This window comes from Streptomyces sp. MRC013, from assembly GCF_023614235.1.
Lineage (GTDB): Bacteria > Actinomycetota > Actinomycetes > Streptomycetales > Streptomycetaceae > Streptomyces.
Genome location: NZ_CP094264.1, coordinates 2398579 through 2453953 on the forward strand (window position 1 = coordinate 2398579; position 55375 = coordinate 2453953).

Genomic DNA, 55375 nt, shown 5'->3' on the forward strand with positions numbered 1-55375 from the left:
GCCCGGGCCACCGCCCAGACCAGCACACCCCCCGAGGAGGACGACATGGCCGCAGTCGACGTGTGGGCCTACAAGAACACCACGATCGAGACGCGGGACGCCTACGAGATCCTGCGCAGCACCAACCGCACCGTGCAGGCCCTCGCCGCGCAGGTCGCCGCGCAGACCGCGGCCATCCAGGCCCTCGCCGCGCAGCTCGGCGACGACGTGGACACCGCGGCCGTCGTCGCCGCCGTCCAGCAGGCCATCCGCGACGCCGTCATCACGGTCGACGTCGACGTCACCGCCGCCCCGGCCGGGGCCGGGCGGTAACCCCCTCTCGCAGATCGGAGAACCACCTCATGACTACCTCAGCGTTCTGGAAAGCCGCCGCGGAGAGGGCGGTGCGGACCTTCGCGCAGGCCGTCCTCGGCGCCGTCGGCGCGGACCAGCTCGGCCTCCTCGATGTCGACTGGGGCCAGGCCGCCGGCGTCGGCGGGCTCGCCGCGGTCCTCGCGGTGCTCACCGCCGTGGCGACATCCGGCGTCGGCCCGGCCGGGCCCGGCATCACCGAGACGCCCACCCGGCGCACGCCGCTGTCTGGGCTCTGACGTGCGGTGCCGGGCGGCCCGGTGGCTCAGCAGCCGGCTGGGCCGCCGCGGCAGAGCGCTCGCCCTCCTCGGCGCGGGCAAAATCTTGTTCGGCCTCGGCTACGTCACCCATCCCGAGCCGGACCCCCGCGGGCTCGGGCTGCTCACGCAGTGGGCCGACATCCGTACCTGGGCCTGGCTGTGGATCGTGTGCGGGGCGGTCACGTTCGCGGGGGCGTGGGTGCGCATCGGCCGGGACCGGTGGGGGTTCATCGCCGCCCTGGTCCCCCCGTTCGTGTGGGGAGCCGCGTTCGCGTGGGGTGCCATCGTCGGTGACTACCCGCGGGGTCTGGCCCTGTTCGGCTGGTATGCGACGAGTCACGTCGGGATGATCCTGTGGGCGAGCACGGTGCCGGAGCACTCGGTGCCCCACCGGCGCGGGGAGCGTGGTAGATGAGCGGCGGGTGGGGGGTGGTGGCGGGCGTCGTCGGGTCGGTGCTCGGCGCAGTCGCCCTCGTGGCGAGCGGCCTGTTCGCGGCGCGGGCCACGCGCGCGGCCGCGCGCACGACGGCGGAGGCGCAGCGCTACCAGGCGCAGGCGGCCGCCGAGCCGGCGCAGCGGGCCGCGGACCTGGCCGCGTTCCGGGAGATCCGGGAGGGCCTGGAGCGGCGCCTGGAGCGGTCGGAGCGGCGGATCGAGAGCCTCACGTCGCTGGTGCGCTCATTCGCCGGGTACGTGGCCGAGCTGACCGGGCAGATGCGGGAGCACCACATCGAGCCGCCGGCACCGCCCGAGCGGATCGACCAGTACAACCGGACCGGAGTGTGAAGTGCCCCCTGTTCTCCCCCTCACGGGGAGAACAGGGGGCACTTTCGTCGTTCAAAGGGCACTGTATGAGTAAGGCCTTGCCCCATACCCTGTGAGTGTCGAGCTGCACAGAGGAAGGGCAAGGCCGTGTCGCCTCATGCTACCCCGGACCCGTACACCGATCCGATCACGTTCGGGCAGAGAATGCAGATCCTTCGCGAGCGCCGCGGGATGAGCCGCGTCGTCCTCGCTGGGCTCCTCGGCCGGTCCCCCGACTGGGTGAAGCAAGTCGAGAAGGGCCGCATCCACGCACCGGGCATCGACGTCGTGCTCGGCATCGCCGAGGCCCTGCGCGTCCGGAACCTCGCCGACCTCACAGGACGCCCCGACATGCACGTAGACCTGTTCGTAGGCCCCGGGCACCCGCGCCTGGACGCTGTCCGCGCCGCCGTGGACACCCTCCCCTTCACCACACGCACGCAGGCACCCCCGCCCGAGCACCTCCGGGCCCGCCTGGCCCGGGCGTGGACGGCCCGGCACTCCTCCCCGAACCACCGGCAGGCGCTCGGGGAACTGCTGCCCAACCTGATCCGGGACGCCCAACTCGCCGCGCAGCAGGCCGAACAGCCAAGCCAGTGGCGAGCCACACAGGCCGTCCTCGCCGAGGTGTACAGCCTCGCCCAGTTCTTCCTCGCTTACCAGCCCGACGCGGCGCTGCTGTGGCGGGTCGCCGAGCGAAGCATGATGGCCGCCCAGCAGTCCGATGACCCGCACGCCATCGGCGTCTCGGCGTGGCTCCTCGCCCAGGCCCACCGCGACAGCGGCCCCCGCCACCTGGACTCCGCCGACTCCGTCACCCGCGAGACACTCGCCTACCTGGAGCCGCTCCTCCCCGACGCGACGAACGACGTCCTCGCCATCGCCGGCGCGCTGCAGGTCGAGGCCGGGCACACTGCGGCCCGGCGCGGGCAGGCGGGCGACGCATGGCGGTACTGGGACACCGCCCGCCAGATGGCCGACCGGCTGCCCGACGACTACTTCCACCCGGTCACGAGCTTCTCTCAGGCCGTCATGGGCGCGCACGCCGTCACGGTCGCCGTCGAACTGCACTCCGGGCCGGAGTCCGTACGGCAGGCCGCCCGGGCGGACGCGGCGACGATCCCGTCCCGGCCGCGCCGGGCCCGGCACCGCATTGAGGAGGCCCGTGGCTACCAGCTCGACGGGCAGCCGGACGTGGCCCTCGCGACGTTGGCGCAGGCGCATGAGGCAGCGCCGGAGACGATCCGGTACAACGGCTACGCGAGGCGGATCATCCTGGAGGAGACGGAGTCCCGGGTGACGACGCGGCGTCGACGTGCTGCGGATCTCGCGGTGCGAGTGGGCATGCTCGCCGCGTAACGGAGGGGGTGGCTTTCTCCCCTCTCTCCTCACCTGCGGCTCTTACCTTCAGCATCGGAACGGTCACACCCGGCACCGATGGAGGGCATGTCCCGTGATGACGCTCAGGGTCTACTCAGTACGCGCCGACGGCACCGCGACCATCGTGCGTGAGCGCCATGAGGTCGACCCCGCGAAGAGTATCCCGACGACGCACGGCTTCCCGCCGTGCTCCTGCCCCCGCTGCGCCCTGACGGACGTTGAGCACGAGGCCGCCAGGTGACCGGTCCCGTGCCGCTGCCGCGGTGGTGTGCGGCCTGCCAGCGGGTCATCGACGGCCCGGCCGACACCTACAGCCCGGACAGCGGATCGGGCGCCGCTCCGGCCGTGTACTTCCACCCCGGCTGCCACCCGTCGCGGCGGCCGCTGTCCGCCCCCGGCCCCGGCCCGGGCCGGGCGGTGCGGCCGCGCTGACTCCGCCTGCCGCTGCCACCGACGGCGGAACGGCGGCGGCAGACGGACCGCCCCGGCCGGCGCCTTCCCCGTGGGCCCGGCCGGGGCTCTGACCGCTCCTAGACTGACCGGGCCGCGACGAGAGGAAACGATCACGAATGCGCCCCGCCCGCTTCACCGAGTTCGTCATCAGCACCGTCAAGAACCAGCCTGCCGCCACCCACGTGCAGACCCTCGCCGAAGCCGGCGATACCCGGCATCCGTACGGCGTCACCATCACCCCGGCCAGTGGCCGCGAGATCCTGTGGCAGTTCACCGGGCAGCTCCCCGAGGGCGCCAAGCACGACGACTTCGCGGACGAGCCGGTGACCGGCACGGCGCCCGCCGTCGGCCCCGCACCGCAGGACGCCGACGCCCCCGAGGCATGGCTGTCCGCAGTCCTCGCGCACGCCGAATGCCCCGAGATCGCGTCCATCGAACGCTGGTCCACCCGCCCCAACCCCGGCCCGCAGCAGGGCCTCACGCTCACCTTCCACAACGGCGCGCGGATCTTCGCCCGCGTTCTCTGACCCTCCCCGATGCCGTCCGGGCGCCGGGGAGCGCACCACCGCACCACCTCTGTCAGCACCACCACATCCATGGAGGCCTGATATGTGCACGTGTAACCCCAGCTGTCGTCCTGACCCCGCCCGCTGCGCGGGCAACTGCCCGTCATGCGGCGCCACCGTCGGTTCCGAGAAGGGCCAGCCCACCACCATCCACCAGGGGCCGGACGGCTCTACCTGCAGCGGCAGCGGCCAGCCCGCGAACTGACCCCCTCCTGCGCCCCGGTCGGCGACCCCACAAGGTCCCGGCCGGGGCTCTTCCGCGTCCGCCTTGGAATCGAAGGCGGGTAGTTGCACGCACCGCCGCAAGCGCCATACTGCCGGAAACACGCAGGTCCAAGCCTCGCGATGAGGCGCCGAGAGCACCGTGGAGTACTGCTGCCAGCATCTCGAACATAGGTATGTCTTGACTGCGGTTTCGGGTTCCCCGTGCCCGTGCCACCGCTGACCAGGTACGACACCCGGTTCTCCACGAGCGCCCGCAGGACGCGGTCACCGCGTGGCGGCACCGTCCCGGCACGGACGAGCTCGGCGAGGGTGAAGGCGCGCGGCCGCACCACGCGCAGGGACAGACACGTCGAGCCGACGGCGACCGGCGGCAGCACCGCGTGCATCCGCGTGCCGTCCGGCAGCCGGGCGTCCACCCAGGGGCGGGCGTCGTCGAGGCGCCGTCCGGCCACCGCCGCGAGCCGCTGGGCGAGCCGGCGCACGGCTTCGGCGTCGGGGAAGGAAACGCCGGACGGTTCGAGTCCGTCGCCCCGGTCCACCCACACCCGGTCCGGTGCGGACACGAGTACGTCGGTGACCGCGGGGTCGGCGAGCAGCGGCTCCAGCGGCCCCGTCCCCACCAGTTCGCAGCGCAGCTCCTCCGCGGTTCCCAGGACCTGGGTGTCCCCCAGCAGCCTTCCCTGGGCCCGCAGCGCCGCCGCCACCCCGGCCGGTGTCGGTTCGGTGCCGCTCTCCGCGAGCCGCTGCCGTACGGCCTCCAGCAGTCCGGCGGTCACGACAGGGCCTCCGGTGCGAGCACGCACTCCCAGAAGGCGGAGCAGAACCGCCCCAGCGGTCCGGAGGCGCTGCCCCCGGGCGGAGACCCCCCGTCCAGCGAGGCCAAAAGTCCCGGTTCCTCCGGCAGCTCTCCGGCTAACGGCAGGCCGAGCACCTGGGCGACCCACGTCTCGTCGACTCCGGCGGCGTACGGGCCGCGCACGACCACCCGCAGATCGTCGAGGACCATGCCCGCCATGGACGCCACCCTCCTCGCCGCGGCGACCGCCCTCAGCTCCCCGGGCACGACGAGCAGCCCCACGTCGATCTGGGCGAGCGCTTCGACGGTGGCGTCGTCGATGCGGCGCGGCAGGTCGACCACCACGGCTCCGCCCCGCCGGCGTGCCGCCGCGAGTACGGACCGCATGGCCTCGGGAGAGACCCCCGCGGTGTCACCCCGGTCCCAGCTCAGGACGCGCAGGCCGCGCAGGGAGGGCAGCGACTCCTCGAGTGCCGCGCCGGCGACCCGCCCTTCGGAGGCGGCGAGATCCGGCCATCTCAGCCCCTCCTCCCGCTCGGCTCCGAGGAGGACGTCGAGCCCGCCTCCGAGCGGGTCGCCGTCCACGAGCACCGTGCGGTGCCCGCCGCGGGCGGCGCCGACGGCCAGGGCACACGCCAGGGTCGAAGCACCCGCCCCTCCCCTGCCGCCCAGCACCCCGACGGTCGTCGCCTGCCGTCCGACTCCCTCGGCGACGTCGGCGATCCGGTCGACGAGCCAGCCCTCCGCGTCCGGCAACCGCAGGACGCACTCGGCCCCGAGCTCCACGCCCCGCCGCCACACGCCGGGGTCGTCCCGGTCGCGGCCCACGAGCAGCACGCCCGGTCTGCGCGACGCTCCCCGACAGCGTGCCGCCGCGTCGTCGCCGACGATGACCAGCGGCGCCGCCTCCCACGTGGCCTTGCGGTCCGGCGGCCCGTGGTGCACCACGGGCTGGCAGCCCGCGGCAGCGCACAGCCTGAGCAGGTCGTCGAGCAGTCCGACGTCCTCGGTCACGATCAGCGGTGCCGCTCGCCGGCTATCCGCGGCCGTCGAGCGGTCGGCCGTCCTTGGTTCCGCCATGTCCTCCACCCCTCTTCCGCTTGCCCGCGGCACCCGTTCGGCGCCGTGTCCGCGCTCATCCGCACGTGGCCCGCACGTACCGTCCGCGCGCGCTGCGCACGTGATTCCGGAACGCTCGGGAACCGGGTTCGCCGCACGCCGACGGGACCGGAGACCGGTGATTCCACGTCACGGCCACGCGGCCGGAATCACGGTGACGGACTTCCGGAAATAAAGTGGATCTTGCTAGAAAACTGTGGATAACCCGCTACTTGTGAATATCCCGATCACCCGCACCAGCGACTTCCCTGGAGCAGCAACTCGGCTACCGTGAGTGAGGAAGAGCGGCGTGCCGGAGTCGGCACCGCAGAAGCGCGGAGGAGCGGGGATGAGGATGTCCGGACAGCGCCGGCGAGGGAAAACCCCTCGGGACATGCGACGACCCCCGCCGGGGGAGAGCGGGGGTCGTCTTTCCGGCCGACTCGGGGGGGAGGAGCCGGTCCGGTTCAGCACGGTCGCGAACGATCCGTGACTTCCATGGTGTACCCGAGAGCCTTCTCAAGCAAACCCACACGCCCCAGCGTACGCCGAATGGCGGGCACCTATGCTCAGGCTCGTGGAAAACCACTCCTCGCCTCGCACCGCCGCCTTCTTCGACCTGGACAAGACGGTCATCGCGAAGTCATCGACACTGACGTTTTCTCAGCGGTTGTCACTTCCATGAGTTGTTGAGGACGAGTGCGGCTTGGGCGATGCGTCCGATCCGGCTGGGGCTGAGCGTGACGTGCTGCAGCGCGCGCCAGCGCTGCTTGAGTTCAGCGGCGGCCCGTTCGCCCAGGGCCCGGATGCCGCGCAGGAGCCGGTTGTGGGCGCGGTTGTCCGGCGCGAGCGGGGAAGCGATGTCGGGGTGCGGACGGAACGGGGTGTGGATGCCCTTGCCGGCGCCGGTGTAGCCGACGTCGGCCAGCGTCGGCAGACCGGCGCGGGCCGCCGCGTACAAGGCGGGCAGGGCATGGATGCGGGCGGCACGCAGGTCGTGGACGGATCCGGGTTCGACGTCGGAGACCCACAGCGGGGTGCCGTCGGGTGCGGCCACGAACTGGATGTTCCCGGCGAAGTGCCGAGCCTTGCCGGAGTACCACAGGTCGTTGCCCTTCTCGGTAGTCCCGGCGACACGGTCGCAGGAGACCAGGGTGCCGTCCAGCACCACGTGGCTCATCTGCCGCGCGCGGCAGCGGTCCAGCACCTCATGCAGCTCGGGGGCCTGGTCGGCCAGGACGTCGATTGCCTCGTGGAGGTAGCGGTAGCCGGTGGCCTGCGAGATTCCCGCATCGCGGGCCAGGCAGTGCACGCAGCCGGCCTCGCGGAACCAGCGCAGCACGAAGACGGCCTGCCGGAACGGGCTCAACGCCCGGGAGCCCTTCGGGGTGCCGATCCGGCGGCGGTGGCCGGCCAGCAGCCGGGCCACGTATTCCACCACGTGGCGCGGGACGTCGAGCATGGCAACATAGGTGACCAACGTGAAGCCTCTGGTGCAACGGACGATCTTGTGGTGAGAACCGTCCTACCAAAGGCTTCACGTCTGTCCGCACCCGGGCCACCGCTGTCCGACCCAACCCTTAACGCCCTGATCAACCCACTTCCCGAAGATTATTTCGCTGAGAAAACGTCACTGACCTTCGGCAAGTCCTTCTATCAGGGCGGCCTGATCAACCGCCGCGACGCACTGCGCACCGCCTACACGCAGTTCGTCTTCCTCGCGGGGGGCGCCGACCACGACCAGATGGAGCGGATGCGCGCGTATCTCTCCAGGCTCTGCAAGGGCTGGAACGTCCAGCAGGTCAGGGAGCTGGTCGCGGAGACACTGCACGAGCTGATCGACCCGATCATCTACGACGAGGCCGCCTCGCTCATCGAGGAACACCATGCCGCAGGGCGTGACGTGGTGATCGTCTCCACTTCGGGTGCCGAGGTCGTGGAGCCGATCGGCGAGATGCTGGGCGCGGACCGCGTGGTCGCGACCCGGATGATCGTCGGCGACGACGGCTGCTTCACGGGGGAGGTGGAGTACTACGCGTACGGGCCCACCAAGGCCGAGGCGGTGCGGGAGCTGGCCGCCTCGGAGGGGTACGACCTGTCGCGGTGCTACGCGTACAGCGACTCGGCGACGGACCTGCCGATGCTGGAGGCGGTCGGGCATCCACACGCGGTCAACCCGGACCGCGTACTGCGCCGGGAAGCGGCGGCGCGGGAGTGGCCGGTCCTCGTCTTCAACCGTCCCGTCCGGCTGAAGCAGCGCCTCCCCTCCTTCCGGATGCCGCCGCGCCCGGCCCTGGTGGCGGCCGCGGCGATCGGCGCGGCCGCCACGGCGGGGTTCGTCTGGTACGCCAGCAGACGCCGCCGGTCGACGTCGACCCAGACCGCACCCACTGCCGCACTTGTCCACCTATGAAGGCAAAAGTAAAGATATCGGGGTAGGGCTTTCCCCCTGCGGGTCCCGGTAGTACAAAGGACTTACGGCCCGCGAGACCGAGGACATTCGAGAGGATGCCCTGTTGAGCAGGAAGGCCCACGGACCGAACAGCACGGAAACCGAGCACCCACGCGACGTCGACCCGTCGATTACGGGCCAGCCGCACCAGGCGTAGGGCAGAGTTCCCCGCCTGATGGGCACCTATCGAGGACGCATGGTAACTCGGTGGAAGTGCCAGCGGCGGTACCGGAAACCGGTACCGCCGCACCCCTGCCGGGATCCGGTACCTCCTCCGGTCCGGAACGGGGCCCTCCGGGTGCGGTCCGGCGTACCGACCGGGTTCAGGCGGCGCCGCGCTGAAGCGCCTCGCACACGGCCGTCGACTCCCGGACGCCGAGTTCCACGGCCCGGCCGCAGTGGGCGATCCACCGGGCCATCCCCTCGGGCGTCCCGGACAGGTAGCCCTCGAAGGCCGCGACGTACGCGGCGCGGCCCGGTTCGGCGTGGCCGACCTCGGCCGGGCAGATCGCCTTGGGGTCGAGCCCGCTGCCGATCAGCACCAGGCGTTCGGCGGCCCGCGCCACCAGGCCGCTGTACGTGGTGAAGGGCCGCAGTGCCAGCAATTCGCCGTGCACCACGGAAGCCGTGACGAGCGCCGGAGCGGAGGTGCCCCCGACGATCAGCTCCGCGAGGCCGTCCAGCCGCGCGGCGACCTCGGCCGCGTCCGGCAGGGGTGCCACGATGAGCGGCTCCTCGACCACCTCACCGGCCTGCCGCGGCCGCCCCACGGACCGTGCGGCGTCACCGGCCGCCACCAGGTGCAGCCTGGCCAGGACCCGGAGGGGCGACTGCCTCCAGATGGAGAGCAGCTGGCCGACCTCGACACCGAGCCTCAGCGCCGCGCCGACCGTCCGCGCCTGCGCGTCCCCGCTGAAGTCGCTGCGCCTGCGGACCTCCTCCAGGGCCCAGTCGGCGCCGGACAGCGCCGCCGAGGCGCGCGCACCGCGCAGGGCGGCCTCCGAGGAGACCTTGTTGCTGCGGCGCCGCATGACGCGGTGCCCGTACACCCGGTCGACGGCCTTGCGCACGGAGTCCACGGCGTCGGGGACGCCCGGCAGCGAGGCGAGGGCGGCCAGCGGGTCGGAGGCATGCGTACTCATAAGGAGCGAGGCTACGCGCCCGCACGACACCGACCCGCGAGTAGTGGTGTTCCTCATAAGGATCGACCACGACAAGTCATGGAAGCACTACGCTAGGTGAACATGAAGATCGCTTTTGTTGGGAAGGGCGGCAGCGGCAAGACGACGCTGTCCTCGCTCTTCATCCGCCACCTGGCGAGCACCGAGGCCCCCGTGGTCGCGGTGGACGCCGACATCAACCAGCACCTCGGGGCCGCGCTCGGCCTCGGTGAGGACGAGGCGGGCACGCTCCCCTCGATGGGCGCGCACCTGCCGCTGATCAAGCAGTACCTGCGCGGCAGCAACCCGCGGATCAGCTCCACCGACACGATGATCAAGACGACACCGCCCGGCGAGGGATCGCGACTGCTGCGCGTCCGCGAGGACAACCCGGTGTACGAGGCCTGCGCCCGCCCGCTGCGGCTGGACGGCGGCGTGATCCGGCTCATGGCGACGGGACTGTTCACCGAGGCGGACCTGGGAGTGGCCTGCTACCACTCGAAGGTCGGCGCGGTGGAGCTGTTCCTCAACCACCTGGTCGACGGCTCCGACGAGTACGTCGTCGTCGACATGACGGCCGGTTCGGACTCGTTCGCGTCCGGGCTGTTCACCCGCTTCGACATGACGTTCCTGGTTGCGGAGCCGACACGGAGGGGCGTCTCGGTGTACCACCAGTACACCGAATACGCACGGGACTACGGGATCACCCTGAAGGTCGTCGGCAACAAGGTCCAGAGCCGGGACGACCTGGAGTTCCTGCGGGACGAGGTGGGGGACGACCTGCTGGTGTCGATCGGGCAGTCGGACTGGGTGCGGTCCATGGAGAAGGGGCGGCCCGGTCCGTTCGGGGCGCTGGAACCGGAGAACCGGGAGGCCCTGCGCGTGCTGCGGGACGCCGTCGACGCGACGTACGGGCTGCGCGACTGGGAGCGCTACACACGCCAGATGGTGCACTTCCACCTGAGGAACGCCGAAAGCTGGGGGAACGCGAAGACGGGCGTCGACCTGGCCGCGCAGGTCGACCCCGCCTTCGTCCTGGGGGAGCAGGTGGTGCGGATGTCGGTCTAGTCCCGATGCCGTGTGGTTAAGGTGCGGGGTGATGTGTCAAGCGTCTGAAGTAGGGAGGGAGCCCCTGCTGGAACCGTGTGGGCCGAGATCACTGTTCAGCAGGAGCTCCATTGGACGCCAGGTCTGTCGTTTCTCATGAGGTAGTGGTTGCCGCAGCCCGTTCGCGCCCGGCCGTGTCGGCGAGTTGACGAGGATCGTCCCGTTCGAGATGGTCGACGCGGTGCTGGCCGGGACCGGCAGGACTCAGCGGCGGGTACGGGCCCTTCCCTCACGTGTGGTGGTGTACCTGCTGCTGGCCGGGGTCCTGTTTCCCGGGCCCGGTTGGCAGGGGGTGTGGCAGCGGATGACGGCCGGACTGGAAGGAATCACGTCGGCGGCTCCGACGGCCGGCGCGATGGCTCAAGCCCGCAGAAGGATCGGGACCGTGCCGTCGCGGCGCTTGTTCGACCTCCTGCGCGGGCCAGCCGCGGGGATCAGCACCGTGGGAACTGGGAACACGGTGGCGCGGCCTGCTCGTCTGCGTGATCGACGGGACGCTGACGGCCGTTGCCGACAGTCCGGCGAACGGTGCCGAGTTCCCCAAGCACCGCGGTGACAACGGTGGAGCGGGATGCCCCTCACTGCGTCTGCTGATCCTGGTGCCGTGCGGCACCCGCACCGTCCTGGACGCCGTGTTCGGGCCGACCACCACCGAAGAGACTTCCTATGCCCCACGCCTGGTTTGCAGCCCGCGCGAGGGCACGATCGTGTTGCTGGACCGGAATTTCGCTGTCCAGTCCTGGTCGAGGCGATCACGCAAAGGAGCGCTCACCTCCTGGTCCGGGTGAAAGAGCACCGCGGACTGCCGGTCCCTCACCGTTTCGCGGACGGCTCTTACCTGTCCGCAAGGGGGCCGCTCACGGCCCGTGTCATCGACTGCGAGATCACCGTCAGCACCGCCCGGGGGCGCCGCACCGGCGCCTACCGCCTCGTCGCGACACCCACCGACGCCCACCCCCACCCCGCTACCGAACCGGTCAAGCCCTGTCACGAGCGATGGGAGGCCGAGACCTCCTACCCCGAGATCGAGTCCACCATCCTCGGCGGCCGAATCCCGCGCGCCCGGACTCCGGCCGGCATGGCCCGGGAAGCCTTCGCTCTGCTGGTCACCCACCAGGTCCTGCGACTGGCGAGGGCGGACGCCACCGCCACCCATGCCGACCCCGACCGAGCCGGCTTCACCATCGCCCTGCACGCAGCGCGCGACCTGCTCGTTCAAGCCGCCGGCATCATCGACACGACGATCGACCCCATCGACACCATCGGCCGCCGGGTTCTGGCCCGCCTCACGCCCACTCGACGGATCCGCACCCGGCCACGCGTCGTCAAACCCGCCATCTCGAGATACAACGCCGAAGGCCTCGTCGATAGGACCAGCTACAAGGCCACCATCAGCATCGACATCCCGACCGGCCGCACCACTTGACACCGGACACCCGACGCTAACTACACGGCATCGGGACTAGCCCTCCCGGCGCGCGCCGGACGGTGCCGTCGCCCGGGCGGCCACCTGGCCCGCCTCCTTGCCGCTCGGTGACGTCGAGGTGTTCGCCGGCGGGGCGGCGAGGAAGCGGTTCCATCCCTCGGTCGGTGGCTGTCCCACCTTCAGCGTCCGCAGCTTGGCGAGGACGGCCGGGTCCTGCGCGTCCAGCCAGTCCGTCAGTTGACGGAACGACACGCAGCGGACCTCGGGCTTCACGCAGACGTGAGCAATCGTTTCCTCGATGGCGCGCATGTAAGTGCCGCCGTTCCAGGACTCGAAGTGGTTCCCGATGACCACGGGTGCGCGGTTGCCCTGATAGGAACGGTTGAACGCCTGGATGAGGCCGTCCCTCATCTGGTTGCCCCAGAACTGGTGCATGGCGGGGTCGCCCTTGGTGGTCCCGGACTGGTTGACCATGAAGTTGTAGTCCATGGCCAACGTCTCGAAGGACCGGCCGGGGATGGGGACGAGGTGCATGGACAGGTCCCACAGGGGCCCGTCCTTCCCGGGCCAGACCTGCTTGTTGACACCGCTGGTGTCGTAGCGGAAGCCCAGCTCGCTCGCGGCGCGTACGAAGTTGTCGCGGCCTTCGAGGCACGGCGTCCGGGCCCCGACGAGCTCCTTGTCGTAGTCGAAGGGGAGCGGATCCTCGGCCACCAGGCCGGAGTTGGTCTTCCAGTTCTTCACGAAGGACTTCGCCTGGGCGATCTCGCTCTTCCAGTCCTCGACGGACCAGGTGCCGACACCGCCCTGAGGGCCGCAGAAGTGCCCGTTGAAGTGCGTTCCGACCTCGTTGCCCTCCAGCCAGGCCCCGCGCAGCTCGCGCACGGTGGCGCGGATGCCCTCGGTGTCGTTGAACCCGATGTCGGAGCGGCCGGGGGCGTGGCCGGGCGGGTTGTAGAGGGCGGCCTTCTCCTCGGGAAGCAGGTAGACGCCGCTGAGGAAGTAGGTCATCGTCGCGCCGTAGCGCTTGCCGACACGGCGGAAGTGGGAGAACAGCTTCTGGCTGTCCTCGCCGGCGCCGTCCCACGAGAAGACGACGAACTGGGGCGGACGCCGGCCCGGAGCCAGGCGGGTGGGCTTGGCGAGGCCGGGCTGGGCTCCGGTGTAGGCGGTGGAGCCGTCACCGATCAGCCGAACGCGGTTCTTGGGCGGTACGGCGCCCTTCTGCGGTCCCTGGGCGCCGGGGCCGGAGGGCCCCCCGGAGCCGCCGCACCCCGCCAGTCCGGTGACCAGCGCCACCGCGACGGCACCGACAGTGATCCTCTTCCTGACAGCCCTCATCGGCCCACCCTTCCGTTTCGCCGGTTTCCTGCGGGAGCGCCGTCAACGTCGCATCGAGAACCGCACAAAATTGGTACGACGAGCCGTATAGAACGACTAATCACTTCGACGGGTGATTCATTGGCCCGTTCGCCCGCCGGGGGGAGATCTCCTTCGTCACTCTGCGTTACCATTCGCTTGCCGGGGTCGCTCCGGGTGTCGCGCCGAGCTCCGCGCAGGATTCCGACGGCCGCCCGGTTCGGCCCGGCGACGGAGCCGGAGCGGCGGGCGCCCGCGCCCGAGGCCGAGGGGAAGGGGCGCTTCGGCCGTGCGCACCCAAGAACGCGACCGCCTTCCACCCACCCGCCAGGGAGGTCTAAACCAATATTCGGGAAGCCCTTGTCACCCCGGCATCCTGCTGATGAGCTAGGCACCGGGACCCATCGGACGCCCTGGGAATGGGAGATGTCGTGAGCAACGAGAGCCTGGCCAACCTTCTGAGGGAGGAGCGGCGGTTCGCCCCGCCCGCCGAGCTGGCCGCACGGGCCAACGTGACGGCGGCGGCGTACGAGCAGGCGGCGGCGGACAGGCTCGGCTTCTGGGCCGAGCAGGCACGCCGTCTCACCTGGGCGACCGAGCCCACCGAGACACTCGACTGGTCGAACCCGCCCTTCGCCAGGTGGTTCGCCGACGGCAAGCTCAACGTGGCGTACAACTGCGTGGACCGCCACGTGGAGGCGGGCCTCGGCGACCGGATCGCCCTGCACTTCGAGGGTGAGCCGGGTGACGGCCGCACCCTCACCTACGCCCAGCTCAAGGACGAGGTGAGCCGGGCCGCCCACGCGCTGACGGAGCTCGGGGTCCGCAAGGGCGACCGGGTCGCGGTCTACCTGCCCATGATCCCCGAGGCGGTCGTGGCCATGCTGGCGTGCGCGCGGATCGGCGCGGTGCACTCCGTGGTGTTCGGCGGCTTCTCGGCGGACGCCATCGCGGCCCGCATCCAGGACGCCGACGCCAAGGTGGTCGTCACCGCCGACGGCGGGCACCGGCGCGGGAAGCCGTCCGCGCTGAAGCCCGCCGTCGACGAGGCGCTGAGCCGGGTCGACGGGGTCGAGCGCGTGCTCGTGGTGCGCAACACCGGGCAGGAGGTGGCGTGGACCGAGGGGCGGGACCTCTGGTGGCACGAGATCGTCGACCGGCAGAGCGCCGAGCACACGCCCGAGGCGTTCGAGGCGGAGCACCCGCTCTTCATCCTGTACACCTCCGGCACCACCGGTAAGCCGAAGGGCATCCTGCACACCTCCGGCGGCTACCTCACCCAGGTCGCCTACACCCACCAGGCCGTCTTCGACCTGAAGCCGGAGACCGACGTCTACTGGTGCACCGCCGACATCGGCTGGGTCACCGGCCACTCGTACATCGTGTACGGGCCGCTGGCCAACGGCGCGACGCAGGTCATCTACGAGGACACGCCGGACACCCCGCACCGGGGCCGGTTCTGGGAGATCGTGCAGAAGTACGGCGTGACCCTCCTCTACGCGGCGCCGACGGCGATCCGGACGTTCATGAAGTGGGGCGACGACATCCCCGCCGGGTTCGACCTGTCGAGCCTGCGCGTCCTGGGCTCGGTGGGCGAGCCGATCAATCCGGAAGCGTGGATCTGGTACCGGGAGCACATCGGCGGCGGCCGCTGCCCGGTCGTGGACACCTGGTGGCAGACCGAGACCGGCGCGATGATGATCTCGCCGCTGCCGGGGGTGACGGAGACCAAGCCCGGGTCGGCGCAGCGGCCGCTGCCCGGCGTCTGCGCGACCGTCGTGGACGACGAGGGGCGCGAGGTGCCCGACGGCGGGGGCGGCTACCTGGTGCTCACCGAGCCGTGGCCGTCGATGCTGCGCACCGTCTGGGGCGACGACCAGCGGTTCGTGGACACGTACTGGTCCCGGTTCCAGGGCGTGTACTTCGCGGGCGACGGGGCGAAGAAGGACGACGACGGCGACATCTGGCTGCTGGGCCGGGTGGACGACGTGATGCTCGTGTCGGGCCACAACATCTCCACCACGGAGGTCGAGTCGGCGCTCGTGTCGCACCCGAAGGTCGCGGAGGCCGCCGTCGTCGGAGCCGTCGACGAGACGACCGGCCAGGCCATCGTGGCGTTCGTGATCCTGCGCGGCAGCGTGGCGGCGGAGGCCGAGACGGACGCCGACGCGCTCGTCGCGGAGCTGCGCGACCACGTCGGCGCCACCCTCGGCCCGATCGCCAAGCCGAAGCGCGTCCTGCTCGTCGCGGAGCTGCCCAAGACCCGATCGGGCAAGATCATGCGGCGCCTGCTGCGCGACGTCGCCGAGAACCGCGAGCTCGGCGACGTCACGACGCTGACCGACTCGTCGGTGATGGGCATGATCCAGGCCCAGCTGCCGGCGGCGTCCAGCGAGGGCTGACGGACCGCGGACCCCTGGGCACGTGGAGGGGCGCCCGGCCACGCCGTGCCGGGCGCCCTTCTCGCGCGTAAGGTGACGGTGGTCGGATAAGCCCTCGCGTCCTGCCTGTAGGGTGTGCACCGCATCCACAAAACGATGAAAATCCCATGGGGCGCCGGGAAGTCTGGTCGGCATGTGACTCGCCATGTCCACCGACACCACCGGAGGTCCCGTACCGTGGCCGCGCCCAAGACGCCCGACACCGACGGCACCGACGGCACCCCCGCCGGCGACGGCAGCCCGAAGAGCACCGGAACCACCAGGAAAGCCGCAGGTACCGGAAGCAGCACCGTCGCGACGGCCGCAGAGCGCAGGGTCCTCGGCCGGCTGTCGTTCCCCGAGCGGACCTTCGTCCTCGACGCCCTGCGCACCGAGACCGTCGGCGGCGTCCTGCTGCTGCTCGCCGCCATCGCGGCCCTCGTCTGGGCGAACACCCCGCTGAGCCACGGCTACGAGGCGGTCCGCGAGTTCCACGTCGGGCCGTCCGCACTGGGGCTGGACCTCTCCGTCCAGCACTGGGCGGCCGACGGCCTCCTCGCGATCTTCTTCTTCGTCGCCGGCATCGAGCTCAAACGCGAGATGGTCGCCGGCGAGCTGCGCGACCCCAAGGCCGCGGCGCTGCCCGTGGTCGCCGCGCTCTGCGGCATGATCGCCCCGGCCCTCGTCTACGTGGCGGTCAACGCGGCCGGCGACGGCTCCCTCGGCGGCTGGGCCGTCCCGACCGCCACCGACATCGCCTTCGCGCTCGCCGTGCTGGCCGTCATCGGCACGTCGCTGCCCTCCGCGCTCCGGGCGTTCCTCCTCACGCTCGCCGTCGTCGACGACCTCTTCGCCATCCTGATCATCGCGGTGTTCTTCACCGGCGACCTGGACTTCGCGGCACTCGGCGGGGCCGCCGCCGGCCTGCTCCTCTTCTGGTTCCTGCTCCGCAGGGGCGTCCGGGGCTGGTACGTGTACGTGCCGCTCGGTGTGGCCGTCTGGGGCCTGATGTACAACAGCGGCGTCCACGCCACGATCGCCGGTGTCGCGATGGGCCTGATGCTGCGCTGCACCCGCCGCGAGGGTGAGGAGCAGTCCCCCGGCGAGCGCGTCGAGCACCGGGTGCGCCCCCTGTCCGCCGGTTTCGCCGTGCCGATGTTCGCCCTGTTCTCGGCGGGCGTGGCGGTGTCCGGTGACGCGATGCGGGACGTGTTCACCCAGCCGGAGACGCTGGGCGTGGTGCTCGGCCTGGTGGTCGGCAAGACGGTCGGCGTCTTCGGCGGCACCTGGCTGACCGCGCGTTTCACCCGGGCCCGACTCAACGAGGACCTGGCGTGGGCCGACCTGTTCGCCGTCGCCACCCTGGCCGGCATCGGTTTCACCGTGTCCCTGCTCATCGGCGAACTGGCGTTCGAGGGTGACGCGAGGCTGACCGACGAGGTCAAGGCGGCCGTCCTCACCGGATCGCTGATCGCCGCGCTGCTGGCCGCCGTCCTGCTGAAGCTGCGCGTCCGCACGTACCGGGCGATGGTCGAGGCGGAGGAGCGCGACGAGGACATGAGCGGCGTCCCCGACGTCTACGAGGTGGACGACCCGGAGCACCACCGCCGCCTCGCCGAGATCTACGAGCGGAAGGCCGCGGAGCACCGGCGCCGGGCCGAAGAGGCGGGGGCGGCGCGCACGAGGGGCGACGGTCCGGCATGATCTGAGGTCAGACCGTAGAGGAGAGAGGGAGCGAGACGATGAGCGACCCCGCCGGGAGGACCGGTACCGCCGGGAACGGTGCAGAGCACGGTCTCGGTCAGCTGGTCGCCTCCGCGACCGCCGAGATGTCGGCGCTGGTGCACGACGAGATCGCCCTGGCCAAGGCCCAGTTGCGGCAGGATGTCAAGCGCGGTGCCATCAGCGGTCTGGGGTTCACGGCGGCGGGCATGGTGCTGCTCTTCTCGCTGCCGATGCTGAGCTTCGCGCTCGCGTACGGGTTCCGGGCCTGGACCGGCTGGCACATGTCGGTCTGCTTCCTGCTCTCCTTCGCCGTGAACGTGCTCGTCGCGGGCCTGCTGGGCCTGATCGGCGCGGTGTTCGCGAAGAAGGCGAAACGCGGCAAGGGCCCCCAGAAGACCGCCGCGTCCGTGAAGCGGACCGCCGCGGTGCTGCAGAACGTCAAGCCGCACCCCCGCCCCGACGCCTCCGCCGTCGGGGAGAAGACCGCGGTTGTGGCACGCTCGTCCGCATGACCGTCCCTGAGAGCAGTACCGGTGCCCCCGGCGGCCCCGTCCGGATCGACGGCCCGTGGACGCACCGCGACGTGGCCGCCAACGGGGCGCGCTTCCACATCGCGGAGATGGGCGACGGTCCGCTCGTCCTGCTGCTGCACGGTTTCCCGCAGTTCTGGTGGACGTGGCGGCACCAGTTGCCCGCGCTCGCCGACGCGGGGTTCCGGGCCGTGGCGATGGACCTGCGCGGTGTGGGCGGCAGCGACCGCACACCGCGCGGCTACGACCCGGCCAACCTGGCGCTCGACATCACGGGGGTCGTGCGGTCCCTGGGCGAGCCGGACGCGGCGCTGGTCGGCCACGACCTGGGCGGGTACCTGGCGTGGACGGCCGCGGTGATGCGGCCCAAACTGGTGCGGCGCCTGGCCGTCTCCTCGATGCCCCATCCGCGGCGGTGGCGCTCGGCGATGCTCTCCGACGTCGCGCAGACCCGCGCCGGTTCGTACGTGTGGGGCTTCCAGCGGCCGTGGCTGCCCGAGCGGCGGCTGGTCGCGGACGGCGCGGCGCTCGTGGGGCGGTTGATCCGCGACTGGTCCGGTGTGCGCGAACCGGACGAGGAGGTCCTCGGCGTGTACCGGCGGGCGATGGCGATCCCGTCGACGGCGCACTGCTCGATCGAGCCGTACCGGTGGATGGTGCGCTCGCTGGCCCGCCCGGACGGCATCCAGTTCAACCGGCGCATGAAGCGGCCCGTCCGGGTGCCGACGCTCCACCTGCACGGCTCCGCCGACCCGGTGATGCGCACGCGCAGCGCGGCGGGCTCCGGCCAGTACGTCGAAGCGCCGTACCGCTGGCGGCTGTTCGACGGGATCGGCCACTACCCGCACGAGGAGGACCCGTTGGCCTTCTCGGCGGAACTCGTCAACTGGCTGAAGGATCCCGAACCGGACCGCTGAGGCGCGGCCGGGCGGCGCCCGGGCCCCGGGTGCGCGGCCCGTCCGGGCCGCCGTACCGCGATCGCCGACCTGCCCGGCGCGTAGGCCGATTGGCCGTCCCCCGGGCGGTTACCGACCCCGGACCCCGGGCACACGTCCGGGTATGGGCTGGACGCACGACCATGTTGACGCCACACACAACCGCCTCCCGGCCGCGGTGCCCCCTCCCGAGAGGAGCGGCGGCCCGCGCGACCCGCAGCTGGAGGCCCGCCTCGGGATCCCTCGCATCCTGCGCCGCCGGGCCCGGTGGGTCTCCGCGCGCCTGCGGCACCAGCGCGACTGACCTCGCGGCGCCCGGCCGCGCCGGGCCCCCGTCGCGGACGGACGTCAGCACCGCCTGCGGGTGACCGGGCCGGCGCCCGGTCCCGGCCGGATCGTCACAGGGCGCAGCTCTGGCTGTCGACCTGCTGACCGGCGCTCAGGCCGAGTGCGATGTCCTCGCGGATCTCGTCGACCGTCAGCGCGTACCCCGTGCTGGCGTCGTCCAGGGACCGCGCGAAGATCACGCCGTACACCTTGCCGTCCGCGGTGAGGAGCGGACCGCCGGAGTTGCCCTGGCGGACCGTCGCGTAGAGCGAGTACACGTCGCGGCGGACCTCGCCGCGGTGGTAGATGTCCGGGCCCTTGGCGTTGATGCGGCCCCGGACGCGCGCCGAGCGTACGTCGTACGCACCGTTCTCGGGGAAGCCCGCGACGATGGCGCTGTCGCCGCTGCGCGCGTCGGTCTCGGTGAACTCCAGCGGCCTGGCCTCCAGGTCCGGCACGTCGAGCACCGCGATGTCGCGCTGCCAGTCGTACAGGACGACCGTCGCGTCGTACAGCCTGCCCCGGCCGCCTATCTGGACGGTCGGCTCGTCGACGCCGCCCACCACGTGCGCGTTGGTCATGACGCGGCGCTCGCCGAAGACGAAGCCGGTGCCCTCCAGGACCTTGCCGCAGCCGCCGGCCGTGCCGACGACCTTCACGATGGACTGCTGGGCGCGCGCGGCGACCGGGCTGTCGACGAGCGCCGGGTCCGGCGGGCGGACCTCCTTGATCGGCTCGTTGGCGAACGGGCTGAAGACCTGCGGGAAGCCGTTCTGCGCGAGGACCGACCGGAAGTCGTCGAACAGCTTGGGCGCCTGGGCGGGCATCACCCGCGACACGCCCAGGAAGACCCGGGAGTCGCGGACCTCCCTGCCGAGCGGCAGGGCCGTCTGGGCGAGGAACGTGCCGATGAGCCAGGCCACGAGGAGCATCGCCGCCACGTTGACCAAGGCGCCGCCCGTGGCGTCCAGGGCGCGGGCGGGCGACCAGGTGATGTGGCGGCGGAGCCTGTTGCCCAGGTGGGTGGTGAGCGTCTGCCCGACCGACGCGAGGACCAGGACGACGGCGACGGCCACGATGGCCGCCGTCGTGGAAACCTCGGCGTCCCCGGTGAGCGGCCCCCACACCAGCGGCAGCAGGTAGACGGCGGCGAGCCCGCCGCCGAGGAACCCGATCACCGACAGGACGCCGACCACGAACCCCTGTCGGTACCCGACGATCGCGAACCACACGGCGGCGACCAGCAGCAGGATGTCCAGCACGTTCACCGTCATTAGCCTCGCAGATTCGTCTCCGGCGGCCCCGTGCGGCCGCGGAACCCAGCAGTCAGCCTGTCATGCGCGCCGGTCGAGCGGGACGCGCCTCCCCCGGTCCCACGGCTCCTCCCACCCCGCGAAGTGCAGGATCCGGTCGATCAGCCCCGCGGTGAACCCCCACACCAGGGTGGACTCCACCAGGAACGCCGGGCCTTCGTGGCCGCTGGGATGGACGGCCGTGGAGCGGTGGGCGGGGTTCGCGAGGTCCGCCACGGGGACCGTGAAGACCCGTGCGGTCTCGGCCGGGTCCACGGCGCCGACCGGGCTCGGCTCCCTCCACCAGCCGAGTACGGGCGTGACGACGAAGGCGCTCACCGGGATGTAGAGGCGCGGCAGGGTCGCGAAGACCTGGACGCCCGCCGGGTCGAGACCGGTCTCCTCCCGCGCCTCTCGCAGGGCGGCGCGCAGCGGGCCGAGCGCGGCCGGGTCGCCGTCCTCGGGGTCGATGGAGCCACCGGGGAAGGACGGCTGCCCGGCGTGCGAGCGGAGGGTCCCGGCGCGCTCCGTCAGCAGCAGCTCGGGGCCGCGCTCCCCCTCGCCGAAGAGGATCAGCACGGCGGCCTGACGGCCCCCCTCCGGTGGCGGCAGGAACCGGCTGAGCTGCTCGGGCGCGACCGTGTGCGCCGCCTCGACCACGGGCTTCAGCCAGGTGGGCAGCCCTTCGGCGCTGACGTCCACGGACGGCAGCCCCCCGGCACCGCCGGCGTCTTCCCTCGTGCGTGTCACAGGCACCCCCGGATCACCCAACGCGCTCCGGCCACTCGATCGTTCCGCCCTTCAGACCGGGTCCCCGGTCGCGTCCGCGCCGTCCGCGGCCGAGGGGGCGGCCGGGCGGCCCGGGTAGTCCGGCGGCGGGGTCAGGCGCTGGCCCGGATACCCGCCCATCTCGTACTTCAGCAGCTTCCGCGCCTTCTCCGGGTCCGTCTCGCCCTCCCCGTACGCGGGGCAGAGCGGCGCGATCGGGCAGGCGCCGCACGCGGGCCTGCGGGCGTGGCAGATGCGGCGCCCGTGGAAGATCACCCGGTGCGAGAGCATCGTCCACTCGGACTTCGGGAAGAGGGAGCAGACCACCGCCTCGACCTTCTCCGGGTCCTCCTCCGCCGTCCACCTCCAGCGGCGGACCAGCCGCCCGAAGTGCGTGTCGACGGTGACGCCGGGGACCCCGAAGGCGTTGCCCAGCACGACGTTCGCCGTCTTGCGGCCCACTCCGGGGAGGGTGACCAGGTCCTCCAGACGGCCGGGGACCTCGCCCCCGAACCGGTCGCGCAGGCCCGCGGAGAGGCCGATCAGCGACCTGGCCTTGGCCCGGAAGAAACCGGTCGGCCGGATGACCTGCTCCAGTTCCTCCGGGACGGCCGCCGCCATGTCCTCGGGGGTGGGGTACCTGGCGAAGAGCGCCGGCGTGGTCCGGTTCACCCGCAGGTCCGTCGTCTGGGCGGACAGGACGGTCGCCACGAGCAGCTCGAACGGGTTCCGGAAGTCCAGCTCCGGATGGGCGTAGGGGTACACCTCGGCCAGCTCGCGGTTGATCCGCCGCGCCCGGCGGACCAGGGCGAGGCGGGACTCCGGCGCATCCGCCCCCTTCGCCGTCCCCGAGCGCTTCCGCCCGGCCTTCCCGGCCGGCTCCGAGGCTTGTTCGCCCATGGCTGAATTCTGCTCCCCCGACACTCTCCCGGCCTCCTCGGCCCGCCCACTCACCGGCGAATTCGACACCCGACCAGCCTAAGGTCCCCCGCCGGCATCCGCCCTGGACACGGGCGATGTGGACCCGATCGGGCCCCTGCCGTACGGACACGCGTACCGGTACGCCAAACTTGTCGTGATTGATCGCACGACGACTAACCTGCGGGGACCGGCCCCGCGGGCCGCGTCGCGCAGCGTCCCCCGGAAGAGCACCGCGCGGTCCGGCATCATGGGGACCGATGCCCCGAGCAGGTCGACATAGGAGAGAACTCGTGGACGACGTTCTGCGGCGCGCCCCGCTCTTCGCGGCGCTCGATGACGAGCAGGCCGCGGAGCTCCGCGCCTCGATGAGTGAGGTGACGCTCGCCCGTGGTGACGCGCTCTTCCACGAAGGCGACCCGGGCGACCGGCTCTACGTGGTCACCGAAGGCAAGGTCAAGCTCCACCGCACGTCCCCCGACGGCCGCGAGAACATGCTCGCCGTCCTCGGCCCGGGCGAGCTGATCGGCGAGCTGTCCCTGTTCGACCCGGGTCCGCGTACGGCCACGGCGACCGCCCTGACCGAGGTGAAGCTGCTCGGCCTGGGCCACGGCGACCTCCAGCCCTGGCTGAACGCCCGCCCCGAGGTGGCCTCGGCGCTGCTGCGCGCCGTCGCACGCCGCCTGCGCAAGACCAACGACCAGATGTCCGACCTGGTCTTCTCCGACGTGCCGGGCCGTGTCGCCCGGGCGCTCCTGGACCTGTCGCGCCGCTTCGGCGTGCAGTCGGAGGAGGGCATCCACGTGGTGCACGACCTCACCCAGGAGGAGCTGGCCCAGCTCGTCGGCGCCTCGCGCGAGACCGTCAACAAGGCGCTGGCCGACTTCGCGGGCCGCGGCTGGCTGCGCCTGGAGGCGCGCGCCGTGATCCTGCTGGACGTGGAGCGCCTGGCGAAGCGCTCGCGCTAGCCGCGGGGCGCCCACGCGCCCGTACGCGTCCGAAGGGCCGCCCCGCGGTTCACCGCGGGGCGGCCCTCGTTCACGTGCGGCCCGTACGGACCGGGGGCGTCAGTTCCTCTTGCCGTCCACGATCACCGGCGTACCGGTGCCGGCGCCGCACGGCACCGCGTACACCGGGTTCTTCGCCGCGGCCTCCTTGTACGCCTCGATGCACTGGTTGAGCAGGACCTTGTCGCTCAGCGAGTTGTTGAGGATCTTGTTGGCGCGGGCGATGCCCTCCGCCTCGATCCGGCGGCGCTCGGCCTCCGCCGTGGCCGTGCGGGCGGCCTCCTGGGCCCGTTCGGTGGCCTGCTGCTGCTGGATCTTGCGGTCGATCTGGTCCTGGAGGCGGTCGGACGGCTTCACGTTCCGCAGGTTCACGGTCGTCACGTCGATGCCGCGCGGGGCCAGGCGCTCCCTGATCAGCTCGCCGATCTCGGCGTTGATCTTCTCGCGAGCGGAGGTGTAGCCCTCCTCGCTCGTGTGGCGCGCGAAGACGTTGCGGACGATCTCGCGGCTGTCCGGGAAGACCAGCCGCTGCTGGATGGCCGACTCGTTCCCGGCCAACCGGTACAGCTCGACCGCCTTGGCCGGCGTGACCGCCCACTTCACGGTGAGCTCGGCGTACATGACCCCGCCCTGCGAGGAGCGGACCTCCACCACGTCCTTGTCGGAGAGGCTCAGGTCGACGGGGCGGGTCGAGAAGGTGGTGACGGTGGTGAACGGTGAGACGGCGTTCACGCCCGGCTTCATCGGCGTGCCGACCTTGCCGAACGTGACCGGGACGCCGACCTCGTACGCGCCGACGACGTGGATGCAGCTGGCGGCCCCGGCCAGCAGCCCGGCGAGCAGCGCGCCGACCGCGCCGAGCCGGAAACCGGAGTGCCCTCCGCCGCGCCCGACGAAGTACAGCACCACCGCGGCTATGAGCAGCAGGATGGACAGGACGAACACGAAGACCCCCCGTGGAGCGACACGACCGGTACGGCGACGGATGTGAAGGAAGCGTAAGTCACGCTCCCCCCGCCGGGACCCCGCCCGCCGTTCCGAACGCGTACCGGCTCCGCCACGCCCCCGTGTCAGATCAGTCCGTGCCCCGAGAGGTACTCCAACTGCGCGCGCACCGACAGTTCGGCGGCCGGCCACAGGGACCGGTCGACGTCCGCGTACACGTGCGCCACGACCTCCGCGGGGGTCGTGTAGCCGTCCTCCACGGCGGTCTCCACCTGGGCGAGCCGGTGCGCGCGGTGCGCCAGGTAGAACTCCACGGCGCCCTGCGCGTCGTCCAGGACCGGCCCGTGGCCCGGCAGGACCGTCCGCACCCCGTCGTCCACCGTGAGGGAGCGCAGCCGGCGCAGCGAGTCCAGGTAGTCCCCGAGCCGCCCGTCCGGGTGCGCCACCATCGTCGTCCCCCGGCCCAGGACCGTGTCGCCGGTCAGCACGGCGCGGTCGGCCGGCAGGTGGAAGCTGAGCGAGTCGCCGGTGTGGCCGGGCGTCGGCACGACCCGCAGCTCCAGGCCGCCGACCGTGACGACCTGCCCCGCGGACAGGCCCTCCTCGCCGAGCCGCAGCGCCGGGTCCAGGGCCCGCACCGGCGCCCCGGTCAGCTCGGCGAACCGCGCGGCGCCCTCCGCGTGGTCGGGGTGGCCGTGCGTGAGCAGCACCAGGGCGACGCGCGTGCCGAGGCGCTCGGCCGTGTCCCGTACGCGCACGAGGTGGCCCTCGTCGAGCGGTCCCGGGTCGACCACGACGGCGAGCGGGGAGTCCGGCTCCGCCAGGACCCAGGTGTTGGTGCCGTCCAGGGTCATCGCGGACGGGTTGGGCGCCAGCACGTTGACGGCCCGCTCGGTGGCGGGCCCGGACACGACGGCGCCGCGGGGCCGGCCGGGGAGGGCGGCCGCTTCGGTCATGCGGCACCCCCGGAGGGCGCGCCCGGCACGTGCTTGGTGAACTCGTCGTGGCCGGGCCAGCTCAGCACCACCCGGTCGCCGTCCAGCCCGGCCCGCGCGAGGACGGGCGCGAGGTCCCGGTCCCGGGCGGCCTCCAGGGCGGCGAGCGGGGAGTCGTACGCGGTGAGGGTGCGCAGGGTCGCGATGGTGGGCGGCATCATCAGCAGCTCGCCCCGGTCGTAGCCGGCGGCGGCGTCCGCGGGGCGGATCCACACGGACAGGTCGGCCTCGGAGGAGGCGGCGGGGGTCCCCCCGGCCGGGGCGGTGTCGGGGGCCTGGGTGAGGGTGCGCTGGCCGGCGGGGAGCGCGGCGACGAAGAACCAGGTGTCGTAGCGGCGCGGCTCGAACTCGGGGGTGATCCAGCGGGCCCAGGCGCCCAGCAGGTCGGAGCGGAGGACGAGGTCGCGGGAGGCGAGGAACTCCGCGAAGGACAGCTCCCGCGCGACGAGGGCGACACGGGCGGCCTCCCAGTCGTCACCGGTCGTGTCGCCGACGACCGAGTCGGGCGTGGGACCGGCGAGGAGCACGCCCGCCTCCTCGTACGTCTCGCGGACCGCCGCGCACACGATGGCCTGGGCCTCGGCCGGCGTCGCGACGCCGAGGCGCTCGGCCCACTCGGCGGGCCCCGGCCCGGCCCAGCGCACCGGGTGCTCGTCGCGGGGGTCGACGCCACCACCGGGATAGGCGTACGCGCCGCCCGCGAAGGCCATCGAGGAGCGGCGGCGCAGCATGTGCACCTCGACGGTGCGGCCGGCCCCGCGCAGCAGCAGCACGGTGGCGGCGCGCCGGGGCTCCGCGACCGCCAGCTCGCCGGCCGCGAGGGCACGGATCCGGTCGGGCCATTCCGGGGGGTACCACTGACCATTGGACATGGGCGGAGCCTATGCCGATCGGACCGGATGTTCGAGAGCCGGTGGGCGAGGGGGCGGGGGGCCGGTGCCGGGCGCCGCCCCGCCCGTACGGCGTGGCCGGCCCGCCCGGGGCGGCCGGCCGCGCACCGGGCCGGTCAGGCCTCCGGCAGGAGCTCCACCTGCACCTCGACCTCCACGGGGGCGTCCAGCGGCAGGACCGCCACGCCCACCGCGCTGCGGGCGTGGACGCCCGCCTCGCCCAGGACCTCGCCGAGCAGCTCGCTCGCGCCGTTCAGGACGGCCGGCTGCCCCGTGAAGTCCGGCGCCGAGGCGACGAAGCCGACGACCTTCACGACCCGCGCGACCCGGTCCAGGTCGCCCACCACGGACTTCACCGCGGCCAGCGCGTTCAGCGCGCAGACCCGGGCCAGGTCCTTGGCCTCCTCCGGCGTGACCTCCGCGCCCACCTTGCCGGTGACCGGCAGCTCGCCGTCCACCATGGGCAGCTGCCCCGCCGTGTACACGTACGCACCGGACCGCACGGCCGGCTGGTACACGGCCAACGGCGGCACCACCTGGGGGAGCGTCAGGCCGCGCTCCGCGAGGGCCGACTCGACGCGCCCGGTCACGGCTTCTCCCGCTTCAGGTACGCCACGAGCTGCTCGGGGTTGTTCGGGCCGGGGACGACCTGGACCAGCTCCCAGCCGTCCTCGCCCCAGGTGTCCAGAATCTGCTTGGTCGCGTGCACGAGAAGGGGCACGGTCGCGTATTCCCATTTCGTCATGGGCCGACTGTATCCGCTGCCGCGCACCGCCCCGGGGCGGCCTCCTGCACGGGCCGCGGCACCACTGGTTACGCTCCCCCTGTGAGCAGGCTCCAGGTCGTCAGCGGCAAGGGCGGTACCGGTAAGACGACGGTCGCCGCCGCCCTCGCGCTCGCCCTCGCGGCGGAGGGCGGGCGGACCCTCCTCGTGGAGGTCGAGGGCAGGCAGGGCATCGCGCAGCTCTTCGGGACGGAGGCGCTCCCCTACGAGGAGCGGAAGATCGCCGTGGCACCGGGCGGCGGGGAGGTGTACGCCCTCGCCATCGACGCCGAGCGGGCGCTGCTCGACTACCTCCAGACGTTCTACAGGCTGGGGGCCGCGGGCCGCGCGCTGGGGAAACTCGGCGCGATCGACTTCGCGACGACCGTCGCACCGGGCGTGCGGGACGTCCTGCTCACCGGCAAGGCGTGCGAGGCGGTGCGCCGCAGGGACGGGACCGGGCGGTTCGTCTACGACCACGTCGTGATGGACGCCCCGCCGACCGGCCGCGTCACCCGCTTCCTGAACGTCAACGAGGAGGTCGCCGGCCTGGCCCGGATGGGCCCGGTCCACAGGCAGGCGCAGTCGGTGATGCGGGTCGTCAAGTCGTCCGACACGGCCGTGCACCTGGTGACCCTGCTGGAGGAGATGCCCGTCCAGGAGACCGCGGACGGCGTCGCCGAGCTGCGCGCCGCCGGACTCCCGGTGGGCGACGTCCTCGTGAACATGGTCCGGCCGCGCCTCCTCGACGAGGACGCGGTACGGGCCGCCTCCGGCGGCCGGCGCGCCGACGTCGCCCGGGCGCTGGCGACGGCCGGGGTGGACGGCGCGGAGCGGCTGGCGGGCCCGCTGCTCGCCCAGGCGGCCGAGCACGCGCGACGGGTGGAACTGGAGCGGGAGCAGCGGGAGGCACTGGCGAAGCTCCGGCTGCCCGTGCGCGAACTGCCCCTGCTCGGCGGGGGTGTGGACCTCGCCGGGCTGTACCGCCTGGCCCGGGCAGTGCGGAGGGACCTCGGGGTGAGCGACGTATGACGGCCGCCGGAGCGGTACCGGACGCGGCCGCCGCGCCGCGCGCCCTGGAGGTCGACCCCCTGCTGGACGACCCGGCGACCCGGATCGTCGTCTGCTGCGGCGCGGGCGGGGTGGGCAAGACGACGACGGCCGCGGCGCTGGGGCTGCGGGCGGCGGAGCGGGGCCGCAGGGTGGTCGTGCTGACCATCGACCCGGCACGCCGGCTGGCCCAGTCGATGGGCATCGAGGAACTGGACAACACCCCGCGCCGGGTGCCGGGCGTCGAGGACGGCGCCGGCGGTGAGCTGCACGCCATGATGCTGGACATGAAGCGCACGTTCGACGAGATCGTCGAGGCGCACGCGGACCCGGAGCGCGCCCGCGCGATCCTGGCGAACCCCTTCTACCAGTCGCTGTCGGCCGGCTTCGCGGGCACGCAGGAGTACATGGCGATGGAGAAGCTGGGGCAGCTGCGGTCCCGCGACGAGTGGGACCTGATCGTCGTGGACACCCCGCCGTCCCGGTCGGCCCTGGACTTCCTGGACGCACCGAAGCGGCTGGGGTCCTTCCTGGACGGCCGGCTCATCCGGACGCTGACGGCGCCGGCGAAGGCGGGCGGCCGTGCGGGGATGAAGTTCCTGAACGTCGGCCTGTCGGTGATGACGGGCACCCTGGGGAAGCTGCTGGGCGGTCAGCTGCTGCGGGACGTGCAGACGTTCGTGGCGGCGATGGACACGATGTTCGGCGGCTTCCGCACGCGGGCGGACGCGACGTACCGGCTCCTGCAGGCACCCGGTACGGCGTTCCTGGTGGTGGCCGCGCCCGAGCGGGACGCGCTGCGGGAGGCGGCGTACTTCGTGGAGCGGCTGGCCGCGGAGGACATGCCCCTGGAGGGCCTCGTCCTCAACCGGGTGCACGGCAGCGGTGCCGCCGGGCTGTCCGCCGAGAGGGCGCTCGCCGCCGCCGAGAAACTTGGCGGGGCACGCATGGCGGCCCCGGACGGTGGGCAGACTCCCGTCGGTGACCCGGCGGTCACCTCCCCCGAGTCCCACGCGTACGAACCGACGACCGAAACCCCCCGTGACGACGCGGAGCTGGCGGCGGGACTGCTGCGACTCCACGCGGAGCGGATGCGGGTGATCGACCGGGAGCGGCGTACGCGCGACCGGTTCACCGCCCTTCACCCGGAGGTACCCGTGACGGAGGTCCCCGCGTTCGCCGCCGACGTCCACGACCTGACCACGTTGCGCGCCGTCGGCGCGCACCTGGCGTCACCCCCGCGGGGTCGCTGACGGCTGCGCGCCGCGGCGGTCGTCAGCCGGGGCGCCCGGCAGGCCCGGGGAACGGCGCGGGGGGTGCGGCGCGCGGATCCGCGGCGGGCCGGCCGGCGCCCCGCCGGTCCCGGCCAGGAGGAGGCGGGTCAGCCGGCCGCCGCGTACGTCTCGTACGTCTCGTCGTCGTCCAGCGCGACGGGCAGGACGCCCGCGCCGCGCTCGTACTCCGTACGCGCCGTCTCCAGGAGGCGCCGCCAGGAGGTGACGGTCGGCCTCCTCCGCAGCAGGGCGCGCCGTTCACGCTCCGTCATGCCGCCCCACACGCCGAACTCGACGCGGTTGTCCAGCGTGTCGGCCAGGCACTCGGTCCGCACCGGGCACCCGGTGCACACCGCCTTGGCCCTGTTCTGCGCCGCTCCTTGGACGAACAGTTCGTCCGGATCGGTAGTGCGGCAGGCCGCCTGCGCACTCCAGTCAGCTACCCAGCCCATGCCGGCGCCGTCCTCTCCCGAATATCGAGGCTCCCCCACGGCGGCAACGGCATATTCACCGCTGCCGGTTGAGGACGTTACGGAAGGTCGACACACCGCAACACCCCCTTCGGGCCCAATCTTGAATGGCCCGAACGGACTATGTGTGCGCGGCAGATCACCCAGAGGAGTGACCCGAGGGCAAACGGGCCGAAACACGCGGAGCGGGGCGTATCCTCACCGCCCGCACGGGGTGTACCCGTGCGCCCGCCGGGAGACGGGCGGTGCGCCGCGCCGTCGCCGAACGCGAGGACGGGGCCGGCACGGCCTCGCGGGGAGACGGCGCCGTGGTGCTGTGGGGGGGGGGTGCGTCGACCGCACGGGCGCGCCGACACGGCCGCCGTAGCGGTTGCGGCCAGCTTAGGCCAGGGCATGTACACATGTCCGGCGAATGAGAACGTAGGCTTCCCCCATGCCAAAGAACCGCTCGGGCGGGGGTCTGACCGCGACCCAGCAGGCCGCCAAGTTCCTCGGTGTCAGCGTGCTCTCCGGAGTCGTCCTCGCCGGCATCGCGATGCCCGCGGCGGGAGCCCTGGGCCTCGCGGCGAAGGGGACGGTCCAGGGGTTCGACGAGATCCCGGCCGACATGAAGAGCCCGCCGCTGAGCGAGCGCACCCGGATCCTGGACGCCGAGGGCGGTCTGATCGCGACGGTCTACTCCCGCGACCGCACGGTGGTCCCGCTGAAGGACATCTCGCCGTACATGCAGAAGGCGATCGTCGCGATCGAGGACTCGCGCTTCTACGAACACGGCGCCATCGACCTCAAGGGCGTCCTCCGCGCGGTGAACCGCAACGCGCAGGAGGGCGGGGTCGCCCAGGGCGCCTCGACGCTGACCCAGCAGTACGTGAAGAACGTCTTCGTCGAGGCCGCCGGCGACGACCGCGACAAGTTCGCGCAGGCCACCCAGCAGACCCTGGGCCGCAAGATCCAGGAGCTGAAGTACGCGATCCAGGTCGAGAAGGAGCTCGGGAAGAAGACGATCCTCGAGAACTACCTCAACATCACGTTCTTCGGCCAGCAGGCGTACGGCATCGAGGCGGCGTCCCAGCGGTACTTCTCCAAGCACGCCAGGGACCTGACCCTCGGCGAGGCCGCGATGCTCGCCGGGCTCGTCCAGTCCCCCAGCCGGTACGACCCCGTGAACGACGTCCAGGAGGCCACCAACCGCCGCAACGTCGTCCTCCAGCGGATGGCCGCCGTCGGCGACATCAGCCAGGCCGAGGCCGACCGGGCCAAGGCGGAGCCGATCGAGCTGAAGGTCACGCAGCCGAAGAACGGCTGCATCACCGCGCGCGACGGCGCCGGCTTCTTCTGCGACTACGTCCGCGAGGTCTTCCTCTCCGACCGGGTCTTCGGCAAGACCCGCGAGGAACGCGCCAAGGTCTGGAACCGCGGTGGGCTGACCATCCGGACCACGCTCGACCCGCAGGCGCAGAAGGCCGCCCAGGACTCGCTCAAGGAGCACGTCTACCAGGACGACAAGGTCGCCGCGGCGATCACCATGGTCCAGCCCGGCACGGGCAGGATCCTCGCGATGGGCCAGTCCAAGCCGTACGGCTTCGGCAGGAACGAGACGCAGATCAACTACTCGGTCAACCGGGGCATGGGCGGGTCGAACTTCGGCTTCCCGACCGGCTCGACCTTCAAGCCGTTCGTCGCCGCGGCCGCCATCGAACAGGGCAAGCCGCCGACCCAGGTCTACCCCTCGCCGTACAGGATGCCGTACCCGGACTCCGTCCAGTCGTGCAGCGGGAAGCCCTGGCGGAACGTGCGCGACGACACGGTCGAGAACGAGAACGAGTCGGAGGTCGGCCCGTACGCGCTCAGGGAGGCCATGGAGAAGTCGGTCAACACGTACTTCGTCCAGATGCTCGGCGAGATCGGCATGTGCCCGGTCATCGAGATGACCGACAAGCTCGGCGTGGTCATGGGCGACGACGAGAAGCTGCCCGAGAAGCCGTCCGCGCTCACCCTCGGCTCGCAGGGCATGTCGCCGCTGACCATGGCCGCCGCGTACGCGTCGTTCGCCAACCGCGGCACGTACTGCACGCCGACCGCCATCGAGTCGATCACGAACACCAAGGGCCGCAGCCTGAAGGTGCCCCGCTCGGCGTGCAGGCGCGCGATGACCGAGCGGACCGCGGACACGATAAACACGCTGCTGCGCGGTGTGGTCGACTCCGGTACGGGCCAGGAGGCCGGACTGCAGTCCCGTGACAACGCCGGCAAGACGGGCACGACGGACAGCCGCCGCAACGCCTGGTTCGTCGGCTACACCCCGAACCTGTCCGGCGCCGTCTGGGTCGGCAGCCCCACCCAGCAGGTGAAGATGGAGTACATCACCATCGGCGGGCGGTACCACGACAAGGTCTTCGGCGGGAAGGTCCCCGGCCCCATCTGGAAGGACGCCATGTCGGGCGCCCTGGAAGGGCACCCGGCCCCGGACTTCACCGACATCCCGATCCCGGAGACCCCGAAGCCGCAGCCCCCGGACCCGGGCCGCGACGGCAAGCCGGGCGGCGGCGAGAAGCCGGGAGACGGCCAGAAGCCGGGAGACGGCCAGAAGCCGGGAGACGGCCAGGAGCCGGGAGACGGCCAGGAGCCGGGAGACGGCGACCGGCCGTTCCCCGAGTTCTCCTTCCCGGTCGACATCCTCGGCGGCGGCACCCACACGGGTGGCGGAGGCAACGGCGGCCACGGAGGCAACGGCAACGGCCCGGGCGGCCGGGACTGGTAGGGCCGGAGTGGCACACCCGGGCCGGCAGCCGAGGTCGGGCGACCGGAACCGGTGGGCCGGAACCGGTGGCCGGGACCGGTGGGCCGGGGCGGGCCCGGTAAGGCGGGAGCCGAAACCGGCGACCGCAGCCGGTGGGTCGGCGCCGGTGAGCCGGGGCCGGTGAGCCGGGGCCGGGCGGCCCCTGCCGGTGAGCCGGGGCCGGTGGGTCGGAAGCGCGAGAGGGCGTCCCCCGCCCGGGGGACGCCCTCTCGCGTGCTTCGGGATCCTCCCCCGCCGCTAACCCGCCAGGAGCCGCTTGACGACGGCGGCCACGCGGCCGCCCTCGGCCTGCCCGGCCACCTGCGGATTCACGATCTTCATCACGGCGCCCATCGCGCGCGGCCCCTCGGCCCCGCCCGCCTTCGCCTCCTCGACGGCCCGCGCCACGACCTCGTGGAGCTCGTCGTCCGACAGCTGCTTCGGCAGGTACGCGTCGAGGATCTCACCCTCGGCACGCTCCCGCCCGGCCTGCTCGGCGCGACCGCCCTGGGCGAACGCCTCGGCCGCCTCACGGCGCTTCTTCGCCTCCCGGGCGATCACCTTCCGCACCTCGTCGTCGGAGAGTTCGCGGGACTGCTTGCCCGCGACCTCCTCCTTCGTGATCGCGGCGAGGGTCAGCCGAAGGGTGGAGGAGCGGAGCTCGTCGCGCGCCCTGATCGCCTCCGTGAGGTCTTCCTGCAACTTGGCCTTGAGCGTGGTCATGCGGACCAGCATGACAGGTGGCCCGCCGCGCCCGCCCGCCCATTTCCGGGGCGTCGCGCCCCCTCCCCCCGTCTGCGACCATGGACCCATGCGCGCGCGATACGGAGTACCCCTCGGCATCACTGCACTGGGCGCCGCCGGTCTGGCCTACGCCGCCGGTTTCGAGGCCCGCTCGTTCCGGCTCCGCAGGGTGACCGTCCCGGCCCTGCCGCGCGGCACGCACCCCCTGCGGGTGCTCCAGGTCTCCGACATCCACATGGTGAGCGGGCAGCGCAAGAAGCAGCGCTGGCTGCAGTCGCTGGCGGGCCTGCGCCCCGACCTCGTCGTGAACACCGGCGACAACCTCTCCGACCCCCAGGGCGTGCCGGAGCTGATGGACGCGCTGGGTCCCCTGCTCGACTTCCCGGGCGTGTACGTCTTCGGTTCGAACGACTACTACGGCCCCAAGCTGCGCAACCCGGCCCGCTACCTGTTCGAGAAGCTCCAGGGCCGCCACGGCCTCAACGGCAACCCGCCGGCCGTCGGCGTCGTCCACAATCCGTGGGAGGAGATACGCGACGCCTTCGACGCGGCGGGCTGGCTGGACCTCACCAACGCGCGCGGCCGCCTCAAGGTGGAGGGCCTGGAGCTGGCGTTCACGGGCCTCGACGACCCGCACATCAAACGGGACCGGTACGAGAGGGTCGCGGGCGGCCCGGAGGCGGACGCCGACCTCTCGGTGGGCGTCGTCCACGCACCGTACCTGCGCTGCCTGGACGCCTTCACCGCCGACGGCTACCCACTGGTCCTCGCCGGTCACACCCACGGAGGTCAGCTGTGCGTCCCCTTCTACGGTGCCCTGGTCACCAACTGCGATCTGGACACGGACCGCGCGAAGGGCCTCTCCACCCACCGCGCGGGCGGCCACACGGCGCACCTCCACGTCTCCGCGGGCTGCGGCACCAACCGCTACACCCCGGTCCGCTTCGCCTGCCCCCCGGAGGCCACCCTCCTCACCCTGGTCCCCCGCGACTGAGGTCCCCGGGAAACCGGATTTCGTCTCCGGCCGCAGGTGGGCTAGAGTAAACGTCGTCGCCGCGGCAACGACGGCGACATCGGGGTGTAGCGCAGCTTGGCAGCGCGCTTCGTTCGGGACGAAGAGGTCGTGGGTTCAAATCCCGCCACCCCGACAGAGAAGTACCAGGTCAGGGGCCTGATCCGCTTAGCGGGTCGGGCCCCTGAGGGTTTGGGGAACCTCTCCGGCGGCCTTTCGGGAGCCGAGTCTCGGACTCGGCTCCCGAAAGGCCGCCGGATGGACGCCTCGGACGGCCGGACGGCCGGACGGTGGTCGGCGGGCGCCGCCCCGTGAGCGGACGGCCCCCGTCACCGGCTGGCAGACGGTAGTACGGCGCAGTCGTGTCCGCGGCCGGTCCAGCGCGCCCCGCGCCCTGCCGCATCCGCGGTGCAGGAGCGGTCCGAAGCCCACGGCAGACTCGTGCGTGGAGGAGCACGCCCTCGTTCACACCCCCGGCAAGCGCGGGCACAGATCGCCCGCCCCCGGAGGATCCCCGGGTGAAGCCCGCGCGGCGCACGGCCGAGAAGGTCGTCGGGAAGCTTCGGGCGGACTGGTCGCGCCAGCGGTCGCGGGGGAGCCCCGGACACTCCTGAGCGGTACCTCGCCGCCATGTGCGTCTCGGCGGGCGCGGCCGCGTTCTCCGGCACGGTCGTGTACTGCGGAAGGCGGCACACCCGGCGGACGGACCGAACGCCATACTGCTGCCCCTGCCCATCAGGCGGCTCCCCGGGGCACTTCCCCCGCCGGACGCACCGGCGACGTCCTGGACGCATGGTCGCCGCCGTCGAACCCGTCGCCGCCGGAGTCGACGATGTCGCGCGGACGAGCGCGGAACCGCAAACCGTCCAGGTCCTCCACCACGACGTCTGCACGGTGCTCCCGGCCACCGACCCCACCACGGTCCCCACCGCGCTGCGGCGAGTACCGACGCGCCGCCGGTGAGACCGGGACGACCGTCCCTGCGGGTGCGGTGGGCACCGGTGCCCTCGTGGGCGCCCCGCACGAGGTGACCGCGGAGACGGGTTCGGCGGCTCCGGTCCGGCTCGGGGAGGGCCGCCCGTAGGGTCACGGCCTCGTGGGCGCGGCGGTGGCGGTCGTACCGGCGCCTGCCTTCGCGGCGAGCCGGGCCGGCTTGCACGGAGCCGGGCCGTGACCGGGCCGGGCCGAGGTCGCGCGGTCCTCGTGGTGCGACTCGGCCGGCCCGGTCACGGCCCGGTTCTCACGCTTCCCCGAGGAAGACCCGCACCTGGACCGGAAAGTGGCCGTGCCGTGGTAGTACCAGCGGAAGTACGCCACACGACACACGGCCCCGGCCCCGGCCCCGGCTAGCCGAGGATCGTGCCGCGCTCGTCCCGGCTGCAGTACACGTCGGCGCCGTCCGAGCCGTCGCGGAGGCAGACGCGGATCGTGTAGTCGGTGCCGACGGGGAGACTGAGCTGGATCGCCGTGCCGCACCCGTTGTTCGAACCGTTCGCGTCCTGGGCCCACTGGTAGCCGTAGCCGTCGGGCCACAGGTGGGCGACGACCCGGTAGCCGTCGGCGGAGCCCATGTCGCAGGCGTAGAAGGCCCTGGTGCTGCTGACCTCGGCGACCCCGTACCCGCCCTTGGGGGAGGTGCGGCTGTAGGTGGACGCACTGGCGCTGCCCGCTGTGGCCAGTACTCCCGCCATCGCCAGAACCGTGCTCGTGACGGCGAAGGCCGTCTTTCGTGTTCGCGACATCGTTTCGTCTTCCTTTCCTGGAGTTGTTCGCACACGCCGCGGGGCGGGGTCGCACCGGGCGTCCGGCCTCGGCTCCCGGCCCCCGGCGCGCCGTGGAATCCGGCGCGGCCTCCCGTGCCGCCGCACCGCGGGGCGCCGCCGTCGTCCGTACGGACCGGGTGCGGCAGCAGGTGGTACGGCGGGACCGGAGCCGGGTGGACGCGGCCCCCGCGGACCACGTGGGCGCGGGCCCGTGGGACCGCCGGGTCCTAGCAGGCCGGGATGTAGCCCAGGGGGACCGCCACCTTGGTGACCTTCACGTAGGGGCTGTAGATCCACCCGGTGGTGGTGTAGTACCAGAGGTTCCCCGAGTTGTTGACGTGCTCGCAGTAGATCTCCACTCCCCGGTTGTGCGCGAGGTGGCGGGTCACCGGGCACTTCGCCGCCGGGCCGTTGTGGACCGCCGCCCGCTCCTTGACGATGACGCCCAGCGCGTGGACCACCTCTTCGCCGCGCCAGCCGCAGGAGTCCGACGCCGACCGGGACGACTGCCCCGACGGAGCCGGCTGCCCCGCCTGGGCCGGGACGGTGAAGAGCCCGAGGGCCAGGAGGACGATCGGGAGGCCCACGAAAGCGGAGAGCCAATTCGATTTCACGGATTCGCCTTTCTTGAGGACTGCGGGTTCTCTGTGGTTGTTCGTTCCGGACGTGCGCCGTGAACGCCGTCGTCGCGGTTCCCGACCGGTCTCCACCGCGACGGCCCGTCGCCGGCCGGTACACGGATCCGGTGAGTCCGACGGGTTCGCCGGTTTCGGTGGACCCGTCGAGTCCGGTGACGGGGTGACGTTCTCGGCGGTGACGAGTACGGGACGGCCCGAATTCCCGCGCTTCGCGCTTCCCGTCGTGCGGGAGGCGGGCACGCCCGGGAGTCCCGCCTTTCCGGAATCCCCTCCGGGCGGTGGACCCGGGATGGTTCCGGAACGGCTGGTCGCCTTTGCGGTGCCCGCGGTGGCGACCCCTTTTCGGTTGGGCGGGACGGATCTTTCCGGGGCGCCGGAACCGGCGCAACGGGGGGCGCCCGTCCCGGACGGCCCGCCGCTGTCCGGGCTGGTCGGAGGGGCGTCCGGATCCTGTCCGGAGGAGCGTCCGGACAGGGCCGCGGAGCACCCGGGCCCCGCCCGGAGGGCGCGTCAGGACGTCACGCGGGTCGGACGACGCGGTTGCCCGCGCGCGGGGCGGCGGTCAGGATGACGGCATGGGGAATCAGGAGGGGGTGTTTCCGCACCGGGTGCGCGATACCGCAGAGTTCGTGGCTTTGATGCGGGACCTGAAAGAACGCTCGGGACTGACGTACCGGCAGCTGGAGGAACGTGCTGCCGAACGGGGCGAGGTGCTGGCGCGCAGCACGCTGGCCGACGCGTTGACCGGCAGGACGGCGCCGCGCCCGGAATTGCTGACCGCATTCGTCCGGGCCTGCGGTGAAGAGGACCGGCTGCACATGTGGCTCGCGGCGCGGGAGCAGGCCGTCGGTTCGCAGCGCGCGGACACCGGTGGGCCGGGTCTCCTCCGGGACGCCCCGCCGGGGAAGGCCGCCGGGAGGCGTGTGGCCGCGGTGGCGACGGCGGCCGCGCTGCTGGGCGGCGTCGGCGTGTGGCTGGTGACCGCTTCGGGCGGGGAACCCGCCGGGGACGGCATCGTCCGCGGCGCGGAATCCGTCTCCCCCGCTCCCGGGGCGGACCCGCTGTCCGGCTGGGTGCGCATCCGGCCGGCGACGGCTCCGGGGCTGTGCCTGACCGACGGGCGGGTCCGGGACCGGCGGTACACGCCCCTGGTGGCCGTGCAGCGGCCGTGCGACCGGGTCGCGCCGCAGGGCACCCTGCTGGAACCGGTCGGCGGGAACGCCTACCGGATCCAGTGGCACCACCCCGACTACGGAAAGGGCTGCCTGAGGGTCCTGCCCGGGGAGCCGGTGCGGGACTGCTGGAGCCCCACGACGACTGCGCCCGGGGCAGCCGCTTCCACGTCGAGCCCTCCGGGCCCCGGGGAGGCGGCGGATACGTCTTCCGCGTGGACGGCCACGGGTGCGTGGGCATCAGGGGATCCGACCCCTCCGAAGGGGCCGAGGCCACCGTGGAGCGCTGCACGGGGAAGGGCGGCCAGGTGTTCGCCGTCGAATCCGCGGGGTGACGGAGCGGCGGCGGTCACGCCGGAGCCGTAGTACGACGAGGACGTAGGACGACGAGACCGTAGGACCACAAGGCCGCGGCACCACGAGACCGCAGTACTACGAGACCGCAGGACCACAAGGCCGCGGCACCACGAGACCGCAGTACTACGAGACCGCAGTACTACGAGACCGCGGCACCACGAGACCGCGGAGCGAGCACCCGGAGGTCCCGGCCCCGGTCACCGCGGCCGTTCCTCACGGGCGGGCCGGCGCCCCGACGGGCACCTCCGCCCACACCGTCTTCCCCACGGACCGGCGGGGCGCCCATCCCCAGCGCGCGGCCAGGACGTCCACCAGGAACAGCCCCCGGCCGGACTCGTCCTCGGGGTACGACGAGGGCGGGGCCTCGGGCGGCCGCTTCGCGGAGGCGGCGTCCGCGACCTCGACGCGCACCAGGCCCGCAGTCGCGTCGAGGGCGAGCCGGAGGCCGAAGTCCCGTCCGTGGACCCGGCCGTGGCGTACGGCGTTCGCCGCGAGCTCTCCGACGACGAGGGCGACCGCGTGCGAGGCGTCCGACGCCGGCGGATGGCCCCACTCCGCCATGTGCCGGACGGCGAGGTGCCGGGCCAGCCGCGCACCTCGCGACGTGGCGGCGAACCGCCGCATCGGCACGGTCGGTTCACCGGTCCCCTCGTCACGGGTGGCGTCCTCCGCCGCGAGGCGCGTGACGCTCCGCGGGGGCGCGGTGCTCCGCAGGGGCTCGTCCCCCAGGGTCGTCGTTCCTGTCAGCACGGCCTGTCCGTCCCTCTCCGTCGAGCCGAGGCATCCGATGGCGTGAGCGAGTCGTCACGTTCCGTACTCAAGAGTCGGTCGATCCCCCTACGCTCTCCAGGTGACGCAGCCTTACTTTTCAGTCCGTAAGGAATGGAAGTGACGTTTTGGCCAAGGAAATCGACCCCAGCGCGTCGATGGCGGCACTGTTCGGCGCACGGGTGCGCAGGCTCCGCACGGCGGCCGGACTGACCCAGGCCGAACTCGGTGCGAGGGCGCACGTGGTGAGCACGCGGATCACGCAGATCGAGCGGGCGTCCGGGGCGAAGCCGACGCTGGAGCTGGCCCGCGCGCTGGACGCGGCCCTCGACGCGGACGACCTGCTGGTCGAGTTGTGGCCGTACGTGCACCGGGAGGCGTTCCCGGACTGGTCGCGGAAGTTCATGGAGTACGCGGAGCGGGCGGTGGCCTTCCGCGAGTACGCGGCCCACGTGGTGCCGGGGTTGTTGCAGACGGAGGACTACGCGCGGGCGGTGCTCGGTCTGGACGCGCTGCTGAACGGCGAGGAACAGCTGCAGGAACGCGTCGTGGCCCGTATGGGGCGACAGGAAAGACTGGATTCACCCGACCGGCCGGAACTGTGCGTAATCCTGGACGAGGCGGTACTGAGGCGTCCCATCGGCGGCCGCGCCGTCATGCGGGGGCAGTTGGAGCGGCTGCTCGACTCCGCCGGGAAACGCCGCGTCACCGTACAGGTACTCCCCTTTGACCAGGGCGGACACGAGGCGATGGGCGGTTCGCTGACGGTCCTGACCCTGCCGGACGGCTCGGAGGTGGCCTACACGGAAGGGTCGCACTACGGCCAGCTCGTCGAGGAACCGTGCAACGTCAGCCGCTACAAAGTGATTTACGATCAGTTACGGGTGGCAGCTCTGCCCCCGCTCATGTCGCTCGACATGATCCGATCCGTGATGGAGGACAACCACCGTGGAGCGAAGGTTCCGTCCCGATCTGAACGGCGCCGTGTGGCGCAGGAGCAGCTACAGCAATCAGGCGGGCGGCAACTGCGTGGAGGTGGCCGACGGGTTCCGGGCCGTCGTCCCCGTCCGTGACAGCAAGGTTCCGTACGGCGCGGCGCTGTGCTTCCGGACCGCTGCCTGGACCGCGTTCGTGGGCGGGGTGAAGTCCGGGCGGCACCGCCCCTGAGCCGTCCGCGTCGCGGTGGACCGCGGTGTCGCGCGGAAGGCCGCCGCGGTGGCGGAAGGGCACGGCGGGCCGCACCGGTCGCCGCGGCGGGCCTCCCCGTCCCCGGCGCTTCCGGGTACTTCCGGCACTTCCCGGCGCCTCCCGCCCGGTCCGCCGGACTGCCGGTCCGCCGGCGCGTACGACGGCTCCGGGCCGGGAGGGCGGGGCGTACCGCGCGCCGCCCCGTACTCAGCTCCGGCGCGTGGAGCGGCGCACGGCCACGGTGCACGGGACGACCACGTTGTCGGGCTGCTTGCCGTCGAGCACGTCGATCAGCGTGGCCACGCACTCGACGCCCAGTTGACGGGCGTCCAGGCTGAGGGCGGTCAGGGGGACCTCCCAGTCGGCCGACCCGCCGGGCTGGTCGCTCGCCCGCATCACGCTGATCATGAGGTCGTCGGGGACGGCCAGACCCAGCCGGCGGGCGGCCACGACGAGGGCCTGCCCGTAGGTCTCGTTGAGGCAGTGCACGGCGTCGGGGCGGCCGGGCGCGGTCAGCAGGCGGAGGGCCGCCTCGACCGGGTCCTCCGTGGCGGCGGGGGTTTCGATGAGGGGGTCCTGCCCCGTCCCGGCGCACCACCGGCGGTAGAGGCGCTCGCAGTCCTGGGTGTAGGCGTCGGGCTCGAAGCCGGAGAGGAGACCGACGCGGGCGGCGCCGGCCTCCCGCAGGTGGGCGAGGATCTCGGTCATGCCCTGTTCGATGTCGCTCTCCACGGTGGGGACGCCGTCGTATCCCGGATCGATGGGGCGTCCGTCGGTGACCACGGGCATGCCGTGGCGCGCGCAGTCGGCGAGCAGCGGATCGTCCCGTACGGGGTCGACGATGATCAGCCCGTCCATGGGGACGCGGGCCCACAGGCCGGAGGCCGGGTCGCCGGGGACGACCACGAGGGCGTAGTCCCGTTCCACCGCGGCCATGGTGGCGCCCGCGGCGAAGGCGGCGTAGTAGGGGCGGTAGGTGCCGGCCCAGGGGAGGTCCGCCATGTGGCCGACGACGAGTCCCAGGATGCCGACGCGCCCGGAGACCAGGCCCCGGGCGACGGGGTCGGGCCGGTAGCCGAGCTCCGCCGCGGCGCGGCGCACCCGTTCGCGGGTGGCCGGTGCGATCTGCCCCTTGCCGCGCAGGGCGTGGGAGACGGTGGTGATGGACAGGCCGGTCGCCTCCGCCACGTCGCGGATGCGGACGCGCCGTCCCACCCCCTTCGAGTGTGCCGGTGTACGGCTGGTCATGCCTGTGCGGCCCTCCCTCTTGGCCCCGGCGCGGCCCCGCTGCGCGGGTCCGCAGCAGACCGCCCCCCGACTCCCCCGCCCAAAACGTTTTGGTATCGCCGGCCTCGACCTATTGACGCGCCCGAAACGTTTTGGGCACTGTAGCGCACCACCGGTTCCCGGCACTCCCCCTAGGAGCTCCATGCGCCCCCTCCGCCCCTTCGCCGTGCCCGCGCTCGGCACCGTGCTGCTCGCCGCCCTCACCGCCTGCGGCGGTTCCCCGTCCGGCGGCGGCGACTCCACGGCCCACACCACCGACTCCAAGGGCTCCCGTACCTACGGCCGGTGCCAGGTGACCGGCGTCCCCGGCTCGATCACCCTCAAGACGGTCGAGAAGGACACCCTCACCGTCGTCGGCGACCTGCCCACCCCCGGCTGGTGGAACGGCGACACCGTCGCCCAGATCGACGACGGCTACGAGTACTGCATGGCCGCGAACCTCGCCTACCGGGCCGGCCTGCCCCGGCTCACCGTGCGCAACGTGCCCTTCGACGCCCTCGTCGCCGGCAAGGCGAACGACTTCGACCTGGCGCTCGCGGAGATATCCATCACCGACGAGCGCCGCGAGGTCGTCGACTTCTCCACCCCCTACTTCGCCTCCAACATCGGCGTCCTGGTGAAGGCGGGCTCCAAGGTCACCGAGACCGCCATCGGGGACCTGCAGCTCGGCGTGAAGCAGGGCACCACCGGGGCCGACTTCGTCCGCGACCGCCTGCGCCCGAAGAAGGCGCCGAAGGTGTTCGCGAAGGACGCCGAGCTGCAGGCCGCCGTCCAGGCCGGCCTGGTCGACGCCGCGCTCACCGACGTCGCGATCGTGCTGGGCAAGGCGAACGAGTCCAAGGGCAGGCTCCGGGTGGTCGGCCAGTACGAGACCGGTGAGTCCTACGGGGCGATCTACCCCAAGAACAGCGCGAACGCCTCCGCGCTCGACACGGCGATCGAGGGACTGAAGAAGGACGGCACGCTCGCCCGGCTCGGCTCGACCTACCTCACCAAGGCCTTCGGCGGAGACCCGGAGTCGATCCCGCTGTGGAGCGCCAAGTGACCCTGACCTCCGACCTGCCGGCGGCCGGGGAGAAGGAGCCGCCGAAGAGCGCGCCGCCCCCACCGGCCCTGCCGCTGGCCGCCACCGCGGTGGCGGCCGTCCTGGCCACGGTGGCGCTGACCGCCGCCACCGCGGTGACGGTCGCCCGGGTGCTGCCCCGCACGCCGGTGCTCCTCGGCGCCGCCGCGGTGGCCGCCGCGGTGCTCGTCCTGCTCGGGCCCGCGGTACGGGCGGTGCGCTCGGCGCGCGCCGCCGCCGCGGACTGGGGCGGGGGACGGCACGCCGACGCCCGGCGGGCCGCCTCCGAGGCCCGCGAGGACGCCTGGACCGCCCTCGGCTGGTGCCTGGCCGCGCTGGTGCTGCTCGGCTCCGTGTGGTTCCTGTGCAGCAACGACCGCGCCGTGCAGCACACCTTCTTCGACGGCCGGGTCATCGGCCTCAGCTTCCGGGAGATCGCGTCCGCCTTCGGCACCAACCTCTTCATCGCCGTCGTCGCGCAGGTCCTGATCCTCGCCTGGGGTCTGGCGCTGGCCCTGGCCCGCATGGCACCGGGCCGGGCCGGCCGGCCGCTGCGCCTCCTGGCCACCGCCTACATCGACGCCTTCCGCGCCGTCCCGGCGATCATCGTCATCTATCTGATCGGCTTCGGACTGCCGCTCACCGAGGTCCCCTTCCTGAGCTCGCTCGGCCCGGTCTGGTTCGCGATCCTCGCCCTCACCCTCACCTACGGCGCGTACGTCGCCGAGGTCTTCCGGGCCGGCATCGAGTCCGTCGACCCGGGCCAGACCGCCGCCGCCCGCTCCCTCGGCCTGTCGCGCGGCGCCACGCTGCGGCACGTGGTGCTGCCCCAGGCGACCCGCCGCGTCGTCCCTCCGCTGCTCAACGACTTCATCAGTCTGCAGAAGGACACCGCCCTGGTGAACGTCATCGGCACGATCGACGCCTTCAACCAGTCGAAGATCTACGCGTCCAACCACTTCAACCTCTCCTCGGTCACCGTGGTCGCGGCGCTGTTCGTCCTCATCACGATCCCGCAGGCACGGCTGGTGGACCGGCTGGTCGCCCGGGGCCGGCGACGCGGCAAGGGAGCCTGACGTGCCCTTCATGGAGATCGACGCCGTCCACAAGAGCTACGGCGGCACACCGGTCCTGCGCGGCATCGACCTGGACGTCGAACAACACCAGGTCGTGACCCTGATCGGCGCCTCCGGCAGCGGCAAGTCGACGCTGCTGCGGTGCATCAACGGCCTGGAGGACATCAGTGCGGGCGAGATACGGGTCGGCGGCGAGACCGCGTCGGGCCGCGGCACCGACCTGGACCGGTTGCGCCGCGACGTCGGCATGGTGTTCCAGCACTTCAACCTCTTCCCGCACATGAGCGTCGTGCGCAACGTCGCTCTCGCCCCGATGAGGGTGGCGGGAGTACCCCGCGCCGAGGCGGAGGAACGCGCCCGCGTGCTCCTGGACCGCGTCGGCCTCGCCGACAAGGCCGACCGCATGCCCGACCAGCTCTCCGGCGGCCAGCAGCAGCGCGTGGCCATCGTCCGGGCGCTGGCCACCCGGCCGCGGGCCCTGCTCCTGGACGAGATCACCTCCGCCCTCGACCCCGAACTCGTCGCCGAGGTCCTCGCCATCGTCCGCGAACTCGCCCACAGCGGCATGACCATGCTGCTGGCCACCCACGAGATGGGCTTCGCCCGGGAGGTGTCGCACAAGGTGTGCTTCCTGCACCAGGGCGTGCTGCTGGAGGAGGGACCGCCCGAGCAGATCTTCGGCGACCCGCAGCAGGAGCGCACCCGCGCCTTCCTGCGCCGCATCGTCGAGGCGGGGCGGTTGTGAGCGGGCCCCGCGTGCTCGTCGTGGAGCACGAGGACGGTACGGGCCCGGCCCGGGTCGGCGAGCGCCTCACCGCGCGGGGGCTCCGCCTCGCCCTGTGCCGCCCCTGGGCGGGCGACGCGCTCCCCGCGGCACTGGACGCCTTCGACGGACTGCTCGTCCTCGGCGGCTCCATGGGCCCCCACGACGAGGACCGGGCTCCCTGGCTGCCCGCGGTGGGCGGCCTGCTGCGCCAGGCCGTCGCGAGGGACCTGCCGACCCTGGGCATCTGCCTCGGCATGGAGCTGCTCACCGTGGCCTGCGGAGGCACCGTCGGCCGCTCCGCGCGGCCGGAGGTCGGCCTGTGCGACCTGACCGCCCTGCCGCACGCCTCGCGCGACGAGCTGTTCGCCCCCCTCGCGAACGGCGACACGCCCCTGTGCGCCGTGCAGTGGCACTGGGAGGAGTCATCCGTCCTGCCCGAGGGCGCCGTCCCCCTCCTCACCAGCGAACGCTGCGCCCACCAGGCGTACCGCATCGGGACGGCGGTGTGGGGCGTCCAGTTCCACCCCGAGGTGCTGGCCGGGGACATCGCGACCTGGGGCACCGACGACGACGGCCCGCTGAGGTCACTGGGCGTCGACCCGCCCTCGGTCGTCGCCCGGGTGGCCCGGGAGGAGGAGCGGCTGCGCGCGTTGTGGGGCTCCTTCGCCGAGCGGTGGGGCGGCATCGTGGCGGCACGCGGATCGGCACCGGCCCGCCGGTGACGGGAGCGCCCGCCGGTGACGGCGCCGCCGGGCCCGCGGCGCCGGCACCGGCGGGTGCGTCGTGGCGCGGGTCGGCCCCGGGCGGGCACCGGTGCGCCGGCCCCGTCCGCGGGCGTCTCCGGCGCCGGACGCGGTCGTCGGCCCCCGCCCGGGGGGGGCCGGGCAGGTGCCCCGGTGCCTACAGCAGGTTGTAGATGCCGTAACCCGTGCCGATCTTCACCGGCTTGGTGAACGGAGCCGCCGCCCGGCCGGTGCCGGAGTACCGGAACAGGTCACCGGCGGCCGAGCGGGCGACGAGGTCGGACCTGCCGTCGGCGTCGAGGTCCCCGACGGACAGGAGGCGGTCGTACGTGTTCCACCCGGCGCCGATCCTGGTACGGGCCTCGAAGGGCGCCTTGTTGTTCCCGGTGCCCTTGTAGAGCCACAGGACGCCCGTCCTGTCGCGGGCGACGATGTCGTCCCCGCCGTCACCCGACAGGTCCCCCTGGCCGGCGATCTCGGTGTAGGCGTCCCAGCCCTTGCCGACGCGCACGCGCGTGTCGACCAGGCCGCTCGCGTGCCCGACGTAGGTCCACAGCACACCGGCCTCGTCGACGGCCATGAGGTCGGCGTCCCGCGTGCCGCCGAGGTCTCCCGGGGACAGGACGTCGGTGTAGATCGTCCAGCCCCTGCCCACGTCCTTGACGTGCGCGCCGGACCCGTCGGACCAGACGTACGACAGCTTCCCGTCCTTGTGGAGGTTCCAGGTGCCGTCGCCGTAGCCGTCCTCGTCGTTGTCCACGTGGACGACCGCGGCGGCGAAGGAGTAGTCGACCCCGACGTCGTAACGCGCCTCGAAGCCGCCCCGGCCGTTCGGGAAGTACAGGTAGAGGTTCGACGTCTTCTTGTCCACGGCGGTCATGGAGAACGTGGGAGTCGCCACCGCGCCGGGTGCGGCGGCGCGGCGCCGGTCCGCCTGCCCGGGGGAGGCGGTGCGGTACCGCGCCTCCTCGGTGGCGCGCGTCTTCTCGGCGCCGGCCGTGCCCCTCCCCTCGGCCGCCGCGGCGGTACCGGCCGCGGCGGCCATCGCGGTGGCTGCGGCCGTGAAGGCGAGTAAGCGCTTGAGACGGTTTCCGGAATTGCTCGATGCCATGTCGATTCCCCTCGGTGCCCGGGCGTTCGCGGATGACGGCCGGCCCGCGCCGGCGGTTCCCGGGCACTGTCCCACGGTCCGTCAGATATATCGCGGGAAATACGATCCGCTTGAAATCCGGACCGTTTCGCCCGCCCATTCGGTACGTCGGCCCGCGCGTTTCGGCCGGGACCGGACCACTGCGGCGGAACGGCGCACGGGTGGCGGGGACCGCGGCCGGCCCGCCGACGGGCCGGGAACCGTCCGGACGACGGTGATCCCCCTGCCCGCGAGCCGGTGTCGTCCCCGTCCGGCCGGACGGGAGAAGCCGGTGTTCCCCAGCGGGTGGAGCCGGGGGAACCCGCTGCCGGTTCGCCGTGCCCACCCGGCGGCACGGCGGCGCGGGCGCGACATCGACGCAGGAGCCCGAGCCCGCCGACGGCCCCGGCCCGCGCCCGCTGTTCGCCGCCCGTCGCCCGCCATCCGTCGTCTGCCGCCCGCCGTCCATCGCCGGGCGGCGGGACCCGGAGCACGGGGCACGGGGGCGCCGTGCGGGGCGGCAGGGGGCCAGCGGGCCGGGACGAGGGCGGGGCGGCGGCCGAAGGCGGCAGGTCGGGCGGCGGCCGAAGGCCGTCGTGGCCGTGGTCGCGGTCGTGGTCGTCGTGGGCACGGGTGGGGCCGGGCGGCCGGGGCGGAGTTTTCCACAGGATCGGCGGGATGTCGGAGGGGCGGAGCATGATGGACGGCATGACTGAGCCGAGCAGCGTGTCCGCGTCCACGACCACCCGCGCGACCGGGCCCGTGTCCGGGCCCCCGCGGACCGGCCCGGCCGGCCGGGCCGCCGGGGCGGAGTGGTCGGCGTTGCCCGACTGGGAGAAGCGGTTCCGCGCGTCGCGGGTGTCCCTGCCCGAGTGGGCGCCGGACGCGCCGGACCGGGCACTGTTCGTGTCGAACGCGACGGGGACCCACGAGCTGTACGCCTGGGACCGGGGGACGGGCCGGCAGCGGCAGGTCACGGACCGGCCGAACGGCACGACGGACGGGGCGCTGTCGCCCGACGGCGAGTGGATCTGGTGGTTCGCGGACACGGACGGCGACGAGTTCGGCGTGTGGATGCGGCAGCCGTTCGCGGGCGGCGCGGACGAGCCGGCGGTGCCCGGACTCGCCCCGTCGTACCCCGCGGGCCTCGCCCTCGGCCGGGACGGCACGGCGGTCGTCGGCCGGTCCACGGAGGAGGAGGGCAGCACCGTCCACGTCGTCCGGCCCGGCGGGGAGCCGGTGGAGGTCTACCGGCACCGCGGATCGGCCGGGGTCGGAGACCTGTCGTACGACGGGACGCTCCTGGTGATCGAGCACACCGAGCACGGCGACGCGATGCACGCCTCGCTGCGCGTGGTGCGGCCGGACGGCTCGCTGGTGGCGGAGCTGGACGACACCAAGGGCGGCACGAAGGCCCTGGGTCTGGCGGTGATGGGCTTCGCCCCGGTCGACGGCGACCGGCGTCTGCTCGTGGGGCACCAGCGGCGCGGCCGGTGGGAGCCGATGGTCTGGGACGTCGCGTCGGGCCGGGAGACGGAGCTGGACCTGGACCTGCCGGGGGACGTGAGCGCGGAGTGGTACCCGGACGGGTCGGGGCTCCTGATCGTCCACGACCACGCGGCGCGCACGGAGCTGTGGCGGTACGACATCGCGTCGCGGCGGCTGTCGCGGGTGGACACGCCGGCCGGTTCCGTCTCGGAGACGACGACCCGCCCGGACGGCACGGTGGAGTACCTGTGGTCCTCGGCGGCGGTGCCGCCCGCGGTGCGGTCGACGACCGGCGCGGTCGTCCTCGCCCCGCCCGGCCCGCAGGCGCCGCCCTCGGTGCCGGTGGAGGACGTGTGGGTGGAGGGCCCCGGCGGCCGGGTCCACGCGCTGGTGCAGCGGCCGGCGGGGGCGGCGGGCCCGCTGCCGACCGTGTTCGACCTGCACGGCGGCCCGGCCTGGCACTACAGCGACGCGTTCTCGGCGGTGCCCGCCGCGTGGGTGGACCACGGGTACGCGGTGGTACGGGTGAACTACCGCGGCTCCACCGGGTACGGGCGTGAGTGGACGGACGCGCTGCGGCACCGGGTGGGTCTGATCGAGTTGGAGGACGTGGCGGCCGTTCGCGAGTGGGCGGTGTCGTCGGGCCTCGCCGACCCGGAGCGGCTGGTGCTGACGGGCGGCTCGTGGGGCGGCTACCTGACGCTGCTGGGACTGGGAACGCAGCCGGACGCGTGGGCGGTGGGCATCGCCGACGTGCCGATCGCGGACTACGCGGCGGCGTACCGGGACCAGATGGAGGCGCTGCGGCCACTGGACCGGACCCTGTTCGGCGGCTCCCCGGAGGAGGTGCCCGAGCGGTACCGCGCCTCGTCCCCGATCACGTACGTGGACCGGGTGCGGGCACCGGTGTACATCGCTGCGGGCGTCAACGACCCGCGCTGCCCGATCCGGCAGATCGAGAACTACGTGGAGCGGCTCGCGGCGCGCGGCGCGGCGCACGAGGTGTACCGGTACCCGGCGGGCCACGGCTCACTGGTGGTGGAGGAACGGATCGCGCAGCTGCGACAGGAGCTGGAATTCGCCGCACGGCACCTGCCCGCCGCGGGCGGGACCCGGCCGGGAGGGGGGTGACGGCGTTCCGTACCGTGGAGGGGTGTACCGGTTCCTGACGACACCCCGCTGGTGGGGGATCAACGTCTTCGTGCTGCTGGCGATCCCGTTCTGCCTGTTCATGGGGGTCTGGCAGCTGGGCAGGTTCGAGGATCGCGTCGACTCGCACCGGGAGGCGGGGCAGCGGGCCGCTTCCCGGACCGCGGAGGCGGCGGCACCGCTGGCCGAGCTGCTGCCGGTCGACAAGGAGACGTCGGGCCGCCAGGCGACTGCTGGCGGCCGGTACGGGAGGCAGTTCCTCGTGCCCGGCCGGGAGCTGGACGGCAGGACCGGTTCGTACGTGCTGACGCTGCTGCACACACCGGAGGGCAAGGTCCTGCCGGTGGTGCGGGGCTGGCTGCCGGAAGGGGCCGCCGCCCCGGCGCCGCCGCCCGGCGAGGTGACCGTGACCGGTGCGCTCCAGGCGTCCGAGCACGCCGGGAGCGGCGGCGTCCGTGCGGCGGGCGGTCTGCCGGAGGGCCAGCTGGGCATCATCAGCGCGGCGTCACTGGTCAACATGGTGCCGGACGACGTGTACGACGCATGGGTGACGCTCGGGGACTCCCCCGCCGGACTGACCCCGGTCCCGGCGGCCGCGGCGGCGGGCACCGGCCTGGACCTGAAGGCCTTCCAGAACCTCGGCTACACGGGCGAGTGGTTCGCCTTCGCGGGCTTCGCCGTGTTCATGTGGTTCCGCCTCTTCCGCCGGGAGGCGGAAGCGGAACGGGACCGCGCCCTGGGCCTCGACCCGGAGTCCCCGGCCGCCGGCTGACCGCGCCACCCGGCCCGTACCCGCCCGGCCCACCGGCCCGCGGGGCGGGCGGTCGCCCGCGTCCCGTCCCCGCCGCGCCTTCGTGCGGGTCCGTCGCCGCGCCCACGTACGAGCCCGCCGCCGTACCGCACCCTCACGCGAGCCGGTGCGGCCGACGGCTCGGCGGGAGGGTCACCCCGCCGGGAGGATGCCGGTGCGGTAGATGGTGCCGGCGCAGGCATCGGGGACGGTGGCCACCGCCTGGGAGCCGCCCGCCCCGGGGGTGTACGTCACGCTGACGCTGCCGTCCGCGGCGCCCTCCCGGCGCATCAGCTGCGGTTCGACCGCCGCCGCCGTTCCGGTCTCCGCGCCGCCCTCGTCCATGCGGGTGCCCGCGCCGTCCGCAGTCGGCTGGGGTTCCTCCGGGGAGGCGGACGGCGTGGGCTCGGGCGACTGGCCGCCGCCTCCGCCGGTACCGCCGTCGCCGTCTCCACCACCGCTGCCCCCCTCCGCCGGGCAGGTCCCGCTCGGCACCCAGGCGAACCTGACCTCGTACGCCCCGGAGGGCTTCAGCACCAGGCTGCCCACCGCCGTGGACGGGTCGGGCAGGCCGGGCGCCCCGTCCCCGGACGTGTGCCCGACGACGCTGACGCGCCCCGGGTCGGCCGCGCCGCTCGTGGCGAAATCGACCGTGCCCGCGGTGTGGACGGAGCAGTCGCGGGCGGAGACGTTGGTGACGCGGAACGCGCCGTGGACCGTGCCGTCCCCACCGGGAACGCCCACGTCGGCTGCGCTCACCGCGAGTTGGCCCGCCTCGCAGGCGGGGAGCGCGGCCGAGGAGGGGGCCGTGCCACCGGGGGCGCCGTCCGGGCCGCCGGGGGCGCCGGCACCGGCGGACGAGGGGCTGCGCTCGGGGCCGGCGCCGTCCTCGGCGGAACCGCCCGGCCGGTCGGAGGGAGCGCCGGAGGCCGAGGCGGCGGGGCCGCCGGTGCCGCCCTCCACCTGCGCGCCGTGGCCGGCGTTGACGGGGTCGGCGTCGGAGGCGCCGTCGGAGGCGGCGACGTGCACGAGCGCGGGCACACCGGTGCCGAGCAGGATCACCGCCGCGGCCGCGCCGACCAGCGCCTGCCGCTTCCGCGCCCGCCGCGCGGGGACGGCCCGCCGCAGGTGGTCGAGCGCGCCCGCGGAGGGCTCCAGCCCCTCCACGGCCCCGCGCAGCATCCGCTGCAGCGCCAGCTCGTCTCCGTCGAACCCGTCGCTCCCGAGTCCGTCCCCCAGGGGCCGGAAGCATCGGGGCCGGGGGCGGCGGGTCCTCCGGACGTGTTCCCCGCCGTCTTCCCCGCCGCTTCGGGGGCGTCCCGCGGGACAGTCCGCGGGGCCGTGCCCTCCCGGTCGTCGGCGGCGGGCTGGGCGGGGGTGGTCCGCGCCGGGGTGCCTCCGGCGGCTCCCGAGGCGGGGGGAGGTGTCCCCGGAGATCGGGGTGTCGGGATTTTCAGGGGTGTTCACTGCGTGGTTTCCAGTCCGGTAGTCCGACGGCCCGTCCGACCCGTTGTGCTCGTGGTCTTCCGTCCGGTCGCTCATGTCTTCGCTCCCATGACGACGCGCAACGCGGCGATGCCGCGGGAGCCGTACGCCTTCACCGACCCGAGCGATATCCCCAGGGTCTCGGCGACCTGCGCCTCCGTCATGTCCGCGAAGTACCGCAGAACCAGTACCTCCCGCTGGCGGCGCTGCAGGCCGCGCATCGCCGTGATCAGCGCGTCGCGCTCCAGCTGGTCGTACGCGCCCTCCTCCGCGCTCGCCATGTCCGGCATCGGCTTGGAGAGCAGCTTCAGCCCGAGTATGCGGCGGCGCAGCGCGGACCGGGAGAGGTTCACGACGGTCTGGCGGAGGTACGCCAGGGTCTTCTCCGGGTCGCGGACCCGCTTGCGGGCGGAGTGGACGCGGATGAACGCCTCCTGGACGACGTCCTCGCAGGAGGCCGTGTCGTCGAGGAGCAGCGCGGCGAGACCGAGCAGCGACCGGTAGTGGGCGCGGTACGTCTCGGTGAGGTGGTCGACGGTGGTGCCCGACGTCGTCTCGTCGGCGCTCCCACGGGCGAGCGGGACGCGGGCACGGCGTGTGGCGGGCACGGGCGCGATCACCGGCATGCCGCCGCGCCACCGGTCGCGCGGGGACTGCCGGGGCGGCCGCAGGAGCGGGACGACCGCCGCGCCGCCGCGCGCGGGGGCCGCCTGTGGGACGTCGAGTACCTTTGCCACGCCTGTTGGACGCGCCGCCCCTCGTCAGGGTTGTACGCGCACGCCGCCGTGATCGACGGTGCGTCGTTCGCCCTCATGCGTATCCGATCTCCCCATCGCCCCGTTCACGCGGCAGCACGTGGGGCGACCGCGGAGACGCTCTCCGCCGGCCACCGGTTGCGGCGAGAGGGCGGGAGCATCGTCGAACATGCCATCGCCCCGGTCCGATCGGCATCGGCCGAAGGATTTCGCACAGGGCGCTCACAGATCCTACAAAGGTGCGGAACCGCCTTCACCGGGCACCGCCCCGAGGGACGGGGCGGTGCCCCGCCCGGGTGGTCCGCGCGCCCCGGACGGTTCCGGGCGCGTCACCTCCGCGGAGGCCGCCCGCCGCGGGCGGGACCCCGGGAAGCGCCTTCACCGCGGGGCGCGGCGGACCGGTCCGTGCCGACGGCCCCGTGACGCCGACGGCACCGGCGGGACCCCGCGGCCGGAGCCGTACGAGGCCGGGTTCTGCGGGCCGGGGAACCCCGAGGACCGGAGGCCTGCGGCACCCGGGCGTGCGGCACCGAGGGCCGTACGGCATCAGGAGCCGTACGGGACCGGGGAGCCGTACGGGGCCCGGCGTGAGAGCCCCGCCGCCCATGCCGCGTGGCGTGCTCGTCCCGGCCCGCGGGGGCCGGCGGCCGCGGCGGGGTCGGAGAGCCCCGGCACCGGCGCGCACCGGCTTCCGCCCCGTCACGGGACCGGGACGCCCCAGGACCGGCCCGTCGCAGGACCGGACGCCCCGGGACCGGCTCGTCGCAGGAGCGGACGCCGCGAAGCCGCCCCTCACGAGGCCGAGGCCTCGCGCAGCCGCCCCGCCGCGGGGTCGGGACCTCACGGAACCGACCCGGCACAGGACCGGCCCCGCACGGGGCCGGGTCCGCCGCGGGGCCCGGGTGTCCCGGTGGTCAGCGGCCCGTGCCGCCGTACACGACCGCCTCGGCGGAGTCGCTGTCCAGGCCGAAGGCGGTGTGGACGGCGCGGACCGCCTCGTTGACCTCGTCGGCCCGGGTGACGACCGAGATGCGGATCTCGGAGGTGGAGATCACCTCGATGTTCACACCGGCGTCGGACAGCGCCTCGAAGAAGGCCGCGGTGACGCCCGGGTTGGCCTTCATGCCCGCGCCGACGAGGGAGATCTTGCCGATCTGGTCGTCGTAGCGGAGGGACTCGAAGCCGATGGAGGCCTTCTGCCTCTCCAGGGCGTCGATGGCCTTGCGGCCCTCGGTCTTGGGCAGCGTGAACGAGATGTCCGTCAGACCGGTGGCCGCGGCGGAGACGTTCTGCACGACCATGTCGATGTTGATCTCGGCGTCCGCGATGGCGCGGAAGATCGCGGCGGCCTCGCCCGGCTTGTCGGGCACGCCGACGACGGTGATCTTCGCCTCGGAGGTGTCGTGGGCGACACCGGAGATGATGGCCTGCTCCACCTTGCGGTCCCCTCGCGGTTCGTTGCTGACCCACGTGCCCTGGAGCCCCGAGAAGGAGGAGCGGACGTGGATCGGGATGTCGTATCGGCGCGCGTACTCGACGCAGCGGTGCAGCAGCACCTTGGAACCGGAGCTGGCGAGCTCCAGCATGTCCTCGAAGGAGATCCAGTCGATCTTCCGGGCCTTCTTCACAACCCGCGGGTCGGCGGTGAAGACGCCGTCGACGTCGGTGTAGATCTCGCACACCTCGGCGTCCAGCGCCGCGGCGAGGGCCACGGCGGTGGTGTCGGAACCGCCCCGGCCGAGGGTGGTGATGTCCTTCTTGTCCTGGGACACGCCCTGGAAGCCGGCGACGATGGCGATGTTGCCCTCGTCCAGCGCGGTGCGGATGCGGCCCGGCGTGACGTCGATGATGCGCGCCTTGTTGTGGACCGAGTCGGTGATGACGCCGGCCTGGCTGCCCGTGAACGACTGGGCCTCGTGGCCCAGGTTCTTGATCGCCATGGCCAGCAGGGCCATGGAGATGCGCTCCCCGGCGGTCAGCAGCATGTCGAACTCACGCCCGGCGGGCATGGGCGACACCTGCTCGGCGAGATCGATCAACTCGTCCGTCGTGTCGCCCATCGCGGAAACGACGACGACCACCTGGTGGCCGTTCTTCTTCGCTTCGACGATTCGCTTGGCGACGCGCTTGATGCCCTCGGCATCGGCGACGGAGGAGCCTCCGTACTTCTGCACGACAAGGCCCACGTGCGCTCCTCGCTCAGTCCGTTTGCGGTCGGCTCAGTCTAACGAGCGGCCGGAGAACGCCTCCGGGATGCCACATCCTGAGATGTCCCGCCCGCGTGACCGCCCCGGGGGCGCCGCCCGGCCGCGCGGGGACCCTGCCCACCCCCGGCACTCCCACGCCGGATGTGTCCCGGCTCACGCCGCGGGGCCGGGCGGGCCGGCGGCGGACGGGCCGGGACCCGGCGGGCCGAGGCCGCTTCCGGCTCCGGCCGGCGGACGGGCCGGCCGGAGCCGGGCGGTCACTTGCGGGAGTGGAGGCCCAGCGGGGCGGCGATCTCCTGGAACATCACGCGGCCCGCCTCCTCCGCCAGCGCCTCGTCCGCCACGTCCTCGTCGGTGTCCAGCCCGTCCAGTGCCTCCAGCGGCTGGTCCAGCCGGACGTGGGAGACCAGGGACTGCAGCGCCCGCAGCGTCGCGGAGGCCGTGGGCCCCCAGTTGGAGAAGTACGAGAACTGCCACCACCACAGCGCCTCGGTGGTCCGCCCCGCCCGGTAGTGGGCCAGTCCGTGCCGCAGGTCGGTGACGATGTCGGCCAGGTTGTCGGAGATCCGGCACGGCACCGGCGCCCTGCGCGGCTCGTACGGGTCGAAGACCTCGGAGAAGACGTCGACCGGGTCCAGGAGCACGGCGAAGCGCTCCCTCAGGTCGTCGACGTCCATGTCGGGCCCCGTGTCCGGCTCGTAGCGCTCCTCGGGGAGGATGTCCTCGTGCGCCCCCAGCCGGCCCCCGGCGAGCAGCAGCTGCGAGACCTCCAGCAGCAGGAACGGGATCGCGCTGTCGGGTTCGTCCCCCTTGGCCACCTCCGTGGTGGCCACGATGAAGGACTCGATGGAGTCGGCGATCTGGACCGCGAAGCTGTCGGGATCCAGCGAGTGGGCGTGGAGCGTGGCGTCAGACATCGAGGAGTCGTCTCCCTTCGAACGCGCGACCGAGTGTGACCTCGTCGGCGTATTCAAGGTCTCCGCCAACGGGCAGTCCGCTGGCGAGGCGCGTGACCTTCAGGCCCATGGGCTTGACCATCCGCGCCAGGTACGTCGCGGTGGCCTCCCCCTCCAGGTTGGGGTCGGTCGCCAGGATCAGCTCGGTGACCGTGCCGTCAGCCAGCCGGGCCAGCAGCTCCCTGATCCGCAGGTCGTCGGGGCCCACGCCCTCGATCGGGCTGATCGCGCCGCCGAGCACGTGGTACCGCCCCCGGAACTCGCGCGTCCGCTCGATGGCGACGACGTCCTTGGGCTCCTCGACCACGCAGACG

Annotated in this window: 55 protein-coding genes, 1 tRNA gene and 3 pseudogenes (2 of these 59 running past the window's edge); 34 read left to right on the forward strand and 25 right to left on the reverse strand. The window is 73.1% G+C overall.

Annotation, left to right across the window (positions count from 1 at the left end; translation table 11 throughout):
- From LUW75_RS10930 to LUW75_RS10960, 7 genes are all read left to right on the forward strand, one after another.
- Window positions 1-312, forward strand: the 3' end of a protein-coding gene (locus LUW75_RS10930; protein ID WP_250335446.1) for a peptidoglycan recognition protein family protein. The gene continues 513 nt to the left of window position 1, outside the view; the window shows 312 of its 825 coding nt (coding positions 514-825); the start codon falls outside the window, past its left edge; the stop codon is at window positions 310-312.
- 29 nt (window positions 313-341) lie between these two features.
- Window positions 342-590 (forward strand): holin, encoded by a 249-nt coding sequence (locus tag LUW75_RS10935; protein ID WP_250335447.1) that lies wholly within the window; start codon window positions 342-344, stop codon window positions 588-590.
- 1 nt (window position 591) lies between these two features.
- Window positions 592-1026, forward strand: coding sequence for a hypothetical protein (locus LUW75_RS10940; RefSeq protein WP_250335448.1), 435 nt, complete (start codon window positions 592-594; stop codon window positions 1024-1026).
- Window positions 1023-1397 (forward strand): hypothetical protein, encoded by a 375-nt coding sequence (locus LUW75_RS10945; protein ID WP_250335449.1) that lies wholly within the window; start codon window positions 1023-1025, stop codon window positions 1395-1397. The genes LUW75_RS10940 and LUW75_RS10945 overlap by 4 nt, the downstream gene beginning before the upstream one ends.
- 183 nt (window positions 1398-1580) lie before the next feature.
- The gene (locus tag LUW75_RS10950; protein ID WP_250335450.1) at window positions 1581-2774 is read left to right on the forward strand and encodes a helix-turn-helix domain-containing protein; all 1194 of its coding nucleotides are present in this window, start codon (window positions 1581-1583) and stop codon (window positions 2772-2774) included.
- Between the two features lie 270 nt (window positions 2775-3044).
- Window positions 3045-3227 (forward strand): hypothetical protein, encoded by a 183-nt coding sequence (locus LUW75_RS10955; RefSeq protein ID WP_250335451.1) that lies wholly within the window; start codon window positions 3045-3047, stop codon window positions 3225-3227.
- A 137-nt stretch (window positions 3228-3364) separates the two neighbouring features.
- Window positions 3365-3775, forward strand: a complete 411-nt coding sequence (locus LUW75_RS10960) for a cupredoxin domain-containing protein (RefSeq protein ID WP_250335452.1) — start codon at window positions 3365-3367, stop codon at window positions 3773-3775.
- A 460-nt stretch (window positions 3776-4235) separates the two neighbouring features.
- On the opposite strand, the pseudogene LUW75_RS10965 reads toward LUW75_RS10960, so the two are convergent.
- Both LUW75_RS10965 and ssd read right to left on the reverse strand, forming a co-directional pair.
- Window positions 4236-4815: pseudogene (locus LUW75_RS10965) on the reverse strand (ATPase, T2SS/T4P/T4SS family); the annotation flags it as partial.
- On the reverse strand, window positions 4812-5915 hold the full coding sequence (gene ssd, locus LUW75_RS10970) for a septum site-determining protein Ssd (RefSeq protein WP_250335453.1): 1104 nt from the start codon (window positions 5913-5915) through the stop codon (window positions 4812-4814). The pseudogene LUW75_RS10965 and the gene ssd, both read right to left, overlap by 4 nt.
- 583 nt (window positions 5916-6498) lie before the next feature.
- Between ssd and LUW75_RS10975 the strand changes: the two are divergent.
- Window positions 6499-6600: pseudogene (locus LUW75_RS10975) on the forward strand (HAD-IB family hydrolase); the annotation flags it as partial.
- Between the two features lie 6 nt (window positions 6601-6606).
- Here the strand turns inward: LUW75_RS10975 and LUW75_RS10980 are convergent.
- On the reverse strand, window positions 6607-7413 hold the full coding sequence (locus LUW75_RS10980; protein WP_250333773.1) for a transposase family protein: 807 nt from the start codon (window positions 7411-7413) through the stop codon (window positions 6607-6609).
- Window positions 7414-7521: 108 nt separating this feature from the next.
- Here LUW75_RS10980 and LUW75_RS10985 point away from each other — a divergent pair, with 108 nt between their 5' ends.
- Window positions 7522-8346, forward strand: coding sequence for an HAD family hydrolase (locus tag LUW75_RS10985; RefSeq protein ID WP_462933788.1), 825 nt, complete (start codon window positions 7522-7524; stop codon window positions 8344-8346).
- A gap of 362 nt (window positions 8347-8708) precedes the next feature.
- On the opposite strand, the gene LUW75_RS10990 is transcribed toward LUW75_RS10985, so the two are convergent.
- The gene (locus tag LUW75_RS10990) at window positions 8709-9527 is read right to left on the reverse strand and encodes a Fic family protein (protein ID WP_250335454.1); all 819 of its coding nucleotides are present in this window, start codon (window positions 9525-9527) and stop codon (window positions 8709-8711) included.
- 102 nt (window positions 9528-9629) lie between these two features.
- Here LUW75_RS10990 and LUW75_RS10995 point away from each other — a divergent pair, with 102 nt between their 5' ends.
- The 4 genes and pseudogenes from LUW75_RS10995 to LUW75_RS11005 all read left to right on the forward strand — a co-directional run bounded on the left by LUW75_RS10995 (window position 9630) and on the right by LUW75_RS11005 (window position 12078).
- Window positions 9630-10613, forward strand: a complete 984-nt coding sequence (locus tag LUW75_RS10995; protein WP_250335455.1) for an ATP-binding protein — start codon at window positions 9630-9632, stop codon at window positions 10611-10613.
- 181 nt (window positions 10614-10794) lie between these two features.
- Window positions 10795-11208, forward strand: a pseudogene (locus tag LUW75_RS24630) (transposase domain-containing protein); the annotation flags it as partial.
- Window positions 11135-11440 (forward strand): hypothetical protein, encoded by a 306-nt coding sequence (locus LUW75_RS11000; protein WP_250335188.1) that lies wholly within the window; start codon window positions 11135-11137, stop codon window positions 11438-11440. The pseudogene LUW75_RS24630 and the gene LUW75_RS11000, both read left to right, overlap by 74 nt.
- Window positions 11437-12078 (forward strand): hypothetical protein, encoded by a 642-nt coding sequence (locus LUW75_RS11005; RefSeq protein ID WP_250335187.1) that lies wholly within the window; start codon window positions 11437-11439, stop codon window positions 12076-12078. Before LUW75_RS11000 ends, LUW75_RS11005 begins: the two co-directional genes overlap by 4 nt.
- A gap of 36 nt (window positions 12079-12114) precedes the next feature.
- Here LUW75_RS11005 and LUW75_RS11010 read toward each other — a convergent pair whose 3' ends face one another.
- Window positions 12115-13419, reverse strand: coding sequence for a polysaccharide deacetylase family protein (locus LUW75_RS11010; RefSeq protein ID WP_250335456.1), 1305 nt, complete (start codon window positions 13417-13419; stop codon window positions 12115-12117).
- 437 nt (window positions 13420-13856) lie between these two features.
- On the opposite strand from LUW75_RS11010, the gene acs reads away from it, so the two are divergent.
- From acs to LUW75_RS11035, 5 genes are all read left to right on the forward strand, one after another.
- The gene (gene acs / locus LUW75_RS11015) at window positions 13857-15839 is read left to right on the forward strand and encodes an acetate--CoA ligase (protein ID WP_250335457.1); all 1983 of its coding nucleotides are present in this window, start codon (window positions 13857-13859) and stop codon (window positions 15837-15839) included.
- A 366-nt stretch (window positions 15840-16205) separates the two neighbouring features.
- On the forward strand, window positions 16206-17561 hold the full coding sequence (nhaA, locus tag LUW75_RS11020) for a Na+/H+ antiporter NhaA (RefSeq protein WP_250337622.1): 1356 nt from the start codon (window positions 16206-16208) through the stop codon (window positions 17559-17561).
- Window positions 17562-17599: 38 nt separating this feature from the next.
- A complete protein-coding gene (locus tag LUW75_RS11025; RefSeq protein WP_250335458.1) occupies window positions 17600-18094 on the forward strand; it encodes a phage holin family protein in 495 nt (164 codons plus the stop codon).
- Window positions 18091-19029, forward strand: a complete 939-nt coding sequence (locus tag LUW75_RS11030; protein WP_250335459.1) for an alpha/beta fold hydrolase — start codon at window positions 18091-18093, stop codon at window positions 19027-19029. Before LUW75_RS11025 ends, LUW75_RS11030 begins: the two co-directional genes overlap by 4 nt.
- Before the next feature lie 142 nt (window positions 19030-19171).
- Window positions 19172-19351, forward strand: coding sequence for a hypothetical protein (locus LUW75_RS11035; protein WP_250335460.1), 180 nt, complete (start codon window positions 19172-19174; stop codon window positions 19349-19351).
- 94 nt (window positions 19352-19445) lie between these two features.
- Here the strand turns inward: LUW75_RS11035 and LUW75_RS11040 are convergent, their stop codons facing one another.
- From LUW75_RS11040 to nth, 3 genes are all read right to left on the reverse strand, one after another.
- Window positions 19446-20642, reverse strand: coding sequence for a MarP family serine protease (locus tag LUW75_RS11040; RefSeq protein WP_250335461.1), 1197 nt, complete (start codon window positions 20640-20642; stop codon window positions 19446-19448).
- A 66-nt stretch (window positions 20643-20708) separates the two neighbouring features.
- Window positions 20709-21416: an NUDIX hydrolase gene (locus LUW75_RS11045; protein ID WP_250335462.1), complete on the reverse strand. Its 708-nt coding sequence runs from the start codon at window positions 21414-21416 to the stop codon at window positions 20709-20711.
- A gap of 51 nt (window positions 21417-21467) precedes the next feature.
- Window positions 21468-22334, reverse strand: coding sequence for an endonuclease III (nth, locus tag LUW75_RS11050; protein ID WP_250335463.1), 867 nt, complete (start codon window positions 22332-22334; stop codon window positions 21468-21470).
- 311 nt (window positions 22335-22645) lie between these two features.
- Here nth and LUW75_RS11055 point away from each other — a divergent pair, with 311 nt between their 5' ends.
- Window positions 22646-23320 carry a Crp/Fnr family transcriptional regulator gene (locus tag LUW75_RS11055; RefSeq protein WP_010473292.1) on the forward strand — a complete coding sequence of 225 codons (675 nt, stop codon included), beginning with the start codon at window positions 22646-22648 and terminating at the stop codon, window positions 23318-23320.
- Between the two features lie 99 nt (window positions 23321-23419).
- On the opposite strand, the gene LUW75_RS11060 is transcribed toward LUW75_RS11055, so the two are convergent.
- From LUW75_RS11060 to LUW75_RS11080, 5 genes are all read right to left on the reverse strand, one after another.
- Window positions 23420-24304 carry a prohibitin family protein gene (locus tag LUW75_RS11060; RefSeq protein WP_250335464.1) on the reverse strand — a complete coding sequence of 295 codons (885 nt, stop codon included), beginning with the start codon at window positions 24302-24304 and terminating at the stop codon, window positions 23420-23422.
- A gap of 125 nt (window positions 24305-24429) precedes the next feature.
- On the reverse strand, window positions 24430-25260 hold the full coding sequence (locus LUW75_RS11065) for an MBL fold metallo-hydrolase (RefSeq protein WP_250335465.1): 831 nt from the start codon (window positions 25258-25260) through the stop codon (window positions 24430-24432).
- On the reverse strand, window positions 25257-26171 hold the full coding sequence (locus LUW75_RS11070; RefSeq protein WP_250335466.1) for an NUDIX hydrolase: 915 nt from the start codon (window positions 26169-26171) through the stop codon (window positions 25257-25259). The genes LUW75_RS11065 and LUW75_RS11070 overlap by 4 nt, the downstream gene beginning before the upstream one ends.
- A 134-nt stretch (window positions 26172-26305) precedes the next feature.
- Window positions 26306-26779: a RidA family protein gene (locus LUW75_RS11075; protein WP_250335467.1), complete on the reverse strand. Its 474-nt coding sequence runs from the start codon at window positions 26777-26779 to the stop codon at window positions 26306-26308.
- A complete protein-coding gene (locus LUW75_RS11080; protein ID WP_019992579.1) occupies window positions 26776-26934 on the reverse strand; it encodes a DUF4177 domain-containing protein in 159 nt (52 codons plus the stop codon). The genes LUW75_RS11075 and LUW75_RS11080 overlap by 4 nt, the downstream gene beginning before the upstream one ends.
- Window positions 26935-27015: 81 nt before the next feature.
- Between LUW75_RS11080 and LUW75_RS11085 the strand changes: the two genes are divergently transcribed.
- On the forward strand, window positions 27016-27984 hold the full coding sequence (locus tag LUW75_RS11085) for an ArsA family ATPase (protein ID WP_250335468.1): 969 nt from the start codon (window positions 27016-27018) through the stop codon (window positions 27982-27984).
- The gene (locus tag LUW75_RS11090) at window positions 27981-29255 is read left to right on the forward strand and encodes an ArsA family ATPase (RefSeq protein ID WP_250335469.1); all 1275 of its coding nucleotides are present in this window, start codon (window positions 27981-27983) and stop codon (window positions 29253-29255) included. Before LUW75_RS11085 ends, LUW75_RS11090 begins: the two co-directional genes overlap by 4 nt.
- Window positions 29256-29383: 128 nt before the next feature.
- Here LUW75_RS11090 and LUW75_RS11095 read toward each other — a convergent pair whose 3' ends face one another.
- On the reverse strand, window positions 29384-29728 hold the full coding sequence (locus LUW75_RS11095; RefSeq protein ID WP_250335470.1) for a WhiB family transcriptional regulator: 345 nt from the start codon (window positions 29726-29728) through the stop codon (window positions 29384-29386).
- Between the two features lie 451 nt (window positions 29729-30179).
- On the opposite strand from LUW75_RS11095, the gene LUW75_RS11100 reads away from it, so the two are divergent.
- Window positions 30180-32507: a transglycosylase domain-containing protein gene (locus LUW75_RS11100; protein WP_250335471.1), complete on the forward strand. Its 2328-nt coding sequence runs from the start codon at window positions 30180-30182 to the stop codon at window positions 32505-32507.
- 276 nt (window positions 32508-32783) lie between these two features.
- Here the strand turns inward: LUW75_RS11100 and LUW75_RS11105 are convergent, their stop codons facing one another.
- On the reverse strand, window positions 32784-33248 hold the full coding sequence (locus LUW75_RS11105; RefSeq protein WP_250335472.1) for a GatB/YqeY domain-containing protein: 465 nt from the start codon (window positions 33246-33248) through the stop codon (window positions 32784-32786).
- 88 nt (window positions 33249-33336) lie between these two features.
- Between LUW75_RS11105 and LUW75_RS11110 the strand changes: the two genes are divergently transcribed.
- The 3 genes from LUW75_RS11110 (at window position 33337) to LUW75_RS11120 (ending at window position 35244) form a co-directional block, all read left to right on the forward strand.
- A complete protein-coding gene (locus LUW75_RS11110) occupies window positions 33337-34263 on the forward strand; it encodes a metallophosphoesterase (protein ID WP_250335473.1) in 927 nt (308 codons plus the stop codon).
- Window positions 34264-34343: 80 nt separating this feature from the next.
- A tRNA-Pro gene (locus tag LUW75_RS11115) sits at window positions 34344-34417 on the forward strand.
- 656 nt (window positions 34418-35073) lie between these two features.
- Window positions 35074-35244, forward strand: a complete 171-nt coding sequence (locus LUW75_RS11120; protein WP_250335474.1) for a hypothetical protein — start codon at window positions 35074-35076, stop codon at window positions 35242-35244.
- Between the two features lie 383 nt (window positions 35245-35627).
- Here the strand turns inward: LUW75_RS11120 and LUW75_RS11125 are convergent, their stop codons facing one another.
- Both LUW75_RS11125 and LUW75_RS11130 read right to left on the reverse strand, forming a co-directional pair.
- On the reverse strand, window positions 35628-36023 hold the full coding sequence (locus LUW75_RS11125) for a hypothetical protein (RefSeq protein WP_250335475.1): 396 nt from the start codon (window positions 36021-36023) through the stop codon (window positions 35628-35630).
- Window positions 36024-36271: 248 nt separating this feature from the next.
- Window positions 36272-36658 carry a hypothetical protein gene (locus LUW75_RS11130; RefSeq protein WP_250335476.1) on the reverse strand — a complete coding sequence of 129 codons (387 nt, stop codon included), beginning with the start codon at window positions 36656-36658 and terminating at the stop codon, window positions 36272-36274.
- Between the two features lie 653 nt (window positions 36659-37311).
- Between LUW75_RS11130 and LUW75_RS11135 the strand changes: the two genes are divergently transcribed.
- On the forward strand, window positions 37312-38220 hold the full coding sequence (locus LUW75_RS11135) for a helix-turn-helix domain-containing protein (RefSeq protein ID WP_250335477.1): 909 nt from the start codon (window positions 37312-37314) through the stop codon (window positions 38218-38220).
- Window positions 38221-38424: 204 nt separating this feature from the next.
- Here the strand turns inward: LUW75_RS11135 and LUW75_RS11140 are convergent, their stop codons facing one another.
- Complete coding sequence (locus tag LUW75_RS11140; RefSeq protein WP_462933789.1) at window positions 38425-38835, reverse strand: ATP-binding protein; 411 nt, start codon at window positions 38833-38835, stop codon at window positions 38425-38427.
- A 302-nt stretch (window positions 38836-39137) separates the two neighbouring features.
- Here LUW75_RS11140 and LUW75_RS11145 point away from each other — a divergent pair, with 302 nt between their 5' ends.
- Complete coding sequence (locus LUW75_RS11145) at window positions 39138-40052, forward strand: helix-turn-helix domain-containing protein (protein WP_250337623.1); 915 nt, start codon at window positions 39138-39140, stop codon at window positions 40050-40052.
- A complete protein-coding gene (locus LUW75_RS11150) occupies window positions 39964-40146 on the forward strand; it encodes a DUF397 domain-containing protein (protein ID WP_250335479.1) in 183 nt (60 codons plus the stop codon). The genes LUW75_RS11145 and LUW75_RS11150 overlap by 89 nt, the downstream gene beginning before the upstream one ends.
- A gap of 228 nt (window positions 40147-40374) precedes the next feature.
- On the opposite strand, the gene LUW75_RS11155 is transcribed toward LUW75_RS11150, so the two are convergent.
- Entirely contained in the window at window positions 40375-41415 is a 1041-nt protein-coding gene (locus tag LUW75_RS11155; RefSeq protein WP_250335480.1) for a LacI family DNA-binding transcriptional regulator, read from the reverse strand.
- 181 nt (window positions 41416-41596) lie between these two features.
- Between LUW75_RS11155 and LUW75_RS11160 the strand changes: the two genes are divergently transcribed.
- The 4 genes from LUW75_RS11160 to LUW75_RS11175 are packed head-to-tail and all read left to right on the forward strand — an operon-like array spanning window position 41597 to window position 45081.
- Window positions 41597-42499, forward strand: a complete 903-nt coding sequence (locus tag LUW75_RS11160) for an ABC transporter substrate-binding protein (RefSeq protein WP_250335481.1) — start codon at window positions 41597-41599, stop codon at window positions 42497-42499.
- Window positions 42496-43593, forward strand: a complete 1098-nt coding sequence (locus tag LUW75_RS11165) for an amino acid ABC transporter permease (RefSeq protein ID WP_250335482.1) — start codon at window positions 42496-42498, stop codon at window positions 43591-43593. Before LUW75_RS11160 ends, LUW75_RS11165 begins: the two co-directional genes overlap by 4 nt.
- Window positions 43594-43603: 10 nt before the next feature.
- On the forward strand, window positions 43604-44338 hold the full coding sequence (locus tag LUW75_RS11170; protein ID WP_250337624.1) for an amino acid ABC transporter ATP-binding protein: 735 nt from the start codon (window positions 43604-43606) through the stop codon (window positions 44336-44338).
- Window positions 44335-45081, forward strand: a complete 747-nt coding sequence (locus LUW75_RS11175) for a type 1 glutamine amidotransferase (RefSeq protein ID WP_250335483.1) — start codon at window positions 44335-44337, stop codon at window positions 45079-45081. The genes LUW75_RS11170 and LUW75_RS11175 overlap by 4 nt, the downstream gene beginning before the upstream one ends.
- Window positions 45082-45259: 178 nt before the next feature.
- On the opposite strand, the gene LUW75_RS11180 is transcribed toward LUW75_RS11175, so the two are convergent.
- Window positions 45260-46213, reverse strand: a complete 954-nt coding sequence (locus LUW75_RS11180; protein ID WP_250335484.1) for an FG-GAP-like repeat-containing protein — start codon at window positions 46211-46213, stop codon at window positions 45260-45262.
- A 726-nt stretch (window positions 46214-46939) separates the two neighbouring features.
- Here LUW75_RS11180 and LUW75_RS11185 point away from each other — a divergent pair.
- Complete coding sequence (locus tag LUW75_RS11185) at window positions 46940-48850, forward strand: S9 family peptidase (RefSeq protein ID WP_250335485.1); 1911 nt, start codon at window positions 46940-46942, stop codon at window positions 48848-48850.
- Window positions 48851-48872: 22 nt separating this feature from the next.
- Window positions 48873-49640 (forward strand): SURF1 family protein, encoded by a 768-nt coding sequence (locus LUW75_RS11190; protein WP_250335486.1) that lies wholly within the window; start codon window positions 48873-48875, stop codon window positions 49638-49640.
- A 171-nt stretch (window positions 49641-49811) separates the two neighbouring features.
- On the opposite strand, the gene LUW75_RS11195 is transcribed toward LUW75_RS11190, so the two are convergent.
- From LUW75_RS11195 to recR, 5 genes are all read right to left on the reverse strand, one after another.
- Window positions 49812-50840: a hypothetical protein gene (locus tag LUW75_RS11195; RefSeq protein WP_250335487.1), complete on the reverse strand. Its 1029-nt coding sequence runs from the start codon at window positions 50838-50840 to the stop codon at window positions 49812-49814.
- A 356-nt stretch (window positions 50841-51196) separates the two neighbouring features.
- A complete protein-coding gene (locus LUW75_RS11200; protein WP_250335488.1) occupies window positions 51197-51880 on the reverse strand; it encodes a SigE family RNA polymerase sigma factor in 684 nt (227 codons plus the stop codon).
- Window positions 51881-52812: 932 nt separating this feature from the next.
- Window positions 52813-54084, reverse strand: a complete 1272-nt coding sequence (locus tag LUW75_RS11205) for an aspartate kinase (protein WP_250335489.1) — start codon at window positions 54082-54084, stop codon at window positions 52813-52815.
- Between the two features lie 278 nt (window positions 54085-54362).
- The gene (locus LUW75_RS11210; protein WP_250335490.1) at window positions 54363-55022 is read right to left on the reverse strand and encodes a DUF5063 domain-containing protein; all 660 of its coding nucleotides are present in this window, start codon (window positions 55020-55022) and stop codon (window positions 54363-54365) included.
- Window positions 55015-55375, reverse strand: the 3' portion of a protein-coding gene (gene recR, locus LUW75_RS11215) for a recombination mediator RecR (protein ID WP_010470411.1). It continues 239 nt past the right edge of the window; 361 of the gene's 600 nt are visible here — the last part of the coding sequence; its start codon lies beyond the right edge, outside the window; it ends in the stop codon at window positions 55015-55017. The genes LUW75_RS11210 and recR overlap by 8 nt, the downstream gene beginning before the upstream one ends.

Coding starts and splice junctions, on each gene's coding strand:
- LUW75_RS10935 (WP_250335447.1), top strand. CDS start 342: ATGACTACCTCAGCGTTCTGGAAAGCCGCCGCGGAGAGGGCGGTGCGG.
- LUW75_RS10945 (WP_250335449.1), top strand. CDS start 1,023: ATGAGCGGCGGGTGGGGGGTGGTGGCGGGCGTCGTCGGGTCGGTGCTC.
- LUW75_RS10950 (WP_250335450.1), top strand. CDS start 1,581: ATGCAGATCCTTCGCGAGCGCCGCGGGATGAGCCGCGTCGTCCTCGCT.
- LUW75_RS10960 (WP_250335452.1), top strand. CDS start 3,365: ATGCGCCCCGCCCGCTTCACCGAGTTCGTCATCAGCACCGTCAAGAAC.
- ssd (WP_250335453.1), bottom strand. CDS start 5,915: ATGGCGGAACCAAGGACGGCCGACCGCTCGACGGCCGCGGATAGCCGG.
- LUW75_RS10990 (WP_250335454.1), bottom strand. CDS start 9,527: ATGAGTACGCATGCCTCCGACCCGCTGGCCGCCCTCGCCTCGCTGCCG.
- LUW75_RS10995 (WP_250335455.1), top strand. CDS start 9,630: ATGAAGATCGCTTTTGTTGGGAAGGGCGGCAGCGGCAAGACGACGCTG.
- LUW75_RS11010 (WP_250335456.1), bottom strand. CDS start 13,419: ATGAGGGCTGTCAGGAAGAGGATCACTGTCGGTGCCGTCGCGGTGGCG.
- acs (WP_250335457.1), top strand. CDS start 13,857: ATGGGAGATGTCGTGAGCAACGAGAGCCTGGCCAACCTTCTGAGGGAG.
- LUW75_RS11025 (WP_250335458.1), top strand. CDS start 17,600: ATGAGCGACCCCGCCGGGAGGACCGGTACCGCCGGGAACGGTGCAGAG.
- LUW75_RS11030 (WP_250335459.1), top strand. CDS start 18,091: ATGACCGTCCCTGAGAGCAGTACCGGTGCCCCCGGCGGCCCCGTCCGG.
- LUW75_RS11035 (WP_250335460.1), top strand. CDS start 19,172: ATGGGCTGGACGCACGACCATGTTGACGCCACACACAACCGCCTCCCG.
- nth (WP_250335463.1), bottom strand. CDS start 22,334: ATGGGCGAACAAGCCTCGGAGCCGGCCGGGAAGGCCGGGCGGAAGCGC.
- LUW75_RS11065 (WP_250335465.1), bottom strand. CDS start 25,260: ATGACCGAAGCGGCCGCCCTCCCCGGCCGGCCCCGCGGCGCCGTCGTG.
- LUW75_RS11070 (WP_250335466.1), bottom strand. CDS start 26,171: ATGTCCAATGGTCAGTGGTACCCCCCGGAATGGCCCGACCGGATCCGT.
- LUW75_RS11080 (WP_019992579.1), bottom strand. CDS start 26,934: ATGACGAAATGGGAATACGCGACCGTGCCCCTTCTCGTGCACGCGACC.
- LUW75_RS11090 (WP_250335469.1), top strand. CDS start 27,981: ATGACGGCCGCCGGAGCGGTACCGGACGCGGCCGCCGCGCCGCGCGCC.
- LUW75_RS11095 (WP_250335470.1), bottom strand. CDS start 29,728: ATGGGCTGGGTAGCTGACTGGAGTGCGCAGGCGGCCTGCCGCACTACC.
- LUW75_RS11100 (WP_250335471.1), top strand. CDS start 30,180: ATGCCAAAGAACCGCTCGGGCGGGGGTCTGACCGCGACCCAGCAGGCC.
- LUW75_RS11105 (WP_250335472.1), bottom strand. CDS start 33,248: ATGACCACGCTCAAGGCCAAGTTGCAGGAAGACCTCACGGAGGCGATC.
- LUW75_RS11110 (WP_250335473.1), top strand. CDS start 33,337: ATGCGCGCGCGATACGGAGTACCCCTCGGCATCACTGCACTGGGCGCC.
- LUW75_RS11120 (WP_250335474.1), top strand. CDS start 35,074: ATGGTCGCCGCCGTCGAACCCGTCGCCGCCGGAGTCGACGATGTCGCG.
- LUW75_RS11125 (WP_250335475.1), bottom strand. CDS start 36,023: ATGTCGCGAACACGAAAGACGGCCTTCGCCGTCACGAGCACGGTTCTG.
- LUW75_RS11140 (WP_462933789.1), bottom strand. CDS start 38,835: ATGCGGCGGTTCGCCGCCACGTCGCGAGGTGCGCGGCTGGCCCGGCAC.
- LUW75_RS11145 (WP_250337623.1), top strand. CDS start 39,138: ATGGCGGCACTGTTCGGCGCACGGGTGCGCAGGCTCCGCACGGCGGCC.
- LUW75_RS11155 (WP_250335480.1), bottom strand. CDS start 41,415: ATGACCAGCCGTACACCGGCACACTCGAAGGGGGTGGGACGGCGCGTC.
- LUW75_RS11160 (WP_250335481.1), top strand. CDS start 41,597: ATGCGCCCCCTCCGCCCCTTCGCCGTGCCCGCGCTCGGCACCGTGCTG.
- LUW75_RS11170 (WP_250337624.1), top strand. CDS start 43,604: ATGGAGATCGACGCCGTCCACAAGAGCTACGGCGGCACACCGGTCCTG.
- LUW75_RS11180 (WP_250335484.1), bottom strand. CDS start 46,213: ATGGCATCGAGCAATTCCGGAAACCGTCTCAAGCGCTTACTCGCCTTC.
- LUW75_RS11185 (WP_250335485.1), top strand. CDS start 46,940: ATGACTGAGCCGAGCAGCGTGTCCGCGTCCACGACCACCCGCGCGACC.
- LUW75_RS11195 (WP_250335487.1), bottom strand. CDS start 50,840: ATGCTGCGCGGGGCCGTGGAGGGGCTGGAGCCCTCCGCGGGCGCGCTC.
- LUW75_RS11210 (WP_250335490.1), bottom strand. CDS start 55,022: ATGTCTGACGCCACGCTCCACGCCCACTCGCTGGATCCCGACAGCTTC.